At 64.1% G+C, this 57,671-nt stretch carries 48 protein-coding genes (2 of these 48 running past the window's edge); 29 read left to right on the plus strand and 19 right to left on the minus strand.

Features of this window, described 5'->3' with window-relative positions:
* The 6 genes from KY465_RS16495 to KY465_RS16520 all read left to right on the plus strand — a co-directional run.
* Positions 1 to 186 carry the 3' end of a ribonuclease J gene (locus tag KY465_RS16495; RefSeq protein ID WP_219203181.1) on the plus strand. Its footprint begins 1,482 nt before the window's first position, so the window shows 186 of its 1,668 coding nt (coding positions 1,483–1,668); its start codon lies off the left edge, out of view; the stop codon is at positions 184 to 186.
* Between the two features lie 22 nt (positions 187 to 208).
* On the plus strand, positions 209 to 613 hold the full coding sequence (mce, locus tag KY465_RS16500; protein WP_219203182.1) for a methylmalonyl-CoA epimerase: 405 nt from the start codon (positions 209 to 211) through the stop codon (positions 611 to 613).
* A 12-nt stretch (positions 614 to 625) separates the two neighbouring features.
* Positions 626 to 898 (plus strand): DUF1467 family protein, encoded by a 273-nt coding sequence (locus KY465_RS16505; protein ID WP_219203183.1) that lies wholly within the window; start codon positions 626 to 628, stop codon positions 896 to 898.
* Positions 899 to 1,403: 505 nt separating this feature from the next.
* Positions 1,404 to 2,732, plus strand: coding sequence for a proline--tRNA ligase (proS, locus tag KY465_RS16510; RefSeq protein WP_219203184.1), 1,329 nt, complete (start codon positions 1,404 to 1,406; stop codon positions 2,730 to 2,732).
* A 71-nt stretch (positions 2,733 to 2,803) separates the two neighbouring features.
* Entirely contained in the window at positions 2,804 to 4,150 is a 1,347-nt protein-coding gene (locus KY465_RS16515) for a lipoprotein-releasing ABC transporter permease subunit (protein ID WP_219203185.1), read from the plus strand.
* Between the two features lie 10 nt (positions 4,151 to 4,160).
* Positions 4,161 to 4,862, plus strand: coding sequence for an ABC transporter ATP-binding protein (locus KY465_RS16520; RefSeq protein ID WP_255561760.1), 702 nt, complete (start codon positions 4,161 to 4,163; stop codon positions 4,860 to 4,862).
* Positions 4,863 to 5,008: 146 nt separating this feature from the next.
* On the opposite strand, the gene KY465_RS16525 is transcribed toward KY465_RS16520, so the two are convergent.
* A complete protein-coding gene (locus KY465_RS16525) occupies positions 5,009 to 5,686 on the minus strand; it encodes an alpha/beta hydrolase (protein WP_219203187.1) in 678 nt (225 codons plus the stop codon).
* A gap of 227 nt (positions 5,687 to 5,913) precedes the next feature.
* Between KY465_RS16525 and KY465_RS16530 the strand changes: the two genes are divergently transcribed.
* The 9 genes from KY465_RS16530 (at position 5,914) to KY465_RS16570 (ending at position 21,072) form a co-directional block, all read left to right on the plus strand.
* Positions 5,914 to 7,089, plus strand: coding sequence for a cysteine desulfurase family protein (locus KY465_RS16530; protein WP_219203188.1), 1,176 nt, complete (start codon positions 5,914 to 5,916; stop codon positions 7,087 to 7,089).
* 155 nt (positions 7,090 to 7,244) lie between these two features.
* A complete protein-coding gene (sufB, locus tag KY465_RS16535; RefSeq protein WP_219203189.1) occupies positions 7,245 to 8,714 on the plus strand; it encodes a Fe-S cluster assembly protein SufB in 1,470 nt (489 codons plus the stop codon).
* 137 nt (positions 8,715 to 8,851) lie between these two features.
* The gene (gene sufC / locus KY465_RS16540; protein WP_219203190.1) at positions 8,852 to 9,607 is read left to right on the plus strand and encodes a Fe-S cluster assembly ATPase SufC; all 756 of its coding nucleotides are present in this window, start codon (positions 8,852 to 8,854) and stop codon (positions 9,605 to 9,607) included.
* Positions 9,608 to 9,650: 43 nt separating this feature from the next.
* Entirely contained in the window at positions 9,651 to 10,925 is a 1,275-nt protein-coding gene (sufD, locus tag KY465_RS16545; protein ID WP_219203191.1) for a Fe-S cluster assembly protein SufD, read from the plus strand.
* Positions 10,918 to 12,165: a cysteine desulfurase gene (locus KY465_RS16550; RefSeq protein ID WP_219203192.1), complete on the plus strand. Its 1,248-nt coding sequence runs from the start codon at positions 10,918 to 10,920 to the stop codon at positions 12,163 to 12,165. The genes sufD and KY465_RS16550 overlap by 8 nt, the downstream gene beginning before the upstream one ends.
* A 37-nt stretch (positions 12,166 to 12,202) precedes the next feature.
* A complete protein-coding gene (locus KY465_RS16555; protein ID WP_428983043.1) occupies positions 12,203 to 12,655 on the plus strand; it encodes an SUF system Fe-S cluster assembly protein in 453 nt (150 codons plus the stop codon).
* A 180-nt stretch (positions 12,656 to 12,835) separates the two neighbouring features.
* Positions 12,836 to 13,240, plus strand: coding sequence for a Fe-S cluster assembly scaffold SufA (gene sufA, locus KY465_RS16560; RefSeq protein ID WP_219203193.1), 405 nt, complete (start codon positions 12,836 to 12,838; stop codon positions 13,238 to 13,240).
* Between the two features lie 183 nt (positions 13,241 to 13,423).
* Positions 13,424 to 15,391, plus strand: a complete 1,968-nt coding sequence (locus tag KY465_RS16565) for an autotransporter assembly complex protein TamA (protein ID WP_255561762.1) — start codon at positions 13,424 to 13,426, stop codon at positions 15,389 to 15,391.
* 2 nt (positions 15,392 to 15,393) lie between these two features.
* Entirely contained in the window at positions 15,394 to 21,072 is a 5,679-nt protein-coding gene (locus KY465_RS16570; protein WP_219203194.1) for a translocation/assembly module TamB domain-containing protein, read from the plus strand.
* Here the strand turns inward: KY465_RS16570 and KY465_RS16575 are convergent.
* A complete protein-coding gene (locus KY465_RS16575) occupies positions 21,066 to 22,280 on the minus strand; it encodes a cytochrome P450 (protein WP_219203330.1) in 1,215 nt (404 codons plus the stop codon). The genes KY465_RS16570 and KY465_RS16575 overlap by 7 nt on opposite strands.
* A 479-nt stretch (positions 22,281 to 22,759) precedes the next feature.
* Here KY465_RS16575 and clpP point away from each other — a divergent pair, with 479 nt between their 5' ends.
* Complete coding sequence (clpP, locus tag KY465_RS16580; RefSeq protein WP_219203195.1) at positions 22,760 to 23,392, plus strand: ATP-dependent Clp endopeptidase proteolytic subunit ClpP; 633 nt, start codon at positions 22,760 to 22,762, stop codon at positions 23,390 to 23,392.
* Positions 23,393 to 23,696: 304 nt separating this feature from the next.
* Positions 23,697 to 24,974: an ATP-dependent Clp protease ATP-binding subunit ClpX gene (gene clpX / locus KY465_RS16585; protein ID WP_219203196.1), complete on the plus strand. Its 1,278-nt coding sequence runs from the start codon at positions 23,697 to 23,699 to the stop codon at positions 24,972 to 24,974.
* Between the two features lie 181 nt (positions 24,975 to 25,155).
* Here the strand turns inward: clpX and KY465_RS18885 are convergent, their stop codons facing one another.
* Entirely contained in the window at positions 25,156 to 26,175 is a 1,020-nt protein-coding gene (locus KY465_RS18885; RefSeq protein WP_487353257.1) for a GFA family protein, read from the minus strand.
* Here KY465_RS18885 and lon point away from each other — a divergent pair.
* The 3 genes from lon (at position 26,089) to dnaE (ending at position 33,087) form a co-directional block, all read left to right on the plus strand.
* Entirely contained in the window at positions 26,089 to 28,512 is a 2,424-nt protein-coding gene (gene lon / locus KY465_RS16595; protein WP_219203197.1) for an endopeptidase La, read from the plus strand. The genes KY465_RS18885 and lon overlap by 87 nt on opposite strands.
* A 181-nt stretch (positions 28,513 to 28,693) precedes the next feature.
* A complete protein-coding gene (gene hupB, locus KY465_RS16600) occupies positions 28,694 to 28,969 on the plus strand; it encodes a DNA-binding protein HupB (protein ID WP_219203198.1) in 276 nt (91 codons plus the stop codon).
* Positions 28,970 to 29,532: 563 nt separating this feature from the next.
* The gene (gene dnaE, locus KY465_RS16605) at positions 29,533 to 33,087 is read left to right on the plus strand and encodes a DNA polymerase III subunit alpha (RefSeq protein ID WP_219203199.1); all 3,555 of its coding nucleotides are present in this window, start codon (positions 29,533 to 29,535) and stop codon (positions 33,085 to 33,087) included.
* A 194-nt stretch (positions 33,088 to 33,281) separates the two neighbouring features.
* Here dnaE and KY465_RS16610 read toward each other — a convergent pair whose 3' ends face one another.
* From KY465_RS16610 to KY465_RS16625, 4 genes are all read right to left on the minus strand, one after another.
* The gene (locus KY465_RS16610; protein WP_219203200.1) at positions 33,282 to 34,358 is read right to left on the minus strand and encodes an alpha/beta hydrolase; all 1,077 of its coding nucleotides are present in this window, start codon (positions 34,356 to 34,358) and stop codon (positions 33,282 to 33,284) included.
* Positions 34,359 to 34,491: 133 nt separating this feature from the next.
* Positions 34,492 to 35,820 carry a DNA polymerase IV gene (locus KY465_RS16615; RefSeq protein ID WP_219203201.1) on the minus strand — a complete coding sequence of 443 codons (1,329 nt, stop codon included), beginning with the start codon at positions 35,818 to 35,820 and terminating at the stop codon, positions 34,492 to 34,494.
* 64 nt (positions 35,821 to 35,884) lie between these two features.
* Complete coding sequence (locus tag KY465_RS16620; RefSeq protein ID WP_219203202.1) at positions 35,885 to 36,550, minus strand: hypothetical protein; 666 nt, start codon at positions 36,548 to 36,550, stop codon at positions 35,885 to 35,887.
* Positions 36,547 to 36,822, minus strand: coding sequence for a DUF3572 domain-containing protein (locus KY465_RS16625; RefSeq protein WP_219203203.1), 276 nt, complete (start codon positions 36,820 to 36,822; stop codon positions 36,547 to 36,549). Before KY465_RS16625 ends, KY465_RS16620 begins: the two co-directional genes overlap by 4 nt.
* Before the next feature lie 185 nt (positions 36,823 to 37,007).
* Between KY465_RS16625 and KY465_RS16630 the strand changes: the two genes are divergently transcribed.
* Both KY465_RS16630 and KY465_RS16635 read left to right on the plus strand, forming a co-directional pair.
* Entirely contained in the window at positions 37,008 to 37,379 is a 372-nt protein-coding gene (locus tag KY465_RS16630; protein WP_219203204.1) for a response regulator, read from the plus strand.
* Between the two features lie 14 nt (positions 37,380 to 37,393).
* Positions 37,394 to 38,767, plus strand: a complete 1,374-nt coding sequence (locus tag KY465_RS16635; RefSeq protein WP_219203205.1) for a PleD family two-component system response regulator — start codon at positions 37,394 to 37,396, stop codon at positions 38,765 to 38,767.
* 421 nt (positions 38,768 to 39,188) lie between these two features.
* Here the strand turns inward: KY465_RS16635 and rpmG are convergent, their stop codons facing one another.
* From rpmG to topA, 6 genes are all read right to left on the minus strand, one after another.
* Positions 39,189 to 39,356 (minus strand): 50S ribosomal protein L33, encoded by a 168-nt coding sequence (rpmG, locus tag KY465_RS16640; RefSeq protein ID WP_219203206.1) that lies wholly within the window; start codon positions 39,354 to 39,356, stop codon positions 39,189 to 39,191.
* 110 nt (positions 39,357 to 39,466) lie between these two features.
* The gene (locus KY465_RS16645) at positions 39,467 to 40,657 is read right to left on the minus strand and encodes an MFS transporter (RefSeq protein WP_219203207.1); all 1,191 of its coding nucleotides are present in this window, start codon (positions 40,655 to 40,657) and stop codon (positions 39,467 to 39,469) included.
* A 107-nt stretch (positions 40,658 to 40,764) separates the two neighbouring features.
* Complete coding sequence (locus KY465_RS16650; protein ID WP_219203208.1) at positions 40,765 to 41,472, minus strand: NUDIX domain-containing protein; 708 nt, start codon at positions 41,470 to 41,472, stop codon at positions 40,765 to 40,767.
* Positions 41,469 to 41,933: a DUF983 domain-containing protein gene (locus tag KY465_RS16655; RefSeq protein ID WP_219203209.1), complete on the minus strand. Its 465-nt coding sequence runs from the start codon at positions 41,931 to 41,933 to the stop codon at positions 41,469 to 41,471. Before KY465_RS16655 ends, KY465_RS16650 begins: the two co-directional genes overlap by 4 nt.
* A 45-nt stretch (positions 41,934 to 41,978) precedes the next feature.
* Complete coding sequence (gene rnr, locus KY465_RS16660) at positions 41,979 to 44,309, minus strand: ribonuclease R (protein WP_219203210.1); 2,331 nt, start codon at positions 44,307 to 44,309, stop codon at positions 41,979 to 41,981.
* A 65-nt stretch (positions 44,310 to 44,374) separates the two neighbouring features.
* On the minus strand, positions 44,375 to 47,014 hold the full coding sequence (gene topA, locus KY465_RS16665) for a type I DNA topoisomerase (protein WP_219203211.1): 2,640 nt from the start codon (positions 47,012 to 47,014) through the stop codon (positions 44,375 to 44,377).
* Between the two features lie 249 nt (positions 47,015 to 47,263).
* On the opposite strand from topA, the gene KY465_RS16670 reads away from it, so the two are divergent.
* Positions 47,264 to 47,470, plus strand: a complete 207-nt coding sequence (locus tag KY465_RS16670; RefSeq protein WP_219203212.1) for a hypothetical protein — start codon at positions 47,264 to 47,266, stop codon at positions 47,468 to 47,470.
* A 3-nt stretch (positions 47,471 to 47,473) separates the two neighbouring features.
* Here KY465_RS16670 and dprA read toward each other — a convergent pair whose 3' ends face one another.
* From dprA to KY465_RS16690, 4 genes are read right to left on the minus strand one after another with little or no spacing between them, the layout of a single operon-like run.
* Positions 47,474 to 48,619 carry a DNA-processing protein DprA gene (dprA, locus tag KY465_RS16675; protein ID WP_219203213.1) on the minus strand — a complete coding sequence of 382 codons (1,146 nt, stop codon included), beginning with the start codon at positions 48,617 to 48,619 and terminating at the stop codon, positions 47,474 to 47,476.
* Complete coding sequence (gene plsY, locus KY465_RS16680) at positions 48,616 to 49,260, minus strand: glycerol-3-phosphate 1-O-acyltransferase PlsY (RefSeq protein ID WP_219203214.1); 645 nt, start codon at positions 49,258 to 49,260, stop codon at positions 48,616 to 48,618. The genes dprA and plsY overlap by 4 nt, the downstream gene beginning before the upstream one ends.
* Before the next feature lie 47 nt (positions 49,261 to 49,307).
* Positions 49,308 to 50,612, minus strand: coding sequence for a dihydroorotase (locus KY465_RS16685; RefSeq protein ID WP_219203215.1), 1,305 nt, complete (start codon positions 50,610 to 50,612; stop codon positions 49,308 to 49,310).
* On the minus strand, positions 50,609 to 51,559 hold the full coding sequence (locus KY465_RS16690) for an aspartate carbamoyltransferase catalytic subunit (protein ID WP_219203216.1): 951 nt from the start codon (positions 51,557 to 51,559) through the stop codon (positions 50,609 to 50,611). The genes KY465_RS16685 and KY465_RS16690 overlap by 4 nt, the downstream gene beginning before the upstream one ends.
* A 148-nt stretch (positions 51,560 to 51,707) precedes the next feature.
* On the opposite strand from KY465_RS16690, the gene KY465_RS16695 reads away from it, so the two are divergent.
* The gene (locus KY465_RS16695) at positions 51,708 to 53,360 is read left to right on the plus strand and encodes an acyl-CoA dehydrogenase family protein (RefSeq protein ID WP_219203217.1); all 1,653 of its coding nucleotides are present in this window, start codon (positions 51,708 to 51,710) and stop codon (positions 53,358 to 53,360) included.
* Positions 53,361 to 53,381: 21 nt separating this feature from the next.
* Here the strand turns inward: KY465_RS16695 and KY465_RS16700 are convergent, their stop codons facing one another.
* Positions 53,382 to 54,311 (minus strand): AEC family transporter, encoded by a 930-nt coding sequence (locus KY465_RS16700; RefSeq protein WP_219203218.1) that lies wholly within the window; start codon positions 54,309 to 54,311, stop codon positions 53,382 to 53,384.
* A gap of 289 nt (positions 54,312 to 54,600) precedes the next feature.
* Here KY465_RS16700 and KY465_RS16705 point away from each other — a divergent pair, with 289 nt between their 5' ends.
* A complete protein-coding gene (locus tag KY465_RS16705; protein WP_219203219.1) occupies positions 54,601 to 54,909 on the plus strand; it encodes a DUF6105 family protein in 309 nt (102 codons plus the stop codon).
* On the opposite strand, the gene ruvX is transcribed toward KY465_RS16705, so the two are convergent.
* Complete coding sequence (gene ruvX, locus KY465_RS16710; protein WP_219203220.1) at positions 54,906 to 55,388, minus strand: Holliday junction resolvase RuvX; 483 nt, start codon at positions 55,386 to 55,388, stop codon at positions 54,906 to 54,908. The two genes, KY465_RS16705 and ruvX, sit on opposite strands and share 4 nt — an antisense overlap.
* A 127-nt stretch (positions 55,389 to 55,515) precedes the next feature.
* Here ruvX and KY465_RS16715 point away from each other — a divergent pair, with 127 nt between their 5' ends.
* The 4 genes from KY465_RS16715 to gatA all read left to right on the plus strand — a co-directional run.
* The gene (locus tag KY465_RS16715; protein ID WP_219203221.1) at positions 55,516 to 56,223 is read left to right on the plus strand and encodes a metal-dependent hydrolase; all 708 of its coding nucleotides are present in this window, start codon (positions 55,516 to 55,518) and stop codon (positions 56,221 to 56,223) included.
* A gap of 120 nt (positions 56,224 to 56,343) precedes the next feature.
* On the plus strand, positions 56,344 to 56,631 hold the full coding sequence (gene gatC, locus KY465_RS16720; protein ID WP_219203222.1) for an Asp-tRNA(Asn)/Glu-tRNA(Gln) amidotransferase subunit GatC: 288 nt from the start codon (positions 56,344 to 56,346) through the stop codon (positions 56,629 to 56,631).
* A 2-nt stretch (positions 56,632 to 56,633) separates the two neighbouring features.
* Positions 56,634 to 57,116 carry a GNAT family N-acetyltransferase gene (locus KY465_RS16725; protein WP_346432659.1) on the plus strand — a complete coding sequence of 161 codons (483 nt, stop codon included), beginning with the start codon at positions 56,634 to 56,636 and terminating at the stop codon, positions 57,114 to 57,116.
* Positions 57,116 to 57,671 carry the start of an Asp-tRNA(Asn)/Glu-tRNA(Gln) amidotransferase subunit GatA gene (gene gatA / locus KY465_RS16730; protein ID WP_219203223.1) on the plus strand. The gene runs 926 nt beyond the window's last position, so the window shows 556 of its 1,482 coding nt (coding positions 1–556); its start codon is at positions 57,116 to 57,118; its stop codon lies off the right edge, out of view. Before KY465_RS16725 ends, gatA begins: the two co-directional genes overlap by 1 nt.

The following is a 57,671-nucleotide window of genomic DNA, read 5'->3' on the forward strand; positions in this document are numbered from 1 at the left end:
GGGCTTGACGACGCCCTGGAGGACATTCTGTATGACAGCGTGCTCGGCGCTGTCGAAAGCATTCCGCGCGGTCGCCGCAAGGATATCGCCGGGGTGCGCGAAGCGGTGCGCCGCGCCGTCCGCTCGGCGGCCAATGAGGTCTGGGGCAAGAAGCCGATCGTCACCGTTTTCGTCAACCGCGCCTGACGGCACCGCCGGAGAGAAACCCATGATCGGTCGCCTGAACCATGTTGCAATCGCCGTGCCGGATCTGGCTTCTGCCACCGACACCTATCGCACCATGCTCGGCGCCGAGGTGTCCGAGTCGCAGGCCTTGCCCGAGCACGGCGTGACCGTCGTCTTCATCACCTTGCCGAATACCAAGATCGAACTGCTCGAGCCGCTCGGCGAGGGCTCGCCGATCGCTGCTTTTCTGGAGCGCAACGGCGCCGGAGGCATGCATCACATTTGCTACGAGGTCGATGACATTCTCGCCGCCCGCGATCATCTCGCATCGTCCGGCGCGCGGGTTCTCGGGGACGGCGAACCGAAGATCGGCGCCCACGGCAAGCCGGTGCTGTTTCTCCACCCCAAGGACTTCAATGGTACCCTTGTCGAACTCGAGCAGGTTTAAGAGGCGAGCGGCATGGGCATCGGCACCGGATTTGCGGTCTTTTTCATCATTTGGTGGCTGATGCTGTTTGCCGTGCTGCCCTTTTACGGCAAGCGCTCGCAGGCCGACGCCGACGATGTGACACCCGGCACGGTGGAAAGTGCGCCCGCCGCCTTTCGCTTCAGTGCCGTCTTTCTGCGCACCACGCTGGTCGCGGCGGTCGTTTTCGCCGCCTATTACGTGCTCACCGTCTATGCCGGCATCACCTTCGCCGATGTCACGGCTTTGTTCCCGGATTTTCGCTGACGCGCTCACAGCCGGAATCAGGTTCTCAACGACTGGTACTATCGTCTTGTCAATGCTGGGCTTTCAGCCGCTGCCGCAGCGCGCGCGGGGCGCGACAAGGCAAAAAAAAACAAGGCCAGAGCCTTGTTATTTAAGTGTCGCGTGATCCTTTCCCTTCGCAGGGGGCAGCAGCAGAAGCGCGCCTGAGATCATATCCTCCCAAGACTTGATCGCGAATTGGGCATTTCACCAGTGGATCTGCCTCATTTTGTGCCAAATGATCTAGCGCATCTGCGACCCTTTGTCACTCCTTTTATGACATTTGATGAATGGCCGGTTTCCAATTCGGCCAGCCCTTCCGGGGGGCGGCGCGACCCCGGCGGGGCGGTCCCGTCACCGCTTTCATTTGCCCGGCGAAGCGTTTAGAACGCCTGACATGCTTCGGCAGGTTGGCCGACTCGCCCGTCCCACCTTCGTTTTGCCGGATTCAAGCCCCACGCCTGAACTGAGACGTAGAGAACATTTTATGCGCCTGTCGAAATTCTTTCTGCCCATCCTCAAGGAAAGCCCGCGCGAGGCGGAAATCGTCTCGCATCGCCTGATGACGCGCGCCGGGATGATCAGACAGCAATCGGCCGGCATCTATTCCTGGCTGCCGCTGGGCAAGCGCGTGCTCGACAATGTCAATCGCATCATCCGCGAGGAGCAGAACCGCTCCGGCGCCATCGAGATCCTGATGCCGACCATCCAGTCGGCCGATCTGTGGCGCGAAAGCGGGCGCTACGACGATTACGGCCAGGAGATGCTGCGCATCGAGGACCGCAACGAGCGCGACATGCTGTTCGGTCCGACCAACGAGGAGATGGTCACCGACATCTTCCGCTCCTATGTGCGCTCCTACAAGGCGCTGCCGCTCAATCTCTATCACATCCAGACCAAGTTCCGCGACGAGCGCCGGCCGCGTTTCGGCACCATGCGCTCGCGCGAATTCCAGATGAAGGACGCTTATTCGTTCGACATCGACAAGGATGGCGCCGTGCACGCCTATAACCGCATGTTCGTCGCCTATCTGCGCACCTTTGCGCGGCTCGGGCTGAAGGCCATCCCGATGCGCGCCGAGACCGGACCGATCGGCGGCGATCTCAGCCATGAATTCATCATTCTCGCCGATACCGGCGAATCGCAGGTGTTCTGCCATCGCGATTTTCTCGATTTCGACACACCGGGTGTGGAGACCGATTTCGACGACCGCGCCGGTCTCGCCGCGATCGTCGAGCGCTGGACGAGCCTTTATGCGGCCACGGACGAGATGCATGATCCGGCGCTGTGGGCCGAGGTTCCGGCCGAGGCTCAAATGTCCGCACGCGGCATCGAGGTTGGCCACATCTTCTATTTCGGCACAAAATACTCCGAGCCGATGGGCGCAACGGTGATGGGACCCGATGGCAAGGAGCACCCGGTGCACATGGGCTCTTATGGTATCGGCCCGACCCGCATCGTCCCCTCGATCATCGAAGCCTCGCATGATGAGGCCGGCATCATCTGGCCGGAAAGCGTTGCGCCCTTCAAGGTCGGCCTGATCAACATGAAGCCCGGCGATGAGGCGTGCGATGCCACCTGCGAACGCATCGAGACTGCGCTTGCCAATGCCGGGGTCGATCACCTTTATGATGACACAGCCGATCGCGCCGGCGCGAAATTTGCCACTGCCGATCTCATCGGTCTTCCCTGGCAGGTGATCGCCGGGCCAAGGGCCGTTGCCAACGGTGAGGTCGAGATCAAGAACCGGGCCAGCGGTGAACGCCAGACGATGAGCGTCGAGGCGGCGATCAACCGCTTCACCGAAACGCGCTAGGGTCCTGATCCCAGGACTTCGAACGGCGGTTGCAGTCCATCGCGCGGCGACAACAAGGCGAGGGTATCCGTATGAGCGACACGACAGGCCCGGGCGGTCAGCCGCAACAAGATCCCAGCCCGACGGCCGGTCCGGCTGCCGGTGATGAGCGAGCCACGGCAGCGGCAAGACCCTTTTCCGCCTTCGAGCGCATGGTCGCCTGGCGCTATCTGCGCTCACGCCGCAAGGAAGCCTTCATCTCGGTGATCGCCGGCTTTTCCTTTGTCGGCATCATGCTTGGGGTTGCCACGCTGATCATCGTCATGGCGGTGATGAACGGGTTTCGCACCGAACTGATCGACCGCATCCTCGGCGTCAATGGTCACATGATCGTCCAGCCGATCGACCAGCCCTTCACGGACTATGCCGATCTCGCCACCAGATTGCGCGCTGTCGACGGCGTCGCCGAAGCCATTCCGCTGGTCGAGGGACAGACCCTGGCCTCGGGCGCCGGAGGGGCCGGCACCGGCGCCTTCGTGCGCGGTTTGCGCGCCGAGGATCTTGGCGAACTGGAGATGGTCGCAGGCAACATCGCGACCGGCGATCTGCTCGGCTTTGCCGCCGGCGAGGGTGTGGCCATCGGCACCCGCATGGCGCAGGCGCTTGGCCTGGCGGTCGGCGACGACATCACGCTGATCGCGCCGGAAGGCGATGTGACCCCGTTCGGCCTGACGCCGCGCGTCAAGGCCTATCCGGTCACCGCCATCTTCGAGGTCGGCATGAGCGAATATGATTCGACCATCATCTTCATGCCGCTCGAGGAAGCGCAGCTTTACTTCAACTCCGAAGGCGTCGTTCAGTCGATCGAGATCATGCTCGATGATCCCGACGCGGTCGATGTCATGCGCGGCAGGATCGAGGCGACCGCCGAGCGCCAGATCTTCATCACCGACTGGCGCCAGCGCAACCGCACCTTTTTCAATGCCCTGCAGGTTGAGCGCAACGTCATGTTCCTGATCCTGACGCTGATCATCCTCGTCGCGGCACTGAACATCGTTTCCGGGCTGATCATGCTGGTCAAGGACAAGGGGCGCGACATCGCCATCCTGCGCACCATGGGCGCCACCTCGGGGGCCGTCATGCGCATCTTCTTCATGACCGGCGCGGCGATCGGTGTCGCCGGCACCCTGGCCGGTTTCGTGCTCGGTGTCGTGGTCTGTCTGAATGTCGAATCGATCCGTCAGTTCTTCTCCTGGATGTCCGGCACGGTGCTTTTCGATCCCGAACTCTATTTCCTCAGCCAGCTGCCCGCCGACATGGAATCCGGCGAGACCATCACGGTGCTGATCGTCGCCCTGGCGCTCTCCTTCATCGCCACTCTGATCCCCTCCTGGCGCGCCTCGCGCCTCGATCCTGTGCAGGCATTGCGTTATGAATAGGAAGACAGGCATGGCCGACACCGCCGCCCTGCGGATGACCGGCATCGAGCGCCGCTTTACGCAAGGCGACCGCCAACTGACCATTCTCGACCAGGCGGATTTTTTCGTCCGGCCCGGCGAGACCGTGGCGCTGGTCGCCCCGTCGGGAACCGGCAAATCGACGCTGTTGCAGCTCGCCGGCCTGCTCGAGATGCCCGATGCCGGCGAGATCACCATCAATGGCCGCCAGTGCGGGGCGATGAACGACGCCGAACGCACCGCGGTGCGCCGCACCGAGATCGGTTTCGTCTACCAGTTCCACCATTTGCTGCCGGAATTCTCGGCGCTCGAAAACATCATGATGCCGCAGCTGATTGCCGGCCTGACGCGGGCCGAAGCGCGTGACCGCGCCGCCCAGTTGCTCGACTACATGCGCATCGGGCATCGCGCCGATCACCGGCCGGCCGAACTGTCGGGCGGCGAGCAGCAGCGCGTCGCCATCGCCCGCGCCGTCGCCAATGCGCCGAGCGTTCTGCTGGCCGACGAGCCGACCGGCAATCTCGACCCCGAAACGGCCGGCTATGTCTTTGAGGCCCTGGATGCGCTGGTGCGCCAGTCGGGGCTGGCGGCGGTGATTGCCACCCACAACCACGAGCTTGCAGCCCGGCTTGACCGCTGCGTGACCCTGCATGCGGGCAAGGTGGTCGACGCCACGGCCGCCGCGGCGCTCTGAGACGCGGAATTCGGCTTTCTCTTCAATCGGGGCGTCAGTGCAGCTTTTTCAGCCGTGACGCGTCAGCGCAGCTTTTTCATCCCTGACGCGCCAGTGCAGCTTTTTCAGCCGTGACGCGTCAGCGCAGCTTTTTCATCCCTGACGCGTTAGCGCAGCTTTTTCAGTGAAGCGTCCGGCACCAGTTCGCCAGCCAGCCGCCGGTCGAGATAATCGCTGCACTCGGCGATCAGGTCGTCGACCTTGTTGGCGAAGAAATGGTTGGCGTCCGGCACGGTCTTCTGGGTGATCAGGATACCCTTTTGCTGCTTCAGCTTCTCGACCAGGCCGTTGACGTCCTTTTCCGGTGCGACGCGGTCGCCGGTGCCGTGAATGATCAGGCCCGATGACGGGCAGGGGGCCAGGAACGAGAAATCATAGGTGTTCGGCTGTGGTGCCACCGAGATGAAACCCTCGATCTCCGGGCGTCGCATCAGAAGCTGCATGCCGATCCATGCGCCGAACGAATACCCGGCCACCCAGCAATTCTTCGAATCCGGATGCAGGCTCTGGACCCAGTCGAGAGCCGCCGCCGCGTCGGAGAGTTCGCCGGCGCCATGGTCGAATTCGCCCTGGCTGCGGCCGATCGAGCGGAAATTGAAGCGCAGGGTGGTAAAGCCGCGCTGCTGGAACATGTAAAACAGCTGGTAGATGATCTGGTTGTTCATCGTGCCGCCGAATTGCGGATGCGGGTGCAGCACGATGGCGATCGGCGCGTTCTTGTCCTTGCCAGGCTGATAACGGCCTTCGAGCCGACCGGCAGGGCCGTTGAAAATCACTTCGGGCATTCGGGCTCCAATTCATGAAGGTTCAGGGGCCGATTGCGGCGGGGAAAGCGCTACCGCTCGGTCTTGACGGCGGCAGCGCCGCTCCCTAGAACCTAGTTTAGAATAGTTCGAAACTGTAAGTTTCATCAGGTGCCGATGTCATAGGACATCGTGAGCCGAAAATTCAAGAAAAATGCGACGCGGCGGGGCACATCCGGTGACCCCGGGGCGCCAGCACAAGGAAGCAAATGAGCCGGCACCGCGCCTATCTCGATTACAACGCCACTGCGCCTTTGCATCCCGATGCGCGCGCGGCGATGATCGCTGCGCTGGATCAGCCGGGCAATGCCTCTTCCGTGCACGCCGAGGGGCGCAGGGCACGGCAGCTGGTCTCGACCGCGCGCGCCAGCGTTGCGCGCCTGTGCGGCGCCGATCCGGCGCATGTCGTCTTTGTCGCCAGTGCGACCGAGGCGGCCAACCACCTTCTGGCACCGGCCTATCGCATGGGGCGGGCGCCCTTGCGCCACAGCCGCTTGTTTGTCAGTGCCGTCGAACATCCCTGTGTTCTGGCCGGCGGCCGTTTTGATCCGGCTGACACCGGCATCCTGCCGGTCGATGCCGAGGGCCGCATTGACCTTGCCGCCGCCGAACAGGCCTTGTCGGCGCATGCGGCGCGCGAGCAGGGGAGCTTCCTCCTGGCGCTGCAACTGGCCAACAGCGAAACCGGCGTCATTCAGCCGGTCCGCGCCGTGGCGGATCTGGTGCACCGCTTCGGCGGTACAATGATTGTTGACGCAGTGCAGGCGGCTGGGCGCATTGCCATTGACGCCGAGGCGCTCGGCGCCGACTTCCTGTTCCTCTCGGCGCACAAGCTGGGCGGGCCGCAGGGGGCGGGCGCGGTGATCGCGCGCGGCGAGATGCTGATGCCCGAGCCGCTGCTGCGCGGTGGCGGCCAGGAAAAAGGCCATCGCGCCGGTACCGAGAACGTTGCTGCCATCGCCGGTTTCGGCGTCGCTGCCGAGATCGCAGCCGCGGATCTTGCCCGCAGCAGCGCCCTGGCGGCAAAGCGCGACCGCATCGAGGCGCATATGCGCAGCGAAGCCGCCGATATCACGATTTACGCATCCGGTGTGGAACGACTGCCCAACACCAGTTGTTTTGCTCTACCGGGGCTGAAGGCCGAAACGGCGCAGATCGCCTTCGACATGGAAGGCATCGCCCTGTCGGCCGGCTCGGCCTGCTCGTCGGGAAAGATCGGGCGCAGCCATGTCCTTGAGGCGATGGGTGCCGATGCCGATCTCGGCGCCTTGCGCCTGAGTATCGGCATGGCCACCGGGGAGGCCGAGATCGAGGCCTTTACCGCGGCCTTTGCGAAACTGAATGCCCGCCGGCGCGAGAGAATCGCCGGCGCGAATGCCGCCTGAAAAATTTGAGTGAAAAACTCCGGTTTTGATGCTATCGGAGTGGCAACTCGGCTTCAGGCACCATACATAGGCGACAGGACTTCGGCTTGGCCGAAGGGGATCGCACGACGTGACAGCAAGCTGCCGGCCTTGACCCGGCGAGATTGGAGAACACCATGCCTGCGGTGCAGGAAACGATCGATCAGGTCCGCCAGATTGACGTCGATCAGTACAAATACGGTTTTGAGACGATCATCGAGACCGACAAGGCACCCAAGGGCCTGTCGGAAGACATCATTCGGTTCATCTCGGCCAAGAAGCAGGAGCCCGAATGGATGCTCGAATGGCGCCTGGCGGCCTACCGCCGCTGGCTGACCATGGAAGAGCCAAGCTGGGCGCGCGTCGACTATCCGCAAATCGACTTCCAGGACCTTTATTATTATTCCGCGCCGAAGACGGCGGCGGGACCGAAGACGCTCGACGAGGTCGATCCGGAATTGCTGGCCACCTATGAGAAGCTCGGCATTCCGCTGCGCGAGCAGGAAATGCTCGCCGGGGTGCAGCAATCCAAGATCGCCGTGGATGCGGTGTTCGATTCGGTCTCCGTGGTCACCACCTTCAAGGAGGAGCTGAAGAAGGCCGGCGTCATCTTCATGTCGATCTCCGAGGCCCTGCGCGAGCATCCCGAGCTCGTGCGCAAATATATCGGCTCGGTCGTGCCGACCAGCGACAATTTCTATGCCACGCTCAATTCCGCCGTGTTCACCGACGGCTCCTTCGTCTACGTGCCGAAGGGCGTGCGCTGCCCGATGGAACTGTCGACCTATTTCCGTATCAACGACCAGAACACCGGCCAGTTTGAACGCACGCTGATCATCTGCGAGGAGGGCGCTTACGTCTCCTATCTCGAGGGCTGCACGGCGCCGCAACGCGATGAGAACCAGCTGCATGCTGCGGTCGTCGAACTGGTCGCGCTGGACGATGCCGAGATCAAGTATTCGACGGTGCAGAACTGGTATCCCGGCGACAAGGAAGGCAAGGGCGGCATCTACAATTTCGTCACCAAGCGTGGCGATTGCCGCGGCCGCAATTCAAAAATCTCCTGGACCCAGGTCGAGACCGGCTCAGCGATCACCTGGAAGTATCCGTCCTGCATTCTGCGCGGCGACAATTCGCGCGGCGAATTCTACTCGATTGCCGTCTCCAACGGCCATCAGCAGATCGATTCCGGCACCAAGATGCTGCATCTGGGCAAGAACACGTCGAGCCGCATCATCTCCAAGGGCATCTCCGCCGGCCAGTCCAACAACACCTATCGCGGCCAGGTCTCGGCGCACCGCAAGGCCGCCAATGCGCGCAATTTCACGCAGTGCGATTCGCTGCTGATCGGCGATCGCTGCGGCGCCCACACCGTACCCTATATCGAGGCGAAGAACGCCTCGGCGCAGTTCGAGCATGAGGCGACGACGTCGAAGATTTCCGATGATCAGCTGTTTTATTGCCTGGCGCGCGGCATCCCCGAGGAGGAGGCGATCGCCTTGATCGTCAACGGCTTCGTCAAGGATGTGATTCAGCAATTGCCGATGGAATTTGCCGTTGAAGCGCAGAAGCTGATCGGCATCTCCCTTGAAGGCAGCGTCGGCTAGGGACCCGGCCCGCAATGAAATGGCCGCGCGGCGCAAGAGGCCGGCGCGGCGAACAAGTTGAAAGCGGCGGCGCCGAGCGCCACGGATTGTCAGGCCGGCGCCTGCCGCACTTGCGATGATGAGAGAAAGTGAAACCCATGCTTGAGATCAAGAACCTGCACGCCCGCATTGCCGAAAGCGGCACCGAGATCATTCGCGGTCTCAACCTGAAGGTTGCAGCCGGCGAAGTCGCGGCCATCATGGGCCCCAACGGCTCGGGAAAATCGACCCTGTCCTATGTGCTGGCCGGCCGTGACGGCTATGAGGTGACCGAGGGCGACATTCTCTACAACGGCGAATCCATCCTCGATCTGGAACCCTCCGAGCGCGCCGCCAAGGGCATTTTCCTCGCATTCCAGTACCCGGTGGAAATTCCCGGCGTCGCCACCATGCAGTTCCTCAAGGTGGCGATCAACGAGCAGCGCAAGGCGCGCGGCGAGGAAGAACTGAAGACGCCGGACTTCATCCGCCTGGTGCGTGAGCGTGCCGCCGAACTGAAGATCGAACCGGAAATGCTCAAGCGGGCGCTCAATGTCGGCTTCTCCGGCGGCGAGAAGAAACGCGCCGAAATCCTGCAGATGAAGCTGCTGGAACCGAATCTGTGCGTTCTCGACGAGACCGATTCCGGCCTCGATATCGATGCCCTGAAGATTGTCGCGGACGGCGTCAACGCCCTGCGCGCCCCGGACCGGGCGATCATCGTCATCACGCACTATCAGCGTCTGCTGGAGCACATCGTCCCTGACACCGTGCATGTGCTCTACCAGGGCCAGGTGATCAAGTCCGGCGACAAGTCGCTGGCAAGCGAACTCGAAGCGCATGGCTATGCCGATATCATCGAGGCCGCGGCCTGAACCGGTTCGAGCAAACTGCAGCCGAAGAGGCAGGAATAACCCAATGAATATTCAGTCGAAACCGACTTTGACGCCGGCCGAGCAAGGGCTGATCGACGCCTTTGTCGCAAAAGTCAGCGATCTGCCGGGCGATGCCGAGCTCACCGCACACCGCGATCGCCTGATCGCGCAGCTGACCGAGACCGGTCTGCCCTCGCGCCGCATCGAGGCCTGGCACTATACCGACCTGCGCACGCTGCTGAAGTCCGTGCCCGGTCCTCAGCCGGCCGGCGCCGCCGATGCATTGCCGCCGATCGCGCCCAACGCGCTGATCCTTCCGCTGCTGCAGGGCACGCATGTCCAACCGGCCGCCGCGGACGGCCTGACCTGTACATCGCTGCAGGAGCGTCTGCTCGCCGGCGGCGCCAGCGAGACGCTGCAGCCGCTTGGCCGCGATGATGCGATCGGTATGATCAACAGCGCCTTTGTCACCGACGGCTATGTGATGAGCCTCGACAGCGAGGCCGAACTTGCCCCGATCCTTGAACTCCAGGCTGTGCAGGATGGCGGTCAGGCGCATGGGCGCTTCGAGTTCGAGGCCAATGCGGCAAGCCGTGCAACGATCCTCGAACGCCATGCACGCAGCGGAGACAGCGCCGGCCTGACCTCTTCGGTCAGTGTTCTCAAATTGGCGGAGAACGCCGACCTGACCTGGATCATCCTGCAGGATCGTGGCGCCGATGACGTCCATCTCGGGCAATTGCGCGCCGAACTGGCCGAAGGCGCCCGTCTCAGGCTGTTCGTCATCAACACCGGCGGCCACCTGGTGCGCCAGGAAGTCGTGGTCAAGGTCGAGGGCGAGGGGGCGCATTTCGATCTGCGCGCCATCAATCTGCTCGCCGGCCAGGGACACACCGACGTGACCCTGTCGATCGATCATTCGGCGCCGCACACCACCTCGGAGGAAGTGGTCCGCAATGTCGTGCTCGACCGGGCGCGCGGCGTGTTCCAGGGCCAGATCCGCGTCGCCCGCGAAGCGCAGAAGACCGACGCGCAGATGGCGTGCAACACCCTGCTTCTGACAGACGAGGGCGAGTTCGACGCCAAGCCGGAGCTTGAGATCTTTGCCGACGATGTCATCTGCGCGCATGGCGCCACGGTGATCGATCTCGATCCGGCGCATCTGTTCTATCTGACGGCGCGCGGCATTTCCGAGAAGGTGGCCCGGCAACTCCTGATCAACGGTTTTGTCGACGAGCTGCTTGATGAGCTCGACAATGAAGAACTCGCCGATGTGCTCAAGCGGCGGGTCGAAGACTGGCTGGACCGCCATGTCTGAGCCGGCCCGCCCCGTGACCGCTGCCTACGACGTCGAGGCCGTCCGCCGCGATTTCCCGATCCTGTCCCGGCAGGTGCACGGCAAGCCGCTGGTCTATCTCGACAATGGCGCGTCGGCGCAAAAGCCGCAGGCGGTCATCGATGCGGTCAGTCATGCCTACGCCAACGAATATGCCAATGTTCATCGCGGCCTGCATTTTCTGTCCAACGCGGCCACCGATGCCTATGAAAACGCGCGCGAAACCGTGCGCAGCTTTCTCAATGCCCCGTCCGTCGACAACATCATCTTCACCAAATCGACCACCGAGGCGATCAACACCGTCGCCTATGGCCATGCCATGCCGCATATCGGTGAGGGCGACGAGATCGTCCTGTCGATCATGGAGCATCATTCCAACATCGTGCCCTGGCATTTCCTGCGCGAGCGCCAGGGGGCAAAGCTGGTCTGGGCGCCGGTTGGCGAGGATGGCAGCTTCGATCTCGATGCCTTCACGGACTGCCTGAGCGAGCGCACCAAACTGGTCGCCATCACCCATATGTCGAACGTTCTCGGCACCATCGTCCCCGTCAAGGAGGTCTGCCGCATTGCCCACGAGCGCGGCATTCCCGTGCTTGTCGATGGCAGCCAGTCGGCGGTGCACCTGCCGGTCGATGTCGCCGATATCGACTGTGACTGGTTCGTCATGACCGGCCACAAGCTCTACGGCCCGTCGGGCATCGGCGTTCTATATGGCAAGGCCGACCGCCTGCAGGCCATGCGGCCGTTCATGGGCGGCGGCGAGATGATCGAGGACGTCAGCGAGGATCGCGTCACCTACAATGATCCGCCGCATCGCTTCGAGGCGGGCACCCCGCCGATCGTCCAGGCGATCGGTCTCGGTGCGGCGCTGCGTTACATGCTCGATCTTGGCCGCGACCGGATTGCCGCGCATGAGGCATCCCTGGCGGACTACGCGCATCAGAGGCTGACTGCCGTCAACGCGCTGCGCATGATCGGCACAGCGCCGGGCAAGGGTGCAATCTTTTCCTTCGAGATCGAGGGGATCCACGCGCATGACATTTCGATGCTGATCGACCGGTCCGGTGTCGCCGTGCGCGCCGGCACCCATTGTGCCCAGCCGCTGCTCAAGCGTTTTGGCGTCACCTCTACCTGCCGGGCCTCCTTCGGCCTATATAATACCCATGCAGAGGTCGATGCCCTGGTCGAGGCGCTGGACCGGGCCCGCGACTTCTTCACCTGACCCGGCCGTTCCAAGGCACTGGAGAGAGACGATGCAAATGAGTGAAATCACCGCCAACACCGCGCAACAGCCCGACGAGCCTGTGACGAGCGAGCACGCTGACGCCGGCGCAGCCAATGGCGGCGAGGGGGCTGCAAGCTCCGCGGAGGGTGCGGGCACCCGGTCGGCGCTGCCGACAGAGGAACTGGCGCGTCTGTCCGATGACATCGTCAGCGCCCTGAAGACCGTCTATGACCCGGAAATTCCCTCGGATATCTATGAGCTCGGCCTGATCTACAAGATCGACATCGAAGATGACCGTTCGGTCAAGGTGCTGATGACCCTGACCGCTCCCGGTTGCCCGGTGGCCGGCGAGATGCCCGGCTGGGTCGAGAACGCCGTGTCCGCTGTCGAGGGCGTGTCCGGCGTCGAGGTGGCGATGACCTTTGATCCGCCGTGGACACCGGACCGCATGTCGGAAGAGGCGCAGGTCGCTGTCGGCTGGTATTGATCAGCGCCGCCGAGCAACAGCCTGCAACGCCGCGCCGCCCGCGGCGTCCCGCCCGCAGCACCTTGTTCGCATCGCTGTTCCCACTTACATTTAAGGTGCGGCAGACAGGGGCGCGCCTTGGGGCAGTCTCGCAGAATCCACGAGGCGCACTGCGCTGCTGCCGCCTGAAAGGAGACGCCGATGGCTTTTGAAGTTCTGACCCTGTCCGACGCCGCCGCCGAGCGCGTCAAGGAGATCGTCGCCGGCGCGGGTGCCAGTGACAAGGGCCGCGCGGCCGGCATCCGCGTCGGCATCAAGAAGGGCGGCTGTGCCGGCATGGAATACACCGTCGACCTGGTGCATGAACCGGACGCTAAGGACGACAGGGTCGAGCGCGACGGGGCCGTGGTCTTCATCGCCCCCGAGGCAACCCTGTACCTGCTCGGCACCGAAATGGACTATGAAGTCACCCGCCTGCGCTCCGGGTTCATCTTCAACAACCCCAACCAGACTTCGGCTTGCGGATGCGGTGAATCGGTCGAATTGCAGCCGGCCGATCTCGCCCGCCTTGCCGCCGAGGGCAATCCCTTCGTTAAAACCCCCTGAGGAAACAGCCCCTCTCGGGGAGGCCGGAGCGAGCGGCGGAGGTGTCAAAACCATTCCGGCGCGTCCTTTCAATTGCCAAAATCCTGTGGTTGCACTCGATCACGATCAAATTGCCGCCCGTAGCCAATGATTCAGTGGTCGATGATTCAGAAGCCGTTCACCGGCCGTTGTTAAAGTGAGTAGATGTCGAGGAACGCGCTGTATCACAACTCTTTGGCGCGCGGCCGCTTTGGGCTGCGCTTGCGCGGGGCCGCGTCCGGTGCTCTGGCCGCTGTTTTGCTCTTCGCCTCACCGATGCCGGCGCAAGCCATCGAGATCTTCGGCTTCAAGCTGTTTGAATCCGAGAGCGAGGACAAGGACGACGTCTTCGTCGCCGATCCACTCAATTACAGCGTAACCCTCGATATTGTCGGCGCGTTTCCGACCGCCAGCGGCGCCGATGACGATCTGCGCGACGATCTGCGTGCCGCCTCGGAACTGATCCGCGAGGAAGGCAGCCCGGTCTCCGGCTCCGTCGGGCTGATCAGCACCGCCAGCTCGGATTTCGAACATCTGCTCGGCGCCCTTTACGAGGACGCGCGCTATGGCGGCGTCGTCAATGTCACGCTCGCCGGACGCCCGCTGGAGAGCCTGCGGCTTGATGCCGATCTGTCGGTCTATGAGCCTGTTCCGGTCGTCTTCACCGTCGAACCGGGGCCGCAATTCACCTTCGGAACCGTGGCCTTGCGCGGCGAGGCGGAGAGCCTGCGTGAACCCTCGAATTACGGGCTGGAGCCGGGCGCGATCGCCCGCTCGACAACCATTCTTGCGGCCGAGACGCGCATCGTCGAGGCCTTGCAGCAGAAGGGCCGGCCTCTCGCGGAAGTCAGTGGCCGGCAGGTTGTCGCCGACCATGCCACCAACACGCTCGATGTCACGATCAACGTGGATGCGGGCCCGGTGGCCCCCTTCGGCACCACCTCGGTTGACGGCGCCGAAAAGGTCGATCCTGATTTTGTCGCCTATATGGCCGGCATCGAACCGGGCACCGTCTATGATCCTGACGCTCTCGAAGCGGCCGAGAAGCGGCTGAAATCGCTCGAGGTCTTTTCCAGCGTCGCCGTGCGCGGCGCCGAAACGCTCCATGCCGATGGCTCGGTGCCGGTCGAGGTCGGTGTCGCCGAACGCAAATTCCGCTATTTTGGTCTCGGCGCCACTTTTTCATCGACCGAGGGCGGTGGTCTCGAGGCCTATTGGGGGCACCGCAATCTCCTCGGCCGCGCCGAAAAGCTGCGCATCGAAGGATCGGTCGCCGGCATCGGCGACACCACGCGCTATCAGGACCTGACCTATCGCGGCGCCCTCCTGTTTGAAAAACCGGGGGTCATCGCGCCCGCCTCGACCTTCACCTCGGAATTCGCGGTCGAGCAGGAGGATTCCGATGCCTATCGCCGCTTCTCGGTCATCGGCAAGGCCGGGCTGGTCTATCAGCGCACCGAGAGACAGACGCTGTCGGGCGGTGTCGAGGTCGAATATGCGCGGCTGACCGACAGCTTCTCGGTCGAGCAGGAGACACTGACCGTCGCCCTGCCGCTGGAATTCGTCTATGACGCCCGCAACGACACGCTTGATCCGACCCGCGGCTACCGGCTGCTGGCGCATCTCGAGCCCGCCTATGAAACGCTGGGCGGCAACAGTTTCGTCAAGATCCGCGGCGAAGGATCGGTCTACCGTGCGCTGGATGAGGCCAAGCGCTTCGTGGTTGCCGGCCGCCTTGCCGCCGGCACGATCCTTGGCGCCGATCTCGATGACATCCCGGCCAACCGCCGCTATTACGCCGGCGGCGGCGGTTCGGTGCGCGGCTACGCCTATCAGGGGATCGGACCGCGTGATGCGGCCGGAGACCCGACCGGCGGCCGCTCCTACCTGGAAGCCTCCGCCGAGCTGCGCATCGGTGTCACCGAGAAGATCGCGCTCGTCCCGTTCATCGATGCCGGCGCGGTCGGTGCCGGCTCATGGCTGGAAGATGCCGAACTGCGCACCGGCGCCGGAGTCGGCGTGCGCTACAAGACGCCCTTCGGTCCGCTGCGGCTCGACGTTGCCATCCCGCTGGATCGCCGCGCCGGGGATCCCGACTATGGCATCTACGCCGGCATCGGCCAGGCGTTCTGATCATGAGTGATGCCGCCCCTCCCGCTGCCGGCCATTCCCTTCTGCGCCGCGTCATGATCGGCACGCTGGCGCTCGTCATCCTGCTGGTTGCGGCAGTGATCTTCCTGTTTGCCACGGTGCCCGGCGGCCGTGTCGTGGCGCTGATCGTCAATCGTCTCGGCTCCAGCGCCATTCAGTCGGTCGAGGTCGACAGCATCACCGGCCTGGTCAGCGGCCAGACGCGGCTCGGTCACCTGACCATCGCCGATGCCGATGGCGATCCCTGGCTGCTGCTGCGCGGCATCGAACTCGACTGGGCGCCCTTCGCGATCTTCTCGGCTGGTCTTGACATCGAACGTCTGCACATCGACGAGGTCGAGATCCTGCGGCGTCCCGATGCGGTCGCCGACAACTCCGACCCCACCGGTGGCGCGCTGACCTTGCCGCTGAACATCGATATCGCCACGCTCGATCTGCCGGATGTCCTGCTCGGCAAGGCGCTCGCCGGTTCCGAGGCCCGCCTGTCCGCTGCCGGCGCATTGCGACTGAACCAGGACCTGTCCGATGTCGTCGTCGATCTCGATGTGGATCGCATCGATGGCGTCGGCGGTGCAGCAATCATCAAGGCCAATGTCAATCTTCCCGAGCAGCGCTTCGATCTTGATGCCACGCTGAGCGAACCCTCAGGCGGTGTCATGGCGCACATGCTCGGCCTGTCGCCCGATGACGCCGTGGCGCTGAAAGCCCGGTCACGCGGCGCGCTTGATGACTGGCAGCTCGATCTCACCGGCGAGATCAACGGGGCGCAAGCCGCCAGTGGCACCGCCGCGGTCACGGCCAGTGAGGCGGGCCATGCCTTCGAGGCGTCGCTGCGCGGCCAGGTCGGCCGCTTCCTGCCGCCGCAACTGGCCCAATTGTTCGAGGGGGACAGCGATCTGGTCGCCTCCGGCCTTCTCGAGCCGGACAATGCCGGCGTGCAGCTCGATCTCTTTACCCTCCGGTCGGCCAGCCTGATGGCAGAAGGGCAGGGCAGGCTCAGCCGCCAGGGCAATTCCGATTTCCGCGCCAGCATCACCGGGCGCGATGCGCAAGCCGGCGGCACCGTCGAACTCGTTGTTGGCCAGGATGATGGCCGCATCGCCCTTTTTCTGGACAGTCTCGAGCTGACTGTGGCCGGTGCCGCCGACAATGCCGAAATCGTGCTGGCCGCCGCCGTGCCGCGCCTTGAGAGCTCGGACATCAGCGCCGAGAATGTCGCCCTGTCGGCGCAGTTGCGAAATGTCGACCTTGCTGCCGGCACGGGCGGCGGGCAGTTGCAACTGACCGCCGGTTCGGCTGGCGCCGCCGATGCCACCCTGGCCCGCGCCCTGGCTGGCGCCCTGCGGGTCGAGGGCGGTGTGGCGCTGAATGGCGACGAGCTGACGCTTGAGGCGCTGGCGGTCAGCAGCGCCACCGCCGATCTGATCATCGATGCCAGCTTCAACCGTGCCGAATCGACGGGACGCGGGCATATCGAGGGGCAGCTCAATACCGCGGTCCTGACCGCCGGCCTCCCAGAGACGCTGGGGCCGCAACTGAAGCTGGCCGGTGATTTCACCCTGCCCGGCGACAACGCCGTCACGCTCAGCGACCTGACCCTTGCCACGGACCGCCTGAGCGTGGCCGGGGGTGCGGCGCTCGATGCCCAGCGCAATGTCACCGCTGATCTCACCGCCACCATCGCGCAACTGTCCGATTTTACCGAAGCCGCCAGCGGCAGGCTCGAGCTGAGCACCACGCTGGAAGGCGCGCTGCTCTCGCCGCAATTTGAAGCCACACTGACCGGCGATGATCTCCTCATTCAGGGCGAGCCGATCGAAGATCTGCGGCTTCTCGCCAATGGCGGCTTCGAGGCTGGCGCGCCGGCCGCCGACATTGAACTGACCGCGGCCTTTCGCGGCGCACCGCTGACCGGCACCGCTCGCATCATGCGCCGCGGCGAAGCCACCGAAATTGACGAACTGCAGCTTGTTGTCGCGGAAAATAGCCTCAGCGGCGCCTTTTCGCTTGATGCCGCCCAGCGGCCAACAGGGCAGGCGAGCCTTGATCTCCCGGCGATCGGCGCTCTGGCCGCGCTGGCGGGTGTCGAACTGAGCGGCGAGGGCAAGGGCGTCATTGCGCTCGAACTGGTCGGCGAAACGCCGATGCTGACCGCCGATCTGTCGGTCAGCACGCTTGCCGGCGAAGGCTTTGCACTGTCGGGCGCGGCGGCTGAAATCAAGATTTCCGACTACCTCGCTGCCCCGCAATTGCGTGGCACGCTGACGGCCGGCGAGATTGACGCCGCCGGCACGGCAATCACCGGCGCCGCCGTTGATCTGTCGCTTGAGGAGGGCGGCTGGACGCGCTTTGAAGGCGCTGCCACCGCCGCGGCATTGCCGGTCTCCCTGTCCGGCCGGCTGCGCCAGGCTGACGGCGCCACCGAACTTCAGCTCGACGCGGCGTCCCTGGTCTACAAGGCACTGCCCGTCACTCTCGAGGGGCCCGCGCGCCTGTCCGTGCGTGACGGCGTTGCAACCATCGACACGCTGCGCCTGTCGCCGGGCGCCGGAAGCCTTGCGGTTTCAGGCACGGCCGGGGCCGACGCCCTGGATCTCGATGTAGCGCTCGACGGCGTCAGGCTTGCAAGCCTTGAACCGCTGGTCCCGGAGCTCGGCTATACCGGCGCGCTCAATGGCGCTGTCCGGATCACCGGATCGCCGGCAAAGCCGCAGATCAGCCCGGCGCTCGTGCTCGATGATCTCGCCGCCGCTCCGGGGCAGGCGCCGCTCAGCCCGGTGCTGGCGCGCGCTGCCGCAGGCGGCCTGCGTCTGGCTGGCGATCTGCAACTGGACGGATCGGCGCTGCAGATCGACGTCCTTCGCCTGGTCAGCGACACGCTGTCCGCCGAAATCAGCGGCGGTCTGGATATCCCTGACCTGACCGGGCAGGCCCGGCTCGACGCGACCGCCGATACCGATGTCTTCGCCAGCGGGTTCGGCACGTCGCTCGGTGAGACGATGCGTGTTGCCGCGGATATTGTCCTGCCCGGTGGCAATGCCGTCACGCTCGATGATCTCTCGATCAGCTCCGCTGAGCTGACCGCATCGGGATCCGCGACGCTTGATGCCGAGCGCAATATCACGGCCGAGCTGACCGCCGAACTCGCCGATGTTTCGACCCTCAACCCGCTGGCGACCGGTTCCGTGAACGCTTCCGCCGCCATCGCCGGCACCCTGGCCGCGCCGGAATTTTCCCTCACCGTTGCCGGGCGCGACATCACCATTGACGGTGAGCCGATCGAGGCGCTGCGCGTCGCCGCAACCGGCGGGCTCGATGACGCCACGCCGCGTGCCGATGTCGAGATTTCCGGCACTTTTCGCGGCAAGCCGATCACCGGTACCGCGCAACTGACCAGCCGCGATGGGGTCAATCGCATCGAGCCGCTCAGGCTGCAGCTCGACGACAATCGCATTGAGGGTGCCCTGCGCCTCGATGAGGCGTTCCGTCCCACCGGCACGGTCGATCTCGACTTGCCGGATCTTGGCGCCCTGGCAGCGCTTGCCGGCATCGACATCACCGGCTCCGGCACCGGCGCGCTTGAGCTTTCGATCGACAATGACGTGCCGGTGCTGGCGGCCGATCTGAGCATCGCGTCGCTGGTCGGCAACGGCTTTTCGCTCGACAATGCGCGGGTCGATGCGCGTATTCGAGATTACCTCACGGCCCCGGCGGTTACCGGTACGGTGAATGTTGCCGCGCTCAACGCCGGCGAAACCGCCGTCAGCGATGTCGATGTCGACGTCAGCCTTGAGGAGGGCTGGACGCGCTTTGACGCGACGGCTGATGCCGATGGTTTGCCGCTCGAGGTGGCAGGACGCGTGCGCGCCGAGGACGGTGAGACGCGTCTCGAACTCGACACGGCGCGCATCATCTATCAGGGTCTGCCGGTCGCCCTTTCCGGTCCCTCCGGTCTGAATATTCGCGATGGCATGGCCGAGATCGAGACGCTGACCTTCTCGCCCGGCGGCGGCACCGTGACCGTTTCCGGCAGTGCCGGCGCCGATGCGCTCGATCTCGATGTGCGGCTTGATGGCCTGCCGCTCGGCACGATCGATCGGTTTGCCCCCGGCACCGGCCTTGCCGGCACCGTTTCCGGCACTGTCGACGTCACCGGTTCGCCGTCGGCGCCGCGCGCCCGTTTCGATCTCAGCGCCAATTCCGTCCGCGCCAACGCCCTGGCGGGGTTCTCCTCCAATCCGCTGTCGGTCAGCGCCAATGGCCTCTACGATGGCAATAGCGTCAGCTTCGATGCAACAGCGCGCGATCCGTCCGGGCTGGTGCTGAATGCCGATGGCCAGGTCGGATTGACCGGCGCCAGAACCTTGTCGATCAACGCCAGCGGCTCGGCGCCCTTCAGCCTGCTGGCCGCGCAGCTGGCAGCGCAGGGATTGGTGCTTGAAGGCAGCGCCAGTCTCGACATGCGCGTGGGCGGTACGCTCGCCTCGCCCGATTTTGCTGGCACCATCCGCACCGCCGACGGGCGTTTCATCGACACGCGATCCGGCATCGCCATCAACGATCTGGCTGCCGACATCGGCCTGGACCGGCAATCGGTGAACATTCGCTCCCTGACCGGAACCCTGTCGTCGGGGGGGCGGCTGACGGGATCGGGGAGGATTGGACTGAACGCGGCGGAGGGCTTTCCCGCCGATCTCGCCGTCAAGGTTGCCGAAGGCCGCTATGCCGATGGCAAGCTGGTGGCCACCCGGTTTGACGCCGACCTGACGGTCACCGGGCCGCTGACCCGGCTGCCGACGCTCGGCGGCACCATCAATCTGGGCCGGACGACAATCACGGTCCCCACCGGCCTGCCGGGCTCCATCGCGCATCTCGATGTGGCTCATCGCAATGCCGATGCCGACGTGCGCCGCCAGGAGGCGCGGATCAACAGCGCCGACAGCGACGGCGCCCAGGGCGGTATCGCGCTTGATCTGCGGCTCAATGCCCCGAACCGCATCTTTGTGCGCGGTCGCGGCATCGACGCCGAATTTGGCGGCTCCCTGAGGCTGCGCGGCACCACCGCCGACCCGATCGCCATCGGCGGCTTCGATCTTGTGCGTGGCCGGCTGGACATTCTCGGACAACGCCTTGATTTCGACAGCGGCCGCATCGGCTTCACCGGCGCGATGATCCCGTCGCTCGATTTCGCCGCCACGACGCGCTCCGGCACGGCGACGGTGACCATCCTGATCTCCGGCCCGGCAACACGCCCCGAGTTCGATTTCACCTCTTCGCCCGACATGCCGGACGACGAGGTGCTGGCGCAGCTGGTCTTTGGTCGCTCGCTGACCGATCTTTCGCCGTTCCAGATTGCCCAGCTGGCCGCCGCCGCCGCCGAACTGACGGGCGTCGCCTCAGGCGGCGGGCTGGTCGGCAGCCTGCGCAAGGCGACCGGTATCGACAATCTCGACATCAAGGCCGACGAAGACACCGGCGAGGCGACAGTCGCCGTCGGCAAATATCTCAACGATCGCACCTATCTGGGCATCGAGCAGGGCGCTTCGGCCGGGTCCGGCAAGGCAACGATCGACCTCGAGATCGGTCGCGGCCTCAAGCTGCGCGGCTCGGCCTCATCGTCCGGCGAGACCAAGGGCGGCATCTTTTTCGAGCGCGATTACTGATCCCAGACCAGCTGAAGCTCGGTCAGGCCACGAAAGTGATAGGCATCGCGTCGCTGCGGTGTTGTCGCCAGGCGCGGATGCGAGGGCAGGCGCGCAAACAGGGCCGGCAGGGCGATCTGCAACTCGAGCCGCGCCAGCGGCGCGCCGAGACAGAAATGAATGCCGGCGCCGAATGCCAGATGCGTTCCCTCGGTGCGGTTGGCGATGAAATTGCCTGGATCGGGAAAGCGGCGCGGATCGCGGTTTGCCGCTGCGAGCAGCAGCCCGATGGTCTCGCCCTTGCGCAGTGACACGCCGGGCACCGGCTCGCAATCGGTCAGCGCATAGCGGGTGAACATGTGCAGCGGCGGATCAAAGCGCATCATCTCCTCGATGGCCAGCGCCGTGGTCTGCCGGTCGGCGAACATCGCCCGCGGACACAGCCCGAATTCGAGGATCGTCGCCACCGCATTGCCGATCTGGTGGACCGTCGCTTCGTGCCCGGCATTGAGCAGCAGGATCGCCGTCGAGACGATCTCGTCATCCCCCAGTATCTCGCCATCGCGCGCACTTCGTGTCAGCATCAGCGAGATGAGGTCATCGTCCGGGTTGGCCCGCCGCTGCGCGATTTCATCGCGGATAAAGGACGCGAAATCGCGCGCCGCCGCATTGGCATCGATCTCGACCGCCTCATCGCGAGCGAAGGTATACATCCGCACCATGCGATGCGACCAGTCGAGCAGGTGCGGCGCCATATCCTCGGCAATGCCGAGCATGCGCGCAATGACGGTCACCGGGATGATCTCGGCATAGCGCGACAGCAATTCGACGCCGCCATCGGCAATGAAAGTGTCGATCAGGCGATCGGCCAGTGTCGCGATTTCCGGCCGCATCTGCTCGACCTGGCGCGCTACGAAGGCGCGGTTGACCAGCGTGCGCAGCCGGGTGTGGGCCGGCGGCTCCAGCTCCAGAAGCGAGTGGGCCTCGACCGCGTCGAAGGCGCTCAGATGCGGTGCCGGCTCAGCCAAGCCAAGCTCGGCGCGGCTGGCAACATGGGTGATCTGCCGGCCGAACCGCTTGTCGCGCAACAGCAGGTTGACGATGTCGTATCCGGCAAAACACCAGTGGCCGTATTCCTCCCAGAACACGGCCTCGCCGTGACGGTGAATGGCCGCGTAAGCAGGGTAGGGATTGGCCACGAAACCCGGCGCGCGCGGTGACAATTGCATCGAGCTGCCGTGAAAGACCGGAAGCACCGAGCTCAGGTTTGGATTGCGCTTGAGCATAGCTAAATCCTCCCAGCCAGAACGCCTGACGAGGCACGTTAGCCTGCCTCTGTCCGTATGCAGCGAAGTTTAGGGCAGATGTCGCGGCGGCACTAGTTGATTCTACGTATTATGATGATTTAAGGAGTAACGCTTTGAAAGGCGGCGATCTTTTCTTGCTCGACAACTGTGCGAGGTCTTCCCCGACGCTTTACGCACGCGTAAACAAGCGCGCTTGCTTGCTGCCGGCGGCTCGCCGTCCCCCCACAAAAGAGGGCTGTGCGGGGCTGCTTAACCTCTCATTAACCAAAGGCCGCGACAACTCTGGAAAGCGATTTGCGGACCTTGCGTCTTGAATCGCCGGGTGGTCAGTCTCTATCTAGAGGCCAACACAGGCATTGATTCCCGGCTGCACAGACAGCCGGCGCTGACAGGGGATTGGGATGACACGGACAATCGATACGGCAATGGCCCTCGTGCCGATGGTGGTCGAGCAGACAAACCGGGGCGAACGCTCCTACGACATCTTCTCCCGGCTGCTCAAGGAGCGCATTATCTTCATCACCGGTCCGATCGAGGATCATATGGCGACCCTGGTATGCGCCCAGCTTCTGTTTCTCGAAGCCGAGAATCCGAAAAAGGAGATCGCCCTTTACATCAATTCTCCGGGGGGTGTGGTGACGGCCGGAATGGCCATTTACGACACCATGCAGTTCATCAAGCCTGCTGTTTCGACCCTGTGTATCGGTCAGGCGGCATCGATGGGCTCGCTGCTTCTGTGCGCCGGCACCAAGGGGATGCGTTTTGCCACCCCGAACGCCCGCGTCATGGTGCACCAGCCTTCGGGCGGGTTTCAGGGCCAGGCGTCAGACATCGAGCGCCATGCCCAGGACATCATCAAGATGAAGCGGCGCCTCAACGAGGTGTATGTCGAGCATACGGGCCAGGACTACGAGACCGTCGAAAACACGCTCGATCGTGACCATTTCATGACCGCCGACGAATCAAAAGCCTTCGGATTGATCGATCGGGTGATCGACAAGCGCGAGAATATCGAGGATGCCCCGGGCAGCTAAGGCCGCGTTTGCGGGCTTGTGCGACGTTTTTGCCACCATACACGCGGATGTGAGATGATTTCACCCGCCGGGACTGACAGATGCCGGCGCCCGCGTTAATAATATGCGTTAAACCTAAGTTGAGGCCTTCGGGCCTAGCTTGAAGATTGAAGCGGGGATGACGTTGCCTGCGGGTCTGGGACAAGCCTTGTCTCGGAACCGATAGCACCCCCGGTTGAGCTGCGCGGATACGAGGGCAGGCCATTCCCGAAGGACATACGGCGTCCGGGCAATGCCTAGCAGATCGGACTGGAAGGAATGAGAAATGAGTAAGGTCAGCGGTAGCAACGGCGGCGACTCCAAGAACACCCTGTATTGCTCTTTCTGCGGAAAGAGCCAGCACGAGGTCCGCAAGCTGATTGCCGGACCGACGGTGTTCATCTGTGACGAATGTGTCGAATTGTGCATGGACATCATTCGCGAAGAGAACAAGACCTCGATGGTGAAGTCGCGCGATGGCGTGCCGACACCGCAGGAAATCATCGGCACGCTCGACGAATATGTCATCGGCCAGCACGACGCCAAGAAGATTCTCTCGGTGGCGGTGCACAACCATTACAAGCGGCTCAACCACGCCGCCAAGGGCACCGATGTCGAACTGGCCAAGTCGAACATCCTGCTGGTCGGTCCGACCGGGTGCGGCAAGACCTACCTGGCGCAGACGCTGGCACGCATCATCGACGTGCCCTTCACCATGGCGGATGCGACGACGCTGACCGAAGCCGGCTATGTCGGCGAGGATGTCGAGAACATCATTCTCAAGCTGCTGCAATCCGCCGACTACAATGTCGAGCGGGCCCAGCGCGGCATCGTCTATATCGACGAGGTCGACAAGATCTCGCGCAAGTCGGACAACCCCTCGATCACCCGCGACGTGTCGGGCGAGGGCGTGCAGCAGGCGCTGCTCAAGATCATGGAAGGCACGGTTGCCTCGGTGCCGCCGCAAGGCGGCCGCAAGCACCCGCAGCAGGAGTTCCTGCAGGTCGACACCACCAACATCCTGTTCATCTGCGGCGGCGCCTTTGCCGGGCTCGACAAGATCATCTCGGCGCGTGGCGAAAAGACCTCGATCGGCTTTGGCGCCTCGGTGCGCGCCCAGGACGAACGGCGGGTTGGCGAGGTGTTGCGCGCTCTTGAGCCGGAGGACCTCGTCAAGTTCGGTCTGATCCCGGAATTCATCGGACGTCTGCCGGTCCTTGCGACGCTGGAAGATCTCGACGAGGATGCGCTGATCCAGATCCTCACGGAGCCGAAAAATGCGCTGGTCAAGCAGTATCAGCGCCTGTTCGAAATGGAAGATGTCGAACTGACCTTCCATGACGATGCGCTGCGCGAGATCGCCCGCCTTGGCATCATCCGCAAGACCGGCGCCCGCGGCCTGCGCTCGATCATGGAAAAGATCCTGCTCGATACGATGTTCGAACTGCCGGAACTGGAAGGCGTGCGCGAAGTCGTCATTTCCGACGAAGTGGTCACCGGCAATTCCCGTCCGCTGTATATCTATGCCGAGCGCGACGAGGAAAAGGGCAACGCCACCGCCTGAGGACCGCGCGCCGCACCTCCGCGGCCGGTCGGAACAAATGCCGATATCGGTGAACTGAAGCAAAAAACCCGCCGGACTAGGCGGGTTTTTTCATGCGTTTTTTCCCGCCCGCCTTGCTTGCCGATGCGCTGGTGCGCCGCCGTTCAGCCGCCTTGTTCGGCACGGAGTTGACTGCAGGGCTTCAATCCAGCGACGCGCCGGCGGGCACGTCTCCGGCAAACTGCTGCGCATCATCGCAAATGCCGTACCAGGGCGGCTTTTCGGCGACGAAGGCATGAAACCGGTTGCCGATCTCCGGCCGCTCGTCGAGCGTATCGGCCGGGATCAGGACGCTCTCCGCCTCGGAAAGGATGTCCCCGAGCGACGTGCCGCAGACTGCGCAGAATGTCCGCCTGTACCGGTAGGGCGGAGGCGGAGTGAACGAACGCACCTGATCCCGGCCCCGGACCCATTTCACGGCCTGCCGGTCGACGAACACGAAGCTGCTCGCGCCAAGTTTGCGGCACCGGCTGCAATGACATGTCCCCATCATCGCCGGCGCCGCCGTCAGCTCGAACTGGACCGCCCCGCAACAACAGCATCCCCTGGACATCGATCGTTCCTCCCATTCCCGGCATCCGAAAGAACAATACAAGAACATTATCCAGACGGCAATGTCTGGCGCCGTCTGGCCATCATGAGGCCGGACCTCGCAGCGGTCGCATGGCTGCGTTGCGGCGATGGGCCCCTGGTCGTCTCCCGCCTGACACAAGCCTGCGATGACAGAATTGTGAAGCGGAGAGCGGCAGCGGCGCGGCATCCTTGCGGCGACATGAGGCTGCGACATGAGGCGGCGGCCAGGGCGACCTTTTCCACCTCTTTCGCCGCAAAATGCGAGCCGTTGCTGCCAAAGCCGCCGCGAATTGTTAGTATAGCGACTCGAATGGGTTAACTGGTGATCACGACCACCTTGAATATGGGGCAGGGTGCCTCCACTTATAGTTCCGACAAACGGGCTTGCGCGCCGGCCACGGATGCGCGATTCCCTTGAAATGAACACCGGTACCGGTTGCCTGCCAAAAGGGGCCGTCAGAGTGTTGCTGAGAGGCCGCAAGGCCCGCAAGAAGGACATCACATGACCGACAAGAAACAAGATCACGCGCCCGAGGACGTCGGAATCTACCCGGTGCTGCCGCTGCGCGACATCGTCGTCTTTCCGCATATGATCGTGCCGCTGTTCGTCGGGCGCGAAAAATCGATTGCCGCGCTCGAGGAAGTGATGGGATCCGACAAGCAGATTCTGCTTGCCGCCCAGATCAACGCTTCCGACGACGAGCCGGGGCCGGAAGGCATCTACGACATCGGCACCATTGCCAATGTGCTGCAGCTGCTCAAGCTGCCTGACGGTACGGTCAAGGTCCTCGTCGAGGGCCGGGCGCGTGCCGAAGTTCTCGGCTATGCCGATCGCGACGATTTCTACGAGGCGCGCGCCGTCGAGCTCGGTGAGCCGGAAGAGGATCAGGTCGAGATCGAGGCCCTGTCGCGTTCGGTGGTCACCGAGTTCGAGAATTACGTCAAGCTCAACAAGAAGATTTCGCCCGAGGTGGTCGGCGCGGCCAGCCAGATCGATGATTATTCGAAACTGGCCGACACGGTCGCCTCGCATCTGTCGATCAAGATCCCGGAAAAGCAGGACATGCTGGCCACCGTCAGCGTCAAGGGCCGGCTTGAGCGGGCGCTCGGCTTCATGGAGGGCGAGATCTCCGTGCTGCAGGTCGAAAAACGCATCCGCAGCCGCGTCAAGCGGCAGATGGAGAAGACCCAGCGCGAATATTATCTCAATGAGCAGATGAAGGCGATCCAGAAGGAACTGGGCGAGGGCGAGGACGGCCGCGACGAGATGGCCGAGCTCGAAGAGCGGGTCAAGAAGACCAAGCTGTCGAAGGAAGCCCGCGAGAAGGCCGAGACGGAAATGCGCAAGCTCAAGCAGATGAGCCCGATGTCGGCCGAGGCCACCGTCGTGCGCAACTATCTCGACTGGCTGCTGGGTCTGCCCTGGGGCAAGCGTTCGCGTGCGAAGATCGACCTGAACGCTGCGGAAACCGTGCTCGACGACGATCACTTCGGACTTGAGAAGGTCAAGGAGCGCATCGTCGAGTACCTCGCCGTGCAGGCGCGCTCCAACAAGATCAAGGGACCGATCCTCTGCCTCGTCGGCCCGCCCGGCGTCGGCAAGACCTCGCTGGCGCGTTCGATCGCCAAGGCGACGGGCCGCGAATATGTCCGCATGGCGCTCGGCGGCGTGCGCGACGAGGCCGAGATCCGTGGCCACCGGCGCACCTATATCGGCTCGATGCCCGGCAAGGTCATCCAGTCGATGAAGAAGGCCAAGAAGTCCAATCCGCTCTTCCTGCTCGATGAGATCGACAAGATGGGCCAGGACTTCCGCGGCGATCCGTCATCGGCGATGCTTGAAGTGCTCGATCCGGAGCAGAATGCCACCTTCATGGATCACTATCTTGAGGTCGAGTATGATCTTTCGAACGTGATGTTCATCACCACGGCGAACACGCTCAACATCCCGCCGGCCCTGATGGACCGCATGGAGATCATCCGCATCGCCGGTTACACGGAAGATGAGAAGATCGAGATCGCCCGCCGGCACCTGTTGCCCAAGGCGGTGCGTGATCACGTCCTCAAGCCTGAGGAGTTCTCGGTCAGCGACGATGCGCTGCTGGCCATTGCGCGCCTCTACACCCGCGAAGCCGGCGTCCGCAATTTCGAGCGCGAGCTGATGAAGCTGGCCCGCAAGGCGGTCACGGTGATCGGCAAGGGCGAGACGACGAAGGTCGAGGTCACCGGCGACAACATCGACACCTATCTCGGTGTGCCGCGCTTCCGCTTCGGCGAGGTCGAGCACGATGATCTGGTCGGCGTGGTCACCGGTCTGGCCTGGACTGAAGTCGGCGGTGAACTCCTCACCATCGAAGGCGTCATGATGCCGGGCAAGGGCAAGATGACGGTCACCGGCAACCTGCGTGACGTGATGAAGGAATCGATTTCCGCTGCGGCCTCCTATGTCCGCTCGCGCGCGGTTGATTTCGGCATCCAGCCGCCGCTGTTCGACCGCAACGACATCCACGTGCACGTACCGGAAGGGGCAACCCCGAAGGACGGCCCATCGGCCGGTGTCGCCATGGTCACCGCGATCGTCTCGGTGATGACCGGCATTCCGGTGCGCAAGGATGTGGCCATGACCGGCGAGATCACCCTGCGCGGCCGTGTGCTGCCGATCGGCGGCTTGAAGGAGAAACTGCTGGCGGCCTTGCGCGGCGGCATCAAGACCGTCTTGATCCCGGAAGAAAATGCCAAGGATCTGCCGGAGATCCCGGACAAGCTCAAGAATGGCCTTGAGATCATCCCGGTCTCGCGCATGGGTGAGGTGCTCGAGCACGCATTGGTGCGCAAGCCCGAGCCCATCGAGTGGAATGCCGAAATGCAGGCCGAGGCCGCATTGGCAGACAAGCGCGCGGAGGCGGGCGCATCGGTCGCGCACTGACAGCGGCCTGTCGCAAAATGACTTGAAAACGGGCCCGAAGGGGCCCGTTTTTCATTTCGGATGCGGAATGATAACTAAAAAATAGGTGAAAAGCTCTTCATCTCCTTGCGCATGCCGCCGGGATTCGTAAATTTCCTGCACGCAAAAGGTTGAGTCTTCAAAACGCCGAAAGGGAAGAGCAATGAATAAGAACGAACTTGTGGCTGCAGTCGCAGACCAGGCGGGCATCAGCAAGGGTGATGCCGGCAAGGCGGTGGAAGCCGTTTTTGATACCATTTCCGGTGAGTTGAAGAAGGGTGGCGACGTACGCCTCGTCGGCTTCGGCAATTTCACCGTCTCGCACCGCGAAGCCACCACGGGCCGCAACCCGTCGACCGGCGCCGAAGTGCAGATCGCGGCGCGCAACGTGCCGAAGTTCTCGGCCGGCAAGGGCCTGAAGGACGCCGTCAACTCCTAAGGTTCGACGCGCGATCCATTTGCAACCCGGGCAGGCGCCAGTCGCTGCCCGGGTTTTTTCGTGCGCGCACACTTCCTCGCCGGGGCGCTTCTCCAGCTGGGAGCAAGCTGCGCCATGGCAAGCATGCGCGAACCGGGGCAAGCAGCCAGGATGCGGTTGACAACGGATCAAAAAGAGAACAAAATAGCAACATAACGGAAAAGGAGTTGGTTCATGTTTGATTTTGCCCCTGTCGGTTTCGCCCGCGATCTCGCCGCCTTTGTCGCCATGACCCTGTTCCTTGCCAGCTTCGGCATCACCATCATGGCGCTTTGAGCCAGCTTTTCCCGCCGGTGAGCGGCGGGCGCATCTGTCACTTCGCCACACCCTGCGCCGGGTTGTGTCCTTCTGATCGATAAAAGCGCCGCCGCGCATCTGTGCCGGTCTAATGTCCAGCTGTGCATCCCCGCGATCGCGTCTGGACATGCGCCGCGTGAGACGAGACAATCGCTGCCGTGGAATCGGCGCGCATCTTCTGTCCGCCGCCACGAATCAAGTGGTAGACGGGGCAGGGACACGCACAGATGGCGCGCGACAAGAAGGCGGAAGTGCTGGCGGCCCTGAAAACCGCGCCGCGCGGCGACGCATCCGCAGGCACCGTTACGATCGATTCGGACAAATGGCCGGGTTTCGTGCATCTGCGCACCCATTCCGCCTATTCGCTGCTGGAAGGGGCGCTGCCGATCAAGTCATTGCTGAAGCTGGCCGTTGCCGACGGCCAGCCGGCCCTGGCGATCAGTGACACCAACAATCTGTTCGGGGCGCTCGAATTTTCCGTCAAGGCGATGGAGGAGGGGATTCAGCCGATCATCGCCTGCCAGACCGACATCGACATGCAGGACGGCGTTGTCAGCGAGCGGCGCGGCAAGCCGGACGGTGGCAGGCGCCCGGAATCGATCGTGCTCATCGCCGCCACCGATGAGGGCTACCGCCGCCTCGTCGAACTGATCTCGCACATGTATCTCGGTGGCGCCGAAACCGACCGGCCGACGCTCTGTCTCTCCTGGCTGCGCGAGGGAACCGAAGGTCTGCTTGCCCTCACCGGCGCGGCCACCGGTCCGGTCGACGCCGCCCTGCGCGCCGGCAATCCGGGGCGGGCGAAAGCGCGCCTGCAGGCCCTGGCGGAATGTTTCCCGGACCGTCTCTATGTCGAATTGCAGCGCCAGCAAGGCTATGACACCACCTGCGAAGCGCGTCTCGTGCAGCTCGCCTATGATCTTGCCCTGCCGCTGGTCGCCACCAATGAGGCGTTTTTCCCGACGCCCGACGATTTTGACGCCCACGATGCGCTGATGGCCGTGGCGCAGAACACCGTCATCGCCGTCGATGACCGCATTCGCCTGACCCCCGACCATGCGTTCAAGTCGCGCGCCGAGATGATGGCGCTGTTTGCCGATCTGCCCGAGGCGCTGGACAACACGATCGAGATAGCGCGCCGCTGCTCGGCCGTTGTCGAAACCCGCGATCCGATCCTGCCGCGCTTCACCGCCGGAGCGGAAAGCGAAGACGAGACCGCCGCCCTGGCGGCCGAAGCCGCCGAACTGCGCCGGCAATCCGAGCGCGGGCTGGCGCGCCGCCTGGAGACCATGGGGCTGGCCGAGGGCTTTGACAAGACCGCCTATCTCGAGCGCCTCGAGGTCGAACTCGGCATCATCGAGAAGATGAAATTCCCCGGCTACTTCCTGATCGTTGCCGATTTCATCAAATGGGCCAAGGACCAGGACATTCCCGTCGGTCCCGGGCGTGGATCCGGTGCCGGCTCGCTGGTCGCCTATGCCCTGACCATCACCGATGTCGATCCCTTGCGCTTCTCGCTGCTGTTCGAGCGCTTCCTCAACCCGGCCCGCGTCTCGATGCCCGACTTCGACATCGACTTCTGCCAGGATCGCCGCGACGAGGTGATCCGCTATGTGCAGCAGAAGTACGGCCGCGACCAGGTGGCCCAGATCATCACCTTCGGCTCGTTGCAGGCGCGCGCCGCGCTGCGCGATGTCGGGCGCGTGCTGCAGATGCCCTACGGCATGGTCGATCGCATCTGCAAGCTGGTGCCCAACAACCCCGCCAATCCGACGCCGTTGCACCAGGCGATCGAGGACGAGCCGCGTTTTGCCGAGGAAATCGAGCGGGAGCCGGCCGTTGCCGGTCTGCTCGACATCGCGCAGAAACTCGAGGGGCTGTACCGCCACGCCTCGACCCATGCCGCCGGCATCGTCATTGGCGACCGGCCCTTGTCGCAGCTGGTCCCGATGTACCGCGATCCGCGCTCGGACATGCCGGTCACCCAGTTCAACATGAAATGGGTCGAACAGGCGGGGCTGGTCAAATTTGACTTTCTTGGCCTGAAAACCCTGACCGTGCTCGACACGGCGGTGGCCTTCATCAAGCGCCGCCGCGACATTGACGTCGATCTCGCCGCCCTGCCATTTGCCGACCCGCCCACCTACGAAATGCTCTCGCGCGGCGAGACCGTCGGGGTGTTCCAGGTGGAATCGGCCGGCATGCGCAAGGCGTTGATCGGCATGAAGCCCGATCGCATCGAGGACATCATCGCCCTGGTGGCGCTCTACCGGCCCGGTCCGATGGAGAACATCCCGGTCTACAATGCCCGCAAGCATGGCGACGAGGAGATCGCCTCGATCCATCCCAAGATCGACTATCTGCTTGCCGAAACGCAGGGCGTGATCGTCTACCAGGAACAGGTGATGCAGATCGCCCAGGTGCTGGCCGGCTATTCGCTCGGCGAAGCCGACCTTCTGCGCCGCGCCATGGGCAAGAAGATCCAGTCGGAGATGGACAAGCAGCGGGTGCGCTTCACCGAGGGCGCCATCGAGCGCGGCGTCGGCAAGGCGCAGGCCAACATGATTTTTGACCTTCTGGCCAAATTCGCCAATTACGGCTTCAACAAGTCGCACGCCGCCGCCTACGGCATCGTCTCCTACCAGACCGCCTATCTCAAGGCCCATTATCCGGTCGAGTTTCTCGCCGCGTCGATGACCTACGACATGGCCAACACCGACAAGCTCAATGATTTCCGCCAGGATGCGCGCCGTCTCGGCATCGAGGTTGTGCCGCCTTCCGTGCAGACCTCGTTCCGGCATTTCGAACCGGGCGAGGGGCGCATCTTTTACGCGCTCGCCGCCATCAAGGGCGTTGGCGAGGCGGCGGTTGACCATATCGTCGAGATGCGCGGCGACACGCCATTCGCCTCGCTCGAGGATTTCTGCCTGCGCATCGATCCGCGCCAGGTCAATCGCCGCGTGCTTGAAAGCCTGATCGCCGCCGGCGCCCTCGATTGCTTCGGCCATGACCGGGCCCAGCTGTCGGCAGGCACCGACCGCATCATGGGCTATTGTGCCCGCGCTCAGGAAGACCGGCTGTCCGGCCAGAGCGACATGTTCGGCGCCGGCGCCGCCACCGGGCCGGAAACCATTCATCTGCCGATCACCGAGGGCTGGACGGTGGCCGAGAAACTGCAGCGCGAATATCAGGCCCTCGGCTTCTATCTCTCCGCGCATCCGCTTGATGCCTATGCGGATGTGCTTGCCAAGATGCGGGTCCAGAACTGGGCCGACTTCTCGCTCGCCGTCAAGGCCGGTGCCACCGCCGGTCGCCTCGCCGGGACGGTCACCGGCAAGCAGGAGCGCAAGACGCGCACCGGCAACAAGATGGGCATCGTCACCTTTTCCGACGCCTCCGGGCAGTTCGAGGCCGTGCTGTTTTCCGAAGGGCTGGCGCTCTATCGCGATCTGCTCGAGCCGGGCCAGTCGCTGGTCATCACTGTCAATGCCGAAGAACGCCCGGAAGGCATCGGCCTGCGCATCCAGACCGCCGAATCGCTGGAAGAGCGGGCCATCCGCGGCCAGTCGGCGCTGCGCGTCTTCCTGCGTGATGCCTCGCCCCTGAAGATGGTTTCGGCCAATCTCAAGGGCCGCGGCGAGGGGCAGGTCTCCTTTGTCATCATCAAGGATGACGGCAAGCGCGAAATCGAGGTCGAACTGCCGGACCGCTACCGCATCTCGCCGCAGATTGCATCGGCGCTGAAGGCCGCGCCCGGTGTTCTCGATGTGGAGCTGGTCTGACGCGACTGCCTTCATGGCACTGGCGGGCCGGCTGATGGATTTCGAGTCCCGGATCAGAGACTTGCCGGCTTTTTCTGACTCACTTTCACAAGCGCCTGGAAGAAAAGATCAAATTCGCCACGGTCTCGTGGCACCACGATGGCACATGCTCCATTACGCTTCTGTCGGAAAATAAATCGGCCGGTGCGGGCGCTTCAATCACCTTCGATGAGTCGCGCACCGACCCACGGCAGGACAACCGTTTCCAGGCGCGCGCCGACCGCTTGCCGGTGGTCTCCCTCATAAACCTCGAGTATGTGCGGAATGCGCTCGGCGCCGAGGCGCTGCGAGAATGCAATCGTCCCGGGGGGAATGTGCCGGAACTGGTCATTCAGTCCGACGCCGAGGCCAAGTCCACGCAATTTGCGCAGGGCCTCCCGGCCTTCCCGGACCTGCCGGATCGGCAGCGAATCAAGATAGCGGTCATAGGCTGCATCGTTGAGAACCACTTCGCCGCGCACGATATCGAATGGAAATTTGGCGTAGAGCGGCGGCTCGTGCACCGTCGTGCTGAAAGCGGACAAGACGCCGAGCGCGGCGATGGCAAAGAAATCCCGATCCACCATCATCTGTTCGATGTCTTCCGGCGCAGTGATGCCCGCCGCACGCTTCCACGCATCGTTTCCGAAGCCGAAATCATCGACCGCCGCAAGACAGCACGGGCTCATCGCCCAGACGACGGAAAAGGTGCCGGGCCGCGTGATCGCCAGATGCAATGCGCCATAGCCGCCCATCGAGTGGCCGACTACCGCGCGGTTGTTCTCGCCGAGCGTGCGAAAACGCGTCTCGATATAACGGACCAGATCAGTGGTGATAAAATCTGCCCATCGGCCGCTAATCGGTGAGTTGCGATAAAAACCGCCCCCATATTTGTTGCCGCCATTCGGCATGACCACCAGCGCTTCCGGAATCGCCTCGCGCGCCATGGCCCGATCAAGCCGTGCCGGTACATCCTCGATGTCCAGCCAGACGCGAAAATCGTCGAATATGCCATGCAACAGATAGATGACCGGATAGCGGCGTTCGCCGGTGCTGTCGTAGCTCGGCGGCAGGTAAATGGCGGCAGTCTGCACATCACGGGTGCCGAGCAGATTGCCGGCCAGTGCCGGCGCCGGAATCTCGACTTCAACGACGCGGCCCGGCTGATCCACAGAGGATTGGGAGAGGGCGGTTTCCGGCCCTCCCAGGCAAAATGCTGTCAGCATGACAAGGCGAAGTAGCAGTCTCGACATCACAAGACTCCCTGCCAGCACCAGTCTACGCTGAAATGGCCGCAAGTCCAGAACGCCGCGCCCGGCATGACCTGGGCTGCCAGGTCTGGCAAAGGGCCGCCATCTCGGCCCAGGCGCTGTCAGGGCGGGTTTCTCAGGTCTCGTCCTGCGGCGTGTCGCGCGCCTTGCCGTGCCCGAAAGTGTAGCCGGTCTCCAGCGCCGTCCGGCCGAATCTGGCGCGCACGCGGTCAATCGCCGTTTCGGCGATGGCGCGCCGCCCGGCCAGTGGATCGACCAGATCGACCGGATCGGCCTGCTGCGGGTCGGTCAGATCGCTGACGCCGATGCCCAGCAGGCGAAAGCGCGTGCCGTCCAGTTCACGTTCGAGCAGGAACAGGCCGGTGCGGAAAATCCGGTCGGCAAGGCGCGTCGGCGCATCGAGCTTGTAACTGCGGCTGCGCAGCTTGAAGTCGGTCGTCTTCAGCTTGAGCACCACCGTCTGTCCGGCGAGGTCTGATTGCTTCAGCCGCGCCGAGACCTTTTCCGACAATTGCCTCAGTTGCGGCACGAGATCGGCAGCGCGCGACAGATCGGTGTTGAACGTGGTTTCCGACGAGATCGACTTGGCGCCCTCGCGCGGCGTGACGGAGCGCTCATCCTCGCCGCGGGAAAAATGGTACAGCCGCTTGCCCATCACGCCATAGCGCCGCATCAGCGCTTCCAGCTCCATTGTCTGCAACTGCCCGATCGTCCGCACTCCGTCGCGCTGCAACTGGGCCTCGAAGGCCTTGCCGACGCCCCAGATCGTCGAGACCGGTCGGTCAGCAAGAAAGTCAACGGCCTCGGCCCGCCCGATGATCGAAAATCCGCGCGGTTTCTCGAGATCGGAAGCAACCTTGGCGAGGAACTTGCAGTAGCTCAGTCCAACGGACAGGGTGATGCCGACCTCGCTTTCAACGCGCGCGGCAAACCGCGCCAGGGTGCGCGCCGGCACGTCCCCATGCAGCCGCTCGGTGCCGGCCAGGTCGAGAAACGCTTCATCGATGGAGATCGGCTGCACCAGCGGTGTCAGATCCTCCATCAGCGCCCGCACCTGCCGACCGACGCGGGCGTATTTCTCCATGTCGGGCTTCAGGACGATCGCGTCTGGACAGGCCTCGAGCGCCTTGTACATCGGCATCGCCGAACGCACGCCATTGATGCGGGCGATATAGCAGCAGGTGGCGACGACGCCGCGCTTGCCGCCGCCGATGATCAGCGGCTTGTCGATCAGTTCCGGATTGTCGCGCTTCTCGACCGTGGCGTAGAACGCATCACAGTCCACATGCGCCAGCGACAAGGCCGCAAGCTCCGGGTGCGACACCAGGCGCGGACTGCCGCAGCGCACGCAGCGGGGCCGCCGCCCGGCCGATGGTGCCGAAGCACCCGGATTTGCCGTCATGCAGTCGCGGCAAAAGGTGGAAATTCGGCCGTCTACGCTCATCGCGGCCTGCACCCCTCTGCTGTCCTGAGTGCGCGGCGCCTGCGCCATCCGCCGCACCGGCGACTCATACTGCACCCAGGCCGAAATGCCGCCTGACCAGCGCCGCCGCGGCGTGCCAGTTGTCGACGCTGGTGATTCCCTCACCAGGATCGGGTGCCAAAGCGCGAAATTGCGCATTGGCCATCAGATTGATCAGCAGGCAGTCCGGCACATGCCGGCGCACCGAGTGCAGATTGGTGAAAATGTCATCGATGAACGCCAGCGGCAGATCACGGTCCCCGTGCAGCGCCTTGATTTCAGGCCCTTTTTCTCGTTCGGTCGCGATCATCGGGTAGGGCAGGCCGGCCGCGTCGAGCAGCTGCCGCCTGAGACCGTGATGGCGCGGATGCATGGCCGTGAGAAACACGATATCCGCCTCGGCGGCAATCGCCTCGAGACTTTCGGCGGCCTGGTCGGCCACCGTTTGCCACCGGTCCTGAACCGCAAAGAAACGCTCGGTGAAGGCGTTCACCGCCGCCTTGTCGACGGGCTGCCCGTCATCGCGGCGATAGATGTTGCCGTTGAGCTTGAACGAATCGGCGCGCAATTCGTGCCGCTCCGCCTCCAGATAGGCGGTGAACGGTGTGAGAAATTCGAGCACCACCTCATCGACATCGCACACCAGAAGCGGGCGATCCCGCAGCGTGATCTCGCAGCTGATCTGCGCCCCGGCTGTCTTAATCTGGTTCATCCGATGTCTCCGCCGCCGCCCGCCAGCGCCCGGTGCGCAAGGGCGACGCTTTCCGGCCGCGTCCCGCTTGCCGCGCAATATTGCATCAGGGTCGGCTCGTGAGCCATGAGAAAGTGAAGCACCCCGGCCATGAAGCCCGGCTCCCGGGCCGCCTGCCGCATCGTGTCAGTGGTCAGGCCGGACAGGTCCAGAAACCGGCCGAGCAGGTCCGGTTCGTCCGCCAGCCATGCCAGCACCGAAATTGCGATTTCCTGTGGATCCTGTTGTATCATCGTGATCTGCTGCCTGCCGCCGGGACAATTCGAACGAAGGGGTTACCATTTTTTCAACCTAATGAAACTAGGATGCCGGCTGTCGGATTGCGATTCGACAGCGCCGTGGCTGCGGCAGCGCGAAAAGGCAAAGCGCCGGATCGCCGCCTGGCCGCGTTGCCGGATGCCAGAGGACGGGATTGAGCATGACCAAACAGGTGATGATTGTTGAGGACAACGAGCTCAACATGAAGCTGTTCCGGGACCTCATCGAGGCCTCGGGATACCGCACGATCCAGACCCGCAATGGCATGGAAGCGATGGAACTGGCCCGCACGCACCGGCCCGATCTCATATTGATGGACATCCAGTTGCCGGAAGTGTCCGGGCTGGAAGTCACGAAGTGGCTGAAGGAGGATGACGATCTGCACCGTATTCCGGTGATCGCCGTCACAGCTTTCGCCATGAAGGGTGATGAGGAGCGCATCCGGCAGGGTGGCTGCGAAGCCTATATATCGAAGCCGATCTCGGTCCCCAATTTCATCAAGACCATCAAAACCTATCTCGGCGAAGCCTGAGCGAAGGAACCAGCATGACCGCGCGTATCCTTGTTGTTGACGACATTCCGGCGAATGTGAAGCTGCTGGAAGCGCGTTTGCTGGCTGAGTATTACGAAGTGCTCACCGCGCCGGAGGGGCACACGGCGCTGTCGATCTGTGACCAGACCTCGGTCGATCTCGTCCTGCTCGACATCATGATGCCCGGCATCGACGGGTTTGAAGTCTGCGAGCGGCTGAAGTCCAATCCCCGCACCGCGCATATCCCGGTTGTCATGGTCACCGCACTCGATCAGCCTGCCGACCGGGTGCGGGGACTGAAGGCCGGCGCCGATGATTTTCTCACCAAGCCGGTCAATGATCTGCAGCTGATGGCGCGGGTGAAAAGCCTGGTGCGTTTCAAGACCCTGTCCGACGAATTGCGCCTGCGCGCCGAGTCCTCGCGGTCGCTGGGGGCCAGCGCCCTGTTGGCGCCATCATCCGGCCAGCCTGAAGACCGCGGTCTGGCGCTGCTTGTCGAACCGCGCGCCACCGCGCAGGAGCGCATTTCGCGGGCCCTTGAAGACATTGCCGAGGTCACGGCGATAGGCGACCCGCAGGCGGCCTTGTTCGAAGCGGCGGAGCGGCCCTACGAATTGCTCATCGTCTCATCCGGGCTGGATGCCTATGACCCGCTGCGCCTGTGCTCCCAGATTCGCTCGCTTGAACGCACCCGGTTGCTTCCGGTTCTCGTGCTCGCCGAACAGGGCGAAGACGAGCTTGTCATGCGGGCCCTCGACCTGGGCGTCAATGATTACCTCGTCCGCCCGCTCGATCCGAATGAACTCGTGGCGCGCTCGCTCACCCAGATCCGCCGCAAGCGCTACAATGATCAATTGCGCGAAAGCCTGACGCTGTCGGTGGAAATGGCGGTCACCGATCCGCTCACCGGACTGAACAACCGGCGCTATCTCGACACGCATCTCAAGACCCTGTTCGACCGTTCGCGTCGTCGCCAGCGGCCGCTTTCGGTGTTGATCGCCGATATCGACCATTTCAAGCGCATCAATGACGTCCATGGCCATGAAGGTGGCGATGACGTGCTTCGGGATTTCGCCGGGCGGGTGCGCGGCGCCGTGCGCGGCGCTGATCTCGCATGCCGCTATGGCGGCGAGGAATTTGTCATCGTCATGCCCGACACCACGGCCGAGATCGCCAGCCAGGTGGCTGAGCGGCTGCGCCTTGCCGTCGCCTCCGATGCCTTCACCATCGCGGCATCGGATACCCTTGCCGATATCACCGCCTCGATCGGCATTGCCACGCTTCTGCCCGAGGACCTGGATGCCGCGCAATTGCTGCGCCGCGCCGACAAGGCGCTGTATCAGGCGAAGGAAAACGGCCGCAACCGCGTCGTGCAGGAAGCCGCCTGAAAACCCCTAGAATATTAATAAAAGTTGATATATTTGTTGACGGACCGACCCCGCTGCCCTACAAACACAGGTAGCGTAGATCATTCGAGATCAATCCAGGGTTGGGTAATGCACCAACAGCGAATCCACCTGGCACGCCATCGGAACAATCAGAGACGTTCCGTGAGGGTCAGGTCCGCCGCATTTCCTGTCTCGCACGGGGCGCTGGTCGATCCGCCTTCCCCCAGGGGAGCGGATCGACCAGGAGCTAATCTCCGTTCGCCCCCCACTCCACCATCTGACATGAGCACGTTGACACCCGACCGGGCCCGCGATTCGGCACGTCAGCGTGTCTGGCCACGAACGCCGCAAGGCGTGCGCCCAACACGAAAAAGCCCGCCGGTAAGGGCGGGCTCGTCAGCGGCACATCAAGTGGCGTTGGCTACTTGATCTTCGCTTCCTTGAACTCGACATGCTTCTTGGCAATCGGGTCATATTTCGTCTTCACCATCTTTTCGGTGAAGGTGCGGCTGTTTTTCTTGGTGACGTAGAAGAAACCGGTGTCGGCGCTCGACACGAGCTTGATCTTGATGGTGGTTGCCTTGGCCATGGTCTTTGCCCTTGTCGAAAAAAATCGCCGCAGTCGATCCCGGCTCTCGCATCCGAGTCCGGCATCCCACGGCTAAACGTGGGCGGAACCTACAAATTGCCGGTCAAAAGTCAAGCCTGTTTCGGAGCGAACAGCATGCGCCCCAGCGCCAGCAGAACATAAAGGCCGAAAAAGAAGGCCAGCGCCCAGGCAAATCCGTGGCTGCCGGCCACATCGATCGCCACGCCGATGGTCTGCGGGCCGACCAGCGTGCCCAGCGCATAGCAGAAGACGAACGCGGCGTTGGCCGCCGCCAGATCGGCGCCGTGCAGGCGCTCGCCGAGATGCGCCAGCCCGATGGTGTACAGGCCGGCAACGCAGCCGCCCCACAACAGGAGAATGCCCCCGGCAAGCAGCCAGTTGCCGATCAGCCAGGGCAGGGCCAGTGATCCGACCAGACCGATGACCGCGACGATCGACAAGAGCGCCCGGCGATTGCCGGTGCGATCGGCAAGCATTCCCATCGGCACCTGGAAGATGACATTGCCCAGCCCGATCATCGACAGCAGGATCGCCCCTTGCGATTCGCTGAAGCCGGTGCGGTTGGCATAGATCGGAAACAGCGCCAGCCCGCCTGATTCGACGGCGCCGAAAACGAACACCGCCGCCGTCGCCGTCGGCACCAGAAAGATGTAGCGCATGAAGGAGTGGTTCGGCCGGGTCTCGATCACCGGATTTTCCGCCCGCGCCCACAGGATCGGGATGGCCGCCAGCAGGATCACCGCGGCACCGACCGCGAAGGGAGCGATGCCATCGCTGCCGAGCAGCGAAAAGATCAGCGGCCCGCCGGCAAATCCCAGCGACAGGGTCGCCGCATAGATGCCGAGCACGAAGCCGCGCCGGTGCGGCGGCGCCGCGGTGTTGATCCAGAACTCCGACAGGATGAACAGCATGGTGACGGCGCCGTGAAAAACGATGCGCAGTGGAAACCACATCCAGAAGGCTTCGGCAAAATAGAAACCGAGCGCGCTGACCGCCGCCGCGATGATCGCCAGGATCATCGTGGTGACCACCGAAAGCCGCTTGGCGCAGGCGGTGGTCAGCGGCGCCGCGGCCATTGCCGCCACCCCCGCCATGGCCGTGTTCAGCCCGATCATCGTCGATGAGATGCCGCGCTTTTCCAGGATGATGCTGAGCAGCGGCAGTCCCAGACCCATTGCCAGACCCACGGCGCTGATCGATGCCACCGCCGCGATCAGGGCCTTCCAGTGAATATCCTCGCGCGGCACGGGACAGGAATGGGGGGGAGGGACAGCGGACATGCTGCTCTTTGAACCAACCTACTGGCAAATTCAACAGAATAAGCGGGGCTCATCAGCGGGTTCGCCCGGTCCGCCGCGGTCGCGACACCGCATGCGCTCCGGCCCCGTCAGATTATCTCGCGCAGCGACCGGTTGTTGCGGGTATAATAATAGGGCACCGGCGCGCCGAACGGCAGGTTCGGATCGGCGGCAAGGCTGCGGCACAGATCGTCCAGAATGGTCTCGGTGATCGGCGGCAGCGGCACGGCATCGAGCCTGTCCAGCGGCAGCCAGAACAGGTCGATCAGCTCCTCGCTGGCGCGCGCGGCGTCGCAATCGGCGGCCACCTCGTCGGTAAAGCAGGCAAAGAATCGCGTGTCGTAGCGGCGGTTGCGACCGGGCGGCGTGGTGGCACGTGCCACGTAGCGCAATTGCGACAGGTCCGGGCGAAATCCGCTCACCTCGTGCGACGGGTTGAGCGACAGCGCCACTTCCTCTTCCAATTCACGCGCCGCCGCCACCGCCAGAGCGCGTGCCGTCGAGGGCAGGAACCGTGACGTCGTACGCGCCATCAGCCGCTCCAGAACCGGCGCCTTGAGAGGCGCTGCCACCGCCCGGCGGCCGTCGCCGGGATCGCGTCGCCCGCCGGGAAAGACGTAGAGATCGGGCATGAAGACATGCGCCCGGGCGCGCTTGCCGACCAGCACGCGCGGCTGCCCCCGGCTGCGGTCGATCAGGATCAGCGACGCCGCGTCGCGCGGGGTCAGGGTCGGGTGGATCTCGTCATCGTCAAGAAGAACGCGCGATGGTCCGAGATCGGTCAATTCGCCGCTCATCGGCCCGGCTGATCACCACGCTCGGAAAGGGCCGCCGCCGCTGCCGCGTCCTCATCGACGCCGCCGAAACCATGCATCTTCAAGGCCCATTGCAGTCCGATCACACCGCCCTTCAGCGGCTGCAGCAGTGCCAGGCTCAGGACGCCCGTGAGCGGAATCCAGATCGCCATGTGCTGCCACATAGCCAGGCTGACCGCCTGCTCGACCGCCATGTAGGCGGCCACGACGATGTGCCCGACGATGAAGATCGACAGGTAGGCGGGAAAATCATCGGCCCGCTGATGATGCATGTCTTCCTTGCACACGCTGCAGGTGTCGACGGGCTTGAGATAAGCCCTGAACAGCCGCCCCTCGCCACAGGCCGGACAGCGGCACAACAGACCCCGCTTGACGGCACGCCCGGTGCCCGATGCAGTCTCGTCCGCGCTGGAATCCTTCGCCTCGGCGCCAAAATGCTGCATGTGGTTGTCCTCCGTGCCAGCGCGTCGCTGCGCTGCGTGAGCTGTTCAGGTCCGGCGTCCGCGCGGCGGCCGGGTGCCCGGCCGTTTGCCAGAGCTGCGCCGGGCCCGTCCCGACTTGTGGTAAGAGCGCGTCGCACTTGGCATTTGGCGACCTTCACCAAGAATTTCAAACCTTAATGCGCCCGCAAGCGGAACTGCTTCAACAAGTCGCACATCGACATCGTCGCCCAGGCGGAAGCCGAGACCGGATTTTTCGCCGACAATCGCCTGATGCGCTTCGTCATAGATGAAATATTCCTGCCCCAGTGTCGAGATCGGCACGAAGCCGTCGGCGCCGAGATCCTTGAGCTTGATGAACAGGCCGGCCTTGGTCACCCCCGAGATCTGCCCGGAGAATGTCTCGCCCTGGCGCTCGGCCAGATGATGCGCGATCAGCCGGTCCACCGTCTCGCGTTCGGCCACCATGGCGCGCCGCTCGAAGGTCGAGATTTCGGCGGCGATGTCCTCCAGCGCGCCTTCCTCCTGCGGGGTGATGCCGCCCTGGCCGAGTCGCAGCGCCCCGACCAGGGCCCGGTGCACGATCAGATCCGCATAGCGGCGAATCGGCGAGGTGAAATGCGCATAGCGCTGCAGGTTCAGCCCGAAATGGCCGATATTCTCCGGCTGATACACCGCCTGGCTCTGGCTGCGCAGCACCATCTCGCTAACCATCGTCTCATAGGGCTTGTCACGCGATTGCTCGAGCACGCCGTTGAACGAATTGGCCCGCACATTGCCGCGCGACAAGGACAACCCGAGCGTGCCGAGAAACTCGCGCAGCACCTCCTGCTTGGCCAGCGACGGCGTGTCGTGGACGCGGTAGATCAGCGGCTGCTTGCGCTGTTCGAGTGTTTCCGCGGCCGCGACATTGGCCTGGATCATGAATTCCTCGATCAGCTTGTGCGCATCAAGCCGCGCCGGAACGATGACGTCGGCAACGCGCCCCTCGGCGTCGAGCACGATCTTGCGCTCCGGCAGATCCAGTTCCAGCGGCTGGCGCCGCGTCCGGCCGCGCAAAAGGATGCCATAGGCATGCCACAAGGGTTTGAGCACCGGCTCGAGCAGAGGGCCGCTCTGGTCATCCGGTTTGCCGTCAATCGCCGCCTGTGCCTGCTGGTAGGACAGCTTCGCCGCGCTGCGCATGCTCACCCGGTGGAAGCGATGCCCGACCTTGCGGCCTTCCCCGTTGAAGCGCATCTTCACCGCCAGCGCCGGGCGCGCCTCGCCTTCGCGCAGCGAACACAGATCGTTGGAAATCCGTTCGGGCAGCATCGGCACGACGCGGTCCGGAAAATAGGCCGAATTGCCGCGCCTCAGGGCCTCGCGGTCCATGGCGCTGCCCGGCCGCACATACCAGCTGACATCGGCGATCGCCACCGTGACGATGACGCCGCCGGGATTGTCATCGGAAGGATCCGCTTCGGCGAACACCGCATCATCATGATCCTTCGCATCGGCCGGATCGATGGTGATCAGCGGTACGTCGCGCCAGTCTTCGCGGCCATCGGCATCGGCGGAGAACGGCTCTGCCGTCTTTGCCTCGGCCAGCACGTCCTCGGGGAAGACATGCGGAATACCATGCGCATGGATGGCGATCATCGAGATCGCCTTTTCGCCGGAGACATGCCCGAGGACGTTGGAAATCCTCGCCTGCGGCAGCCCCATGCGGCCATGCCGCACCGGTTCGAACTCGACCAGGTCTCCGTCCTTGGCTTCGCCGATCTCTCCCGGCGCCACCTGAAATTCGTCGCCGCGCCGGTCGATCGGCATCAAGCGGCCACCCTCGGGCGTCTCGCGCAGGACGCCGAGCTGCAGGCCGCCGCGCTTGTCGAGGATCTTCATCACGCGCGCCGCATAGGCCGGGCCGGTGGCCGATTTGGCCGGAAAGATCCGCGCCAGGACGCGGTCGCCCAGACCGGCTGCTGCGCTGGCGGATTTTCCCTTGCCCCGCCCGCGTGCGCCGGTATCGGACGATTGCCGTACCGTCACCGCCGGCGCCACGCCGCCCTCTTCGGGCCACTCGGCGGGACGGGCGATCAGCTCGCCATCGGGGCTGCGCATGGTGATCTCGAGCACGGTGACGGCGGGCAGGGCGCCCGGGCGCGTCAGCAGCTTGCGATGCCGCTCGATCAGGCCTTCATCTTCAAGAGCGCGCAACATCTGCTTCAAGGCAACGCGCGCATCCCCCTTCAGGCCAAACGCCTTGGCAACATCGCGCTTCGAGGCCTGGTCCGGGTTTTCGCTGATGAAGCGCAGGATCGTCTCCCGGTCCGGCAGCTCGCCGCGCCGCGGCCCGTCGCCCGCCCCCCGTGCAGGGTTCGCCCTGGTCTTGCCCACGGGCTTCTTTGTCCCCGCCTTGCCGCGGGCATCCTTGCCGCTTTTCGTCGGACCGCGCGCCAAGATCAGGCCTTGTCGCCGGCGGCCGCACTCTTGGCCGGCTTGCTGGACTTGGCCGCCGCAGACGACGTCTTGGCCTTGGTCGACTTGGTTGTCTTCTTGGTCGCCTTCGCCTTGCCCTTCTTGCTGCCGGCCTTCGCCGCGATCAGTTCCAGAGCACGTTCCATGCTCACATCCTGCGGCGCCAGGTCCTTCGGCAGCGTGGCGTTGATCTTGCCCCAGTTGACATAGGGGCCGTAGCGGCCGTCACGCACCGTGACGGCACCGCCATCCGGGTGGTCGCCGAGCTGCTTCAGGGCGGTCGGCGTGGCGCGGCCGCGGCCGCCCCCTTTCGCCTGTTTCTCGGCGATCAGTGTCACGGCCCGGTTCAGGCCGATCGAAAACACATCCTCGACGCTCTCGAGATTGGCGTAGACGCCATCATGCAGCACGAAGGGCCCGTACCGGCCGATGCCGGCCGAAATCATCTTGCCGCTTTCCGGATGCTGACCGACATCACGCGGCAACTGCAAAAGGGCCAGTGCCTTCTCGTGATCGATCGTCTGCGGCGCCCAGCCCTTCGGCAGGCTGGCGCGCTTGGCTTCCTTGCCCTCGCCACGCTGAACATAGGGTCCGAACCGTCCGTTGCGCAGCGTCATCGGCTCGCCCGTATGCGGATCCTTGCCCAGATCGACCGGCTCGTTCGAGGCCGCGGCCTGGTCCTGGCCATTCGGATCCGAGGTCAGTTGCCGGGTGAAGTTGCAGTCGGGATAGTTGGAGCAGCCGACGAAGGCGCCGTATTTGCCCAGTTTCAGCGACAGCTTTCCGACACCGCAGGTCGGGCAGATGCGCGGGTCGGCGCCGTCCTCGCGCTTCGGGAACACCAGCGGAGCCAGATGCTCATTCAGCGCATCAAGCACCTCCGAGACCCGCAGATCCTTGGTTTCGTCGATATGCGCATGAAATTCGGTCCAGAATTCGCGCAACACATCCTTCCACTTCAACTCGCCGGCGGAGATGCGGTCGAGCTTGGACTCCAGATCGGCAGTGAAATCGAACTCGATATAGCGATCGAAGAAATTTTCCAGGAACGCCGTCACCAGCCGGCCTTTCGGCTCGGGGATCAGCTTGCGCTTGTCGACCTGCATGTATTCGCGGTCGCTCAGCGTCTTCAGCGTCGAGGCATAGGTCGACGGACGGCCGATGCCGAGCTCTTCCATCTTGCGGATCAGCGACGCTTCCGAATAGCGCGGCGGCGGTTCCGTGAAATGCTGGCTGGCCTTGATCTGCTCGCGGGTCAGCGCTTCACCCTGGTTGATCTCCGGCAAACGACCCTCGTCATCGCCGTCATCGCTCTGCTCGCCATCTTCCTTGGCATCGGTGTAGGCGGCGATGAACCCGTCAAAACGCACCACCGAGCCGGTGGCACGCAGGGTTGCTTCCTCGCCGCCATGCACGGCACGAATGTCAACCGTCGTCCGCTCGATCTCCGCCGAGGCCATCTGGCTGGCAATCGCCCGCTTCCAGATCAGATCATACAATTTCAGCTGATCGCCATCGAGATAACGCCGCACATCCTCGGGGGCGCGATCGAAGGCGGTCGGGCGCACCGCCTCGTGCGCCTCCTGGGCATTCTTTGCCTTTGACGAATAAAAGCGCGGCTTTTCCGGCCGATACCGCGCGCCGAAGCGGCTGCCGATCTCTTCGCGCGCCGCATCGATCGCTTCGCCGGCCATCTGCACGCCGTCGGTACGCATATAGGTGATCAGACCAACTGTTTCGCCGCCGATGTCGATGCCTTCATAGAGTTTCTGCGCCACCTGCATGGTGCGCGAGGCGTTGAAACCGAGCTTGGAGGAGGCGGCCTGCTGCAGCGTCGACGTGGTGAAGGGCGGCGCCGGATTGCGGCGTGTCGGCTTGGCTTCGACGCTCTCGGCGCTGAAGCTGGCCTGATCCAGCATCGTCTTGATGGCATTGGCCTGATCACCGTCGGTGATCGACATCTTCTGCAGCTTCTTGCCGTTATGGGCGGTCAGGCGGGCCACGAAGGCATCGCCGCGCGGCGTCTGCATGTCGGCGGCAATCTGCCAGTATTCTTCACTGATGAAGCGCTCGATCTCGTCCTCGCGGTCGCAGATCAGCCGCAGCGCCACCGACTGCACGCGGCCGGCCGAGCGCGCACCCGGCAACTTGCGCCACAAGACCGGCGAGAGATTGAATCCGACCAGGTAGTCAAGCGCCCGGCGTGCCAGATAGGCATCGACAAGCGGCCCGTCGATGTCGCGCGGATTGGCCATCGCGTCGAGCACCGACTTCTTGGTGATGGCGTTGAAGACGACGCGCTTGACCGACTTGTCCTTCAGCGCCTTCTTCTTGTTGAGAACCTCGAGCACATGCCAGGAAATCGCTTCGCCCTCGCGGTCCGGGTCAGTCGCCAGGAACAGCGCATCGGACGATTTGAGCGCGTCGGAAATGTCTTTCAGACGTTTCTTCGAAGCCGCGTCCATGTCCCACGACATCTCGAAATCTTCGTCCGGCAGCACCGAGCCATCCTTCGCCGGCAGGTCGCGGATATGACCGAACGAGGCGAGAACCTTGTAGTCCGGGCCCAGATACTTGTTGATTGTCTTGGCTTTTGCAGGCGATTCGACAACGACGACGTTCATTATTTCATCCAGATTTCAGCGATGCGCCGTCCCGGCTGCTCAAAACTCCCCGGCGCAGGGGCAACGAAATGGACACCGAAAAGAGTTTGGTCAAGGCCCGGTGCCGAAATCAGGCCATTTCACACGTCAATACAACTAAAACGATTATGCAACTCTATTGCAATTAAAGATAAATGTTCTATCTTGCGTTTGGTCACGCCGGGCCGGCCCCGCGCCGTCCTCGTCACGGCCTAGGCAGCGAGGAGCAACATGGCCCATCGATCCGAAAACGGCGCTTCCCAATCAGCTGAGAGCGGTCAGAATATCGCCTTCATCCGGCAGATGCTGGCCGAGTTGCGCCTGGTCGCGGAGCGGGAAAAGGCCGAGATGCTTTGCTACCTGATCGAAATGGCCTATCTCGAGGCCGAGGATGTTTTGCAAACACGCTTGCGGCCGGCACCGGCGCGCCGCAGCTGAGTGTCAGGTCTCGCCGCTGCCCAGCGACACCATGCCGCCGGGATGGCGATCGAGACGTCCGGCCAGATCCAGCTCCAGAAGGATGTAATGCACGGTCGCCGCCGGCAGCCCGCAGTGGCGAATGATATCGTCGATCTCGACCGGCGAGGGGCCAAGCGCGCCGGCAACTCGCGCCCGCTCGTCATCGCGGGGTGGATCCCAGTCCGGGGTTGCGCCCTCGTCGGGCTCCTCGATAAGCGGTTCGTCGTCCGGCGCGATGCGTGAGATCGGCGCCAGGGCGTCGAGCACATCGGCGGCCCGGGTGGTCAGAATGGCGCCTTCCTTGAGCAGACCATTGGTGCCGGCGGCGCGTGGATCGAGCGGCGAACCGGGGACTGCGAAAACCAGGCGTCCGAAATCATTGGCCCGGCGCGCAGTGATCAGCGATCCCGAACGGGCCGCCGCCTCGATCACCACGACCCCGAGCGAGATGCCGGCAATCAGCCGGTTGCGGCGGGGAAAGTCGCGCGCCCGCGGCTCCCACCCCATCGGCATCTCGGACAGCGCCAGACCCGCCCCCTCGCGGATGCGCTCGTACAGATCGAGATTTTCCGGCGGGTAGGGGCGGTCCAGCCCGCCGGCCATCGCCGCGATGGTGCCGGTGTCCAGGCTGGCCTCGTGCGCCGCCGCATCGATGCCACGCGCCAGGCCGGAGACGATCCGATACCCGGCGGCGCCGATCTCGCGTGCCAGCCGGGTGGCAAATTTGGTTCCGGAGATCGAGGCGTTGCGGGATCCGACAATGCCGACGGCCGGCCCATGCGCGACGCGCAGGTCGCCGATCGCGGCGATCAAAGGCGGAGCGCCGTCAATGCGCCGCAGCGCAGCGGGATAATCCGGTTCGCCGATGCCGACAAACACCGCGCCGAAGCGCGCCGCTGCGGCGAGCTCGGCTTCCGCCTGCGCTGGCGTGGCGATGCGGATCTGCCGCCGCGCACCGCCGCGTTGCGACAATTCAGGCAGATGCGCGATGGCCCGCTCGGCGGAACCGAAATGATTGATCAGGTCGCGGAAGGTTGCCGGCCCGACATTGTCCGAGCGGATCAGGCGCAGCCAGGCGAGGCGCTGGCGTTCGCTCAGACGAACGCCGGGCCCGCCCGTCCCGGTCATGCGCCGCTGTTGCGCTCGTCGGCGCCATCCTTGGCCTTGCTGCCGATCCGGCTTTCCGTGCCGGCCATCAGACGCGCAATATTGCTGTGGTGCTTGAGGATCGTGATCAGCGAAAGGGCGGTGAACAGCGCCGCCACCGCATCAAGCCGCGCCAGCCAGAGCGCCGCTGGCACCGCCACCGCGGCAGCCAGTGCCGCCAGCGACGAATAGCGAAACAGCTTGGCCATACCCAGCCACACGGCGGCGAAGACAAGCACGAAAAGCGGCGCCGCCGCCAGCAGAACGCCGAGATAGGTGGCTACGCCCTTGCCGCCCTTGAACTTCAGCCAGACCGGGTAGAGATGGCCGAGAAATGCCGCAAAGCCCGCAACCAGCGAGGCTTCGACGCCAAACAGCCAGCGCGCCGCCAGCACCGCCAGCGTGCCCTTCAGCGCGTCGCCGAGAAGAACCATCGCCGCCAGCTTGCGGTTGCCGGTGCGCAGCACATTGGTGGCGCCGATATTGCCCGAACCGATCTTGCGCACATCGCCAAGGCCGGCCATCTGCGTCAGGATCAGCCCGAACGGGATCGAGCCGAGCAGATAGCCGAGCAGCAGGGCGTAGATCGTGTTGGGGTCTGACCAGTCGACATATTCAGGCACGTAACTGCTCCTCCTGATGGGTCACGGCAAGGATCGGCAACAGCCGATCACCGTCCTGGCAGACCCTCATCAGCGCGATAAACACTCGCACCTGCAACCAGAGTTTGCAAGACCTTGCCGGAAAAGCGCGCATCCTCGAAGGCCGAGTTCTTAGAGCGCGAAACGATGTCATCCTTCGACAGCATCCAGGGGTAGTCCGGATCGATGATCGCCAGATCCGCGGCCGCTCCCACCTTCAGCGTGCCGCCGGGCAGGCCGAAGATCTCTGCCGGCCGGCACGACAGCGCCTCGATCAGCCGCGCCAGCGGGACATCGCCGGAATGATAAAGCCGCAACGCCGCCGCCAGCAAGGTCTCGAGCCCGATCGCGCCGTTCGCCGCATCGGCAAACGGCAACCGTTTGGTGTCGACATCCTGCGGGTCGTGCGACGACGAGATGACATCGATTGTCCCGTCCGCCACCGCCGCCGCCATGGCGCGCCGGTCATCCTCGCTGCGCAGGGGCGGCGACAGCCGGAAGAAGGTGCGGTACTCGCCGATATCGGTTTCGTTCAGGGTCAGGTGATTGATCGAAATGCCGGCGGTCACCGCGTGTCCCGCGGCCTTGGACGAGCGCACCGCCGCCGCCGATTCCGGCACCGACAGCTTCAATGCGTGGTAGCGCGCCCCGGTCAGTGCCGCCAGCCGCAGATCGCGCTCCAGCGCGATGATCTCCGCTTCGCGCGGAATGCCGGGCAGGCCGAGCCAGCTGGCAAACAGTCCCTCATTCATCACCCCGCCGCTGCTCAGATAGCTGTCCTGCGTGGCGCAGGCGACCACGGCCCCGAAATCGCGCGCATAGGTCATCGCCCGCCGCATCATCAGCGTGTCCTTGACGGTCTCGCGCCCATTGCTCAGCATCACCGCGCCGGCATCGAGCAGCAGGCCGAACTCGGTCATCTGCTCGCCGCGCAGCCCCTTGGTCAGCGCCGCTGCCGGATAGACGGAGACAATCGCCTCATCGCGCGCCGCGCGCTGCACGAAATCGACGAGGCTGACATCATCGATCACCGGATCGGTGTCCGGCATCATGATCAGGCTGGTCACCCCGCCGCGCGCCGCCGCACGGCTCGCCGAAGCAATCGTCTCGCGGTGTTCGCCTCCCGGCTCGCCGATATGCACGCAGGTATCGACCAGCCCCGGCACCACAATAAGGCCGCCCAGATCCTCGGTATCGATCCCCTCTGGCGCTGTCGCAGCCGCGTTCGCGCCGATCGCCGCGATCTGTCCATCGATGATCAGCACGGCCCCGGTCTCATCCATGCCCTGCGAGGGATCGATGATGCGGGCGTTGGTGAGGAGGCGGCGCGTCACGAGGTTCCCTCCGCAACCGGATCGGTGTCGCGCGCCGCCATCAGCGTTTCCATCACCGCCATGCGCACCGCCACGCCCATCTCGACCTGGCTCTCGATCACGCTCTGCGGTCCGTCGGCGATATCCGACGCGATCTCGACACCGCGGTTCATCGGCCCGGGATGCATCACCAGCGCATCCGGGCGCGCCAGCGCCAGCTTGGCCGCATCCAGCCCGTAATGGCGGAAATACTCTCGCACTGATGGCACGAAGGCGCCCTCCATGCGTTCGCGCTGCAGGCGCAGCATCATCACCACATCTGCATCCCTCAGCCCGTCCTCCATGCGGTGAAACACCTCGACTCCCATCTGCGCGATCCCCGCCGGCAGCAGCGTCGAGGGCGCCACGACCCGCACCCGCGCCCCCATCGCATTGAGCAGAATGATGTTCGAGCGCGCCACGCGCGAATGCAGCACATCGCCGCAGATCGCCACGATCAGCCGTCCGAGCCGGCCCTTGTTGCGGCGGATCGTCAGCGCGTCGAGCAGCGCCTGGGTCGGATGCTCATGCGCCCCGTCGCCGGCATTGACCACCGCGCATTCGACCTTCTGCGCCAGCAGCGCCACGGCGCCGGCCGAGCCGTGCCGGACGATCAGGATGTCCGGGCGCATGGCGTTCAAGGTCATCGCCGTGTCGATCAGGGTTTCCCCCTTCTTCACGCTCGAATTGGCCACCGCCATGTTCATCACATCGGCGCCAAGGCGCTTTCCCGCCAGTTCGAAAGAGGCCTGGGTGCGGGTGGAGGATTCGAAGAACAGGTTGATCTGCGTGCGCCCGCGCAGTGTCGCGGTTTTCTTGTCTTCGCGGCGCGAGATCTGCACCGCCGCGTCGGCACGGTCGAGAAGGTGGAGAATGTCCGGCTCGGACAGTTCCTTGATTCCCAGTAGGTGGCGATGGGGAAAGACCATGGGGCTCCACGCGGCTCCTGACAGTGCGCCGTTCATAAGAACAGCCGGGCAAGAGAGCAAGCCACGCTGATTCGCAAAATCGCTTTCGCCCACATGAAATGATGCGATCGGGCATGCAAAATGCGCCGAATCCCTCTAGGGATGATGCATGAGCGCACACCCGAAAGGCCGCCCCGCGGCCGATGCCCACAACCAGTCGCCGCCCTTTGCCGGGCACAACGCTTTTCTCGTCGATCCGCTGCTGCGCGACATCGCCGACGCCATGCCGCGTGCCCTGCGTGCCGATTTCGAGGCGACCGGGCGCTTCGTCGCCTCTGCCGAAGCCCACGACCTGGCACGCATCGCCAACCGCTCGGAGCCGGAATTGCGCACCCTCGGTCCGTCCGGCGACCGCCTCGATCTGGTCGAGTTCCATCCCGCCTATCATGCGCTGATGCGCCGCTCGTCTTCGATCGGCCTGCAGGGCTCGGTGTGGGAGGACATCCCCGCCGAGCGCGGAGTGGCGCACCAGGCGCGCGCCCTGCGCTTCTTTCTCACCGCCGGCCTTGAAAGCGGGCATCTGTGTCCGCTGACCATGACCAATGCCGCGGTCGCCGCCATCATGGCATCGCCGCGCGTCGAAAAGACATGGCTGCCGAAGATCGTGTCGCGCAAATACGATTCGGCTCAGAAGCCGGCGATGCAGAAGTCCGGCGTGACGATCGGCATGGGCATGACCGAAAGGCAGGGCGGCACCGATGTGCGCACCAACCGTTCGACCGGCGAGAAGGTCGGCGAGGGGATTTACCGCCTTGCCGGCGACAAGTGGTTTCTCTCGGCGCCGATGTCGGATGCCTTTGTCATGCTGGCGCGCACCGGCGAGGAGATCAGCTGTTTCCTCGTGCCGCGCATTCTCGAGGATGGCAGCCGCAACGGACTGCGCTTCCAGAGGCTGAAAGACAAGCTCGGCAACCGCTCGAATGCCTCCGCCGAGGTCGAGTTTTCCGACACGTTCGGCTTTCTGCTCGGCGAGGAAGGCAAGGGCATTCGCACCATTCTCGACATGGTCACGCTGACGCGGCTCGACTGTTCCCTCGGTTCGGCCGGCATGATGCGCGCCAGCCTTGCGGAAGCTGTGCATCACTGCCGCCACCGCGTGGTCTTTGGCAAGAAGCTGGTCGATCAGCCGCTGATGACACGCGTCCTTGCCGATCTCACGCTTGATGTCGCCGCCGCAGCCGCGCTCTCCATGCGTCTGGCCCGCGCCTTCGACAAGGCGCACGAGGACCCGGCCGAAGCGGCTTTCGCGCGCCTGATGACCCCGGTGGTCAAATACTGGGTCTGCAAGATCGCCCCCTCGGTGATCTACGAGGCGATGGAGTGCCTTGGCGGCAATGGCTATATCGAGGAACGGCCGCTGGCACGCCACTACCGCGAGGCGCCCGTCAACGCCATTTGGGAAGGCTCGGGCAATGTCATGGCGCTCGACGTGCTGCGCGTCCTGGCGCGCGGGCCGGAGCTGTTCGATGTCGTGCTTGCCGGACTGTCCGAGGATCTCGGCCCTGCGGGCTCGCGCACTGTCGATGTCCTGAAGGCCTGCATGGCCGTCAGCGAGACCGATGAGGCCGGCGGCCGCATGTTGACCGAGCAATTGGCTCTCGCCGCCGCCGGCGCCGAATTGACCCGCCTCGGCGCGGGGATGATCGCCGAAGCCTTTGTCGAAACCCGCCTTGGCGGCGCCTGGCGCGCCACCTACGGCATGCTCGACGCCCGCTTTGACGCCAACCGCATCATCGACGTGCTGTATCCGCCGGTGGATTGAGCCCTCGCGCGCCGGGGCCGGTCAGCCCAGCCATTCGGCAAGGGCGATCGCCGCCGGGATCGTCAGGAACGAGGCCGCGGTCTGCAAGGTCGCCACCGCCGCGTAGAGCGGCGCGTCGCCCCCCAATTGCCGGGCCAGCAGAAAGCCGTTCATCGCCGTCGGCACGGCGCCGCAGATCGCCATCAGCGCCAGCACCTGCCCGGACAGGCCGAACAGGAGGCCGAAGCCGATCATCATCAGCGGCATGGCGATCAGCTTCAGGCCGCTGGACAGAAGCACCAGCAATCCCGGCCGCAGCGCATCGCTGAGCCGCAGCCCCGCACCGACCATCACCAGCCCGAGCCCGAGCGCCGAGCGGGCCAGAAGATCGATCGCCTGCTCCAGCGGCAGATACAGCCGGAACGGCATGGCCTGCAAGGCCAGGCCCGCCAGGCAGCCCAGAATCAGCGGATTGGTGGCCGTCTTCACGGCGAAGGCGCCCAGATGTCGCGGTCCGCCGTTGAACCACAGCAACACGCCGACATTCGTCACGTTCAGCGGCAGGATGTTGACCGCCATCACCAGCGCGACAATCGCCAGTGCCCCGGTCCCCGCGTAGCGCTCGGCGATCGCCAGGGCCACGAAACCGTTCCAGCGCGTCGCCGTCTGGAACACCGAGGTGAACGACGCATTCGAGTAGCCGGCTTTATCGAGGAGCGGGTAGAGGGCCAGGCAGAGGGCAAACATGACGAACACGGCGAGCAGCGCCGTCATCCCGATCGCATTCAGCGACAGGCCGGAGAAATCGGCATTGCCGAGGGTCAGGAACAACAGCGCTGGGAACAGAATGTAATAGCCGAAGGTTTCCAGACCCGGCCACAGCCCGGCATCGAGCAGCGGCATCCGCTTGAACACCGCGCCGGCAACGACGAGCAGAAAGATGGGCAATATGCTTTCGAAGATGGGCAGCAAGGGAAAGCCTCGTCGGGAACGGACGCCACGTCATAAGGATCGGGATGCACGCAGACAAGCTGGATGGGGCACGCAACTCGGTTTCACGGCCTTTTTGAAGCCGCCGTTAACCCTAACAAAGTCTTAGGATTGCGTTAACAGGCATGGCCAGACATGGTGAACGCAACAGGGAAATTGAAATCGAAATGTCAGTTCAGCGCGCCATCCGGGCCATGTTTTGCCCGCATCGATCTGTCCTCCCGGACGGCAAAATCATCGCCTGCGAGGCTGAGCGCCGGGCGGGCCGGACATGAAATGGCTTCTCGGCATGTGGGCCGCGCCCTTGTTCCTTCTCGGCTCCTGGTACGGCTTGTCCTATTACGACATCAGCTTCGGCACCCGCATCCTGTCGCGTGACCTGCATGATCTGGTCTTTGCGATCTACGGCGAGATCCTCGGCATGGCGCCCGAGTCGATCCCGCCGCTGGTGCTCAAGGCGATCATCATCGATTCTCTGGTGCTCTTCGGCTTCGTCTATCTCCGCCGGCATCGCCGCGCCATCTATGCCTGGCTGAAGGCGACCTTTGGCCGGACGCGCACCGATCCCGACGCCGGCTAGGAGCGGTCCGCGGCGTTCAGACCGGCCAGCCGGTCAAGCGCCCCTTGCAGAATGAAGGCCGCCGCCGCCGAATCGATGCGCGCCGCACGCTTCTTGCGCGACACATCCATACCGATCAGCGCCCGTTCAGCCGCCACGGTCGACAGTCTTTCATCCCAGAATGCGAAGGGCAGGGCGGTCTTCTCAGCCATGTTGCGCACGAAGGCGCGGGTCGCCTGGGCGCGCGGCCCGGCGCTGCCATCCATGTTCAGCGGCAGGCCGATGATCACGCCGCTGACCTTCTCGGCATCGAGCGCCGCAAGCAGCGCCGCCGCATCGAAGGTGAATTTCTTGCGGCGGATCACCGGACGCGGATTGGCCAGGCGTCGCGACAGATCCGAAATCGCCAGGCCGATGGTCTGGGTTCCCAGATCAAGCCCGGCAAGTGGCGTGCCCGGCTGTGTGTGCTGCGGCAGATCCTCAAGCTCGACGACAGGCATGGCGGTTTTTCCGGTTTCAACTCTTGCCGACCGCCTTTAGACTTTCATGTCGACAAAAGCGAGAACAAGCGTGCCGGCAAATGCCGGACGGCTTGCGCGACAAGCGACCATTTGAACTGGAGACATCATGAAGATCACCTGGCTGGGCCATGCCGCCTTTCGCATCGAGACCGCAAAATCCACCATCCTGATCGATCCGTTTTTCTCCGGCAATCCCGGTTTCGAGGGGCTCGATCGCAAGGATGCGGCCAAGGACGTCACGCATATCCTGCTCACCCATGGCCATGCCGATCACATCGGTGACACCGCCGACATCGCCCGGGAGACCGGCGCCGTCGTCCTCGCCAATGCCGATCTCGCCGCCTGGCTCGGCGCCAATCGCGGCGTCGGGAAGCTCGAGCCCGGCAACACCGGCGGCACCATCTCGCTTGGCGACTTTTCCGCCACCTTTGTCGATGCCAAGCATTCCTCCGCCTTCATCACCGAGGACGGCGTGTCACATGCCCTCGGCAACGCCAATGGCCTGATGCTGCATTTCGCCGAGGAGCCGACCCTTTTGCACATGGGCGACACCGATATCTTTTCCGACATGCAGCTGATCAACGAATTGCACAAGCCGGAGGTCGGCCTGGTGCCGATCGGCGACCGCTTCACCATGGGAGGCGCCATCGCCGCACTGGCCTGCCAGCGCTATTTTTCCTTCTCCAGCATCTTTCCCTGCCATTACGGCTCGTTTCCGATCATCGATCAGACAGCGGATGTGTTTGTTGAAGCGATGGAAGGCGACCGCGGCATCGTCGCGGTGCCCAAGCCCGGTGAGATGCGCCAGCTCTAGCGCGTTCCGGCCTCGGGCCTGCCGGTGCGCGCCGCGCCCGGCCGGTGCACCGGCTTGCTCTTGCCGAGCGCGCTTGCTATGGCCCTGTCCAGCAAATCCAACACTCCGATCAGGTATCCCATGTCCGTTGACCAGACCACCGTCAAGCGCGTTGCCCGGCTCGCCCGTATCACCGTCACCGATGAGGATGCGGCGCGCATGGAGGGTGAGCTCAACACCATTCTCGGTTTTGTCGAGCAGCTTTCGGAAGTCGATGTCGATGGCGTCGAACCGATGACGTCGGTGATGCCGATGACCATCAAAATGCGTAGGGATCAGGTCACCGACGGCGCCAAGGCAGACGACATCGTCGCCAATGCACCCGAGACGACCGGCAGTTTCTTCCTCGTTCCCAAGGTGGTGGAGTAGTCGTGGTCGACCTCGCCGCCGAGCCCGTGACCATCGCCATCGAATCGCCGCTGCAGGACGAGATCCGCGCGCTGGTGGCGGCGCTCAACGCCTATATGATCCCGCTGACGCCGCGGCAGTTTCAGTTTCAGCTCACCGTTGACGAGATGGACAATCCGGATCTGACCCTGTTCGTTGCCCGCGATGCCGCCGGCAAGGCGGTCGGCATGGGGGCGCTGCGCGAACATCAGGGTTTCGGCGAGGTCAAGCGCATGTATACCCTTCCCGAACTGCGCGGCACCCGCATCGGCGCGGCGTTGCTGGCGCGGATCGAGGAACGCGCCCGCCAGCGCGGTCTGTCCGCGCTCAAGCTCGAGACCGGCGAGGCGCCGGGGTTCGAGGCGGCCTGGCGGCTTTACGAACGCGGCGGCTATGAAAAATGCGGCGCATTTCTCGACTATCCCGATTCCGGCTATTCCCGATTTTATGAAAAGAAGCTCGTGTAATGACTGAACTGACACGTCTCACCATCGCCGAAGCGCGGGACCAGATGGACAAGGGCGCACTCTCGAGCGCCGAGCTGACCGAGGCCTATATCGGGGCCATCGAGGCTGCCAATGGCGCCCTGAACGCCTATGTCGCCGTCAGCGCCGACAAGGCCCGTGCCATGGCCAAACAGTCCGATGAGCGCATCGCCAGGGGTGAGGCGGGGCGTCTGGAGGGCATCCCGCTCGGCATCAAGGATCTGTTCGCCACCGAAGGCATCCACACCCAGGCCTGCTCGCACATTCTCGTTGGCTTCGAGCCGCGCTACGAATCCACCGTTACAGCCAATCTGTGGGCCGATGGCGCCGTCATGCTCGGCAAATTGAACATGGACGAGTTCGCCATGGGCTCGTCCAACGAAAACTCCTACTACGGGCCGGCGGTCAATCCGTGGCGCGCCGAGGGATCGCAGGAAAATCTTGTGCCCGGCGGCTCCTCCGGTGGCTCGGCGGCAGCGGTGGCGGCCGGTCTCTGCGTTGCCGCAACGGCCACCGACACCGGCGGATCGATCCGCC

The organism is Neohoeflea coraliihabitans (genome assembly GCF_019334345.1).
Lineage (GTDB): Bacteria > Pseudomonadota > Alphaproteobacteria > Rhizobiales > Rhizobiaceae > Pseudohoeflea > Pseudohoeflea coraliihabitans.

What these genes read in the sequence shown, in the direction of transcription:
- hupB (WP_219203198.1), top strand. Translation starts at nt 28,694, where the DNA reads ATGAATAAGAACGAACTTGTGGCTGCAGTCGCAGACCAGGCGGGCATC.
- sufA (WP_219203193.1), top strand. Translation starts at nt 12,836, where the DNA reads ATGGCTTTTGAAGTTCTGACCCTGTCCGACGCCGCCGCCGAGCGCGTC.
- rpmG (WP_219203206.1), bottom strand. Translation starts at nt 39,356, where the DNA reads ATGGCCAAGGCAACCACCATCAAGATCAAGCTCGTGTCGAGCGCCGAC.
- gatC (WP_219203222.1), top strand. Translation starts at nt 56,344, where the DNA reads ATGTCCGTTGACCAGACCACCGTCAAGCGCGTTGCCCGGCTCGCCCGT.
- sufD (WP_219203191.1), top strand. Translation starts at nt 9,651, where the DNA reads ATGAATATTCAGTCGAAACCGACTTTGACGCCGGCCGAGCAAGGGCTG.
- KY465_RS16575 (WP_219203330.1), bottom strand. Translation starts at nt 22,280, where the DNA reads ATGCAATTGTCACCGCGCGCGCCGGGTTTCGTGGCCAATCCCTACCCT.
- dprA (WP_219203213.1), bottom strand. Translation starts at nt 48,619, where the DNA reads ATGACCGGGACGGGCGGGCCCGGCGTTCGTCTGAGCGAACGCCAGCGC.
- KY465_RS16550 (WP_219203192.1), top strand. Translation starts at nt 10,918, where the DNA reads ATGTCTGAGCCGGCCCGCCCCGTGACCGCTGCCTACGACGTCGAGGCC.
- clpX (WP_219203196.1), top strand. Translation starts at nt 23,697, where the DNA reads ATGAGTAAGGTCAGCGGTAGCAACGGCGGCGACTCCAAGAACACCCTG.
- KY465_RS18885 (WP_487353257.1), bottom strand. Translation starts at nt 26,175, where the DNA reads ATGCGGAAAGACGACGATGTCGCGCAGCGGCAGCACCGGGTAGATTCC.
- KY465_RS16515 (WP_219203185.1), top strand. Translation starts at nt 2,804, where the DNA reads ATGAGCGACACGACAGGCCCGGGCGGTCAGCCGCAACAAGATCCCAGC.
- KY465_RS16650 (WP_219203208.1), bottom strand. Translation starts at nt 41,472, where the DNA reads ATGAGCGGCGAATTGACCGATCTCGGACCATCGCGCGTTCTTCTTGAC.
- ruvX (WP_219203220.1), bottom strand. Translation starts at nt 55,388, where the DNA reads ATGCCTGTCGTCGAGCTTGAGGATCTGCCGCAGCACACACAGCCGGGC.
- KY465_RS16610 (WP_219203200.1), bottom strand. Translation starts at nt 34,358, where the DNA reads ATGTCGAGACTGCTACTTCGCCTTGTCATGCTGACAGCATTTTGCCTG.
- KY465_RS16635 (WP_219203205.1), top strand. Translation starts at nt 37,394, where the DNA reads ATGACCGCGCGTATCCTTGTTGTTGACGACATTCCGGCGAATGTGAAG.
- KY465_RS16555 (WP_428983043.1), top strand. Translation starts at nt 12,203, where the DNA reads ATGAGTGAAATCACCGCCAACACCGCGCAACAGCCCGACGAGCCTGTG.
- KY465_RS16655 (WP_219203209.1), bottom strand. Translation starts at nt 41,933, where the DNA reads ATGCAGCATTTTGGCGCCGAGGCGAAGGATTCCAGCGCGGACGAGACT.
- lon (WP_219203197.1), top strand. Translation starts at nt 26,089, where the DNA reads ATGACCGACAAGAAACAAGATCACGCGCCCGAGGACGTCGGAATCTAC.
- KY465_RS16505 (WP_219203183.1), top strand. Translation starts at nt 626, where the DNA reads ATGGGCATCGGCACCGGATTTGCGGTCTTTTTCATCATTTGGTGGCTG.
- dnaE (WP_219203199.1), top strand. Translation starts at nt 29,533, where the DNA reads ATGGCGCGCGACAAGAAGGCGGAAGTGCTGGCGGCCCTGAAAACCGCG.
- KY465_RS16615 (WP_219203201.1), bottom strand. Translation starts at nt 35,820, where the DNA reads ATGAGCGTAGACGGCCGAATTTCCACCTTTTGCCGCGACTGCATGACG.
- KY465_RS16625 (WP_219203203.1), bottom strand. Translation starts at nt 36,822, where the DNA reads ATGATACAACAGGATCCACAGGAAATCGCAATTTCGGTGCTGGCATGG.
- clpP (WP_219203195.1), top strand. Translation starts at nt 22,760, where the DNA reads ATGACACGGACAATCGATACGGCAATGGCCCTCGTGCCGATGGTGGTC.
- KY465_RS16670 (WP_219203212.1), top strand. Translation starts at nt 47,264, where the DNA reads ATGGCCCATCGATCCGAAAACGGCGCTTCCCAATCAGCTGAGAGCGGT.
- KY465_RS16525 (WP_219203187.1), bottom strand. Translation starts at nt 5,686, where the DNA reads ATGCCCGAAGTGATTTTCAACGGCCCTGCCGGTCGGCTCGAAGGCCGT.
- KY465_RS16520 (WP_255561760.1), top strand. Translation starts at nt 4,161, where the DNA reads ATGGCCGACACCGCCGCCCTGCGGATGACCGGCATCGAGCGCCGCTTT.
- KY465_RS16695 (WP_219203217.1), top strand. Translation starts at nt 51,708, where the DNA reads ATGAGCGCACACCCGAAAGGCCGCCCCGCGGCCGATGCCCACAACCAG.
- KY465_RS16570 (WP_219203194.1), top strand. Translation starts at nt 15,394, where the DNA reads ATGAGTGATGCCGCCCCTCCCGCTGCCGGCCATTCCCTTCTGCGCCGC.
- KY465_RS16565 (WP_255561762.1), top strand. Translation starts at nt 13,424, where the DNA reads ATGTCGAGGAACGCGCTGTATCACAACTCTTTGGCGCGCGGCCGCTTT.
- mce (WP_219203182.1), top strand. Translation starts at nt 209, where the DNA reads ATGATCGGTCGCCTGAACCATGTTGCAATCGCCGTGCCGGATCTGGCT.
- KY465_RS16630 (WP_219203204.1), top strand. Translation starts at nt 37,008, where the DNA reads ATGACCAAACAGGTGATGATTGTTGAGGACAACGAGCTCAACATGAAG.
- KY465_RS16705 (WP_219203219.1), top strand. Translation starts at nt 54,601, where the DNA reads ATGAAATGGCTTCTCGGCATGTGGGCCGCGCCCTTGTTCCTTCTCGGC.
- KY465_RS16645 (WP_219203207.1), bottom strand. Translation starts at nt 40,657, where the DNA reads ATGTCCGCTGTCCCTCCCCCCCATTCCTGTCCCGTGCCGCGCGAGGAT.
- KY465_RS16530 (WP_219203188.1), top strand. Translation starts at nt 5,914, where the DNA reads ATGAGCCGGCACCGCGCCTATCTCGATTACAACGCCACTGCGCCTTTG.
- topA (WP_219203211.1), bottom strand. Translation starts at nt 47,014, where the DNA reads ATGAACGTCGTCGTTGTCGAATCGCCTGCAAAAGCCAAGACAATCAAC.
- KY465_RS16620 (WP_219203202.1), bottom strand. Translation starts at nt 36,550, where the DNA reads ATGAACCAGATTAAGACAGCCGGGGCGCAGATCAGCTGCGAGATCACG.
- KY465_RS16690 (WP_219203216.1), bottom strand. Translation starts at nt 51,559, where the DNA reads ATGGTCTTTCCCCATCGCCACCTACTGGGAATCAAGGAACTGTCCGAG.
- KY465_RS16715 (WP_219203221.1), top strand. Translation starts at nt 55,516, where the DNA reads ATGAAGATCACCTGGCTGGGCCATGCCGCCTTTCGCATCGAGACCGCA.
- sufC (WP_219203190.1), top strand. Translation starts at nt 8,852, where the DNA reads ATGCTTGAGATCAAGAACCTGCACGCCCGCATTGCCGAAAGCGGCACC.
- proS (WP_219203184.1), top strand. Translation starts at nt 1,404, where the DNA reads ATGCGCCTGTCGAAATTCTTTCTGCCCATCCTCAAGGAAAGCCCGCGC.
- sufB (WP_219203189.1), top strand. Translation starts at nt 7,245, where the DNA reads ATGCCTGCGGTGCAGGAAACGATCGATCAGGTCCGCCAGATTGACGTC.